At 71.4% G+C, this 57,671-nt stretch carries 49 protein-coding genes (1 of these 49 running past the window's edge); 23 read left to right on the forward strand and 26 right to left on the reverse strand.

The features are described 5' to 3' along the window. Positions 1-482 precede the first annotated feature (482 nt). Together AB0F88_RS40500 and AB0F88_RS40505 are read right to left on the reverse strand one after the other, a co-directional pair. Positions 483-686, reverse strand: coding sequence for a transposase (locus AB0F88_RS40500; RefSeq protein ID WP_362696736.1), 204 nt, complete (start codon positions 684-686; stop codon positions 483-485). 50 nt (positions 687-736) lie between these two features. Continuing rightward, the gene (locus AB0F88_RS40505) at positions 737-1,393 is read right to left on the reverse strand and encodes a TetR/AcrR family transcriptional regulator (protein ID WP_362696738.1); all 657 of its coding nucleotides are present in this window, start codon (positions 1,391-1,393) and stop codon (positions 737-739) included. Between the two features lie 58 nt (positions 1,394-1,451). Between AB0F88_RS40505 and AB0F88_RS40510 the strand changes: the two genes are divergently transcribed. After that, positions 1,452-2,282, forward strand: coding sequence for an SDR family NAD(P)-dependent oxidoreductase (locus tag AB0F88_RS40510; RefSeq protein ID WP_362696740.1), 831 nt, complete (start codon positions 1,452-1,454; stop codon positions 2,280-2,282). A gap of 318 nt (positions 2,283-2,600) precedes the next feature. After that, positions 2,601-2,924, forward strand: a complete 324-nt coding sequence (locus AB0F88_RS40515; protein WP_354842435.1) for a nuclear transport factor 2 family protein — start codon at positions 2,601-2,603, stop codon at positions 2,922-2,924. A gap of 235 nt (positions 2,925-3,159) precedes the next feature. On the opposite strand, the gene mnmA is transcribed toward AB0F88_RS40515, so the two are convergent. Further along, entirely contained in the window at positions 3,160-4,230 is a 1,071-nt protein-coding gene (gene mnmA / locus AB0F88_RS40520; RefSeq protein WP_362696742.1) for a tRNA 2-thiouridine(34) synthase MnmA, read from the reverse strand. An 86-nt stretch (positions 4,231-4,316) separates the two neighbouring features. Next, positions 4,317-5,480 (reverse strand): cysteine desulfurase family protein, encoded by a 1,164-nt coding sequence (locus tag AB0F88_RS40525; RefSeq protein ID WP_362696744.1) that lies wholly within the window; start codon positions 5,478-5,480, stop codon positions 4,317-4,319. 112 nt (positions 5,481-5,592) lie between these two features. Between AB0F88_RS40525 and AB0F88_RS40530 the strand changes: the two genes are divergently transcribed. Beyond that, positions 5,593-6,099, forward strand: coding sequence for a TetR/AcrR family transcriptional regulator (locus AB0F88_RS40530; protein WP_362696746.1), 507 nt, complete (start codon positions 5,593-5,595; stop codon positions 6,097-6,099). Positions 6,100-6,298: 199 nt separating this feature from the next. Further along, a complete protein-coding gene (locus AB0F88_RS40535) occupies positions 6,299-7,501 on the forward strand; it encodes an MFS transporter (protein WP_362696748.1) in 1,203 nt (400 codons plus the stop codon). A gap of 91 nt (positions 7,502-7,592) precedes the next feature. Here the strand turns inward: AB0F88_RS40535 and AB0F88_RS40540 are convergent, their stop codons facing one another. From AB0F88_RS40540 to AB0F88_RS40600, 13 genes are all read right to left on the reverse strand, one after another. Then, positions 7,593-8,546, reverse strand: coding sequence for an electron transfer flavoprotein subunit alpha/FixB family protein (locus AB0F88_RS40540; RefSeq protein WP_362696750.1), 954 nt, complete (start codon positions 8,544-8,546; stop codon positions 7,593-7,595). Positions 8,547-8,564: 18 nt separating this feature from the next. Further along, positions 8,565-9,344, reverse strand: coding sequence for an electron transfer flavoprotein subunit beta/FixA family protein (locus AB0F88_RS40545; protein ID WP_362696752.1), 780 nt, complete (start codon positions 9,342-9,344; stop codon positions 8,565-8,567). A gap of 329 nt (positions 9,345-9,673) precedes the next feature. Next, positions 9,674-11,224: a protein kinase gene (locus AB0F88_RS40550; RefSeq protein WP_362696754.1), complete on the reverse strand. Its 1,551-nt coding sequence runs from the start codon at positions 11,222-11,224 to the stop codon at positions 9,674-9,676. Positions 11,225-11,315: 91 nt separating this feature from the next. Continuing rightward, on the reverse strand, positions 11,316-13,325 hold the full coding sequence (locus AB0F88_RS40555; RefSeq protein ID WP_362696756.1) for a serine/threonine-protein kinase: 2,010 nt from the start codon (positions 13,323-13,325) through the stop codon (positions 11,316-11,318). Beyond that, complete coding sequence (locus AB0F88_RS40560; protein ID WP_362696758.1) at positions 13,325-15,568, reverse strand: serine/threonine-protein kinase; 2,244 nt, start codon at positions 15,566-15,568, stop codon at positions 13,325-13,327. The genes AB0F88_RS40555 and AB0F88_RS40560 overlap by 1 nt, the downstream gene beginning before the upstream one ends. A 131-nt stretch (positions 15,569-15,699) precedes the next feature. Further along, a complete protein-coding gene (locus AB0F88_RS40565; RefSeq protein ID WP_362696759.1) occupies positions 15,700-16,248 on the reverse strand; it encodes a YbaK/EbsC family protein in 549 nt (182 codons plus the stop codon). Between the two features lie 73 nt (positions 16,249-16,321). After that, positions 16,322-17,983, reverse strand: coding sequence for an FAD-dependent oxidoreductase (locus AB0F88_RS40570; RefSeq protein WP_362696761.1), 1,662 nt, complete (start codon positions 17,981-17,983; stop codon positions 16,322-16,324). A gap of 176 nt (positions 17,984-18,159) precedes the next feature. After that, positions 18,160-19,014, reverse strand: coding sequence for a M55 family metallopeptidase (locus tag AB0F88_RS40575; protein WP_362696763.1), 855 nt, complete (start codon positions 19,012-19,014; stop codon positions 18,160-18,162). Beyond that, a complete protein-coding gene (locus AB0F88_RS40580; RefSeq protein ID WP_362696765.1) occupies positions 18,999-20,249 on the reverse strand; it encodes a DUF6395 domain-containing protein in 1,251 nt (416 codons plus the stop codon). The genes AB0F88_RS40575 and AB0F88_RS40580 overlap by 16 nt, the downstream gene beginning before the upstream one ends. Further along, a complete protein-coding gene (locus AB0F88_RS40585) occupies positions 20,246-20,656 on the reverse strand; it encodes a hypothetical protein (protein ID WP_362696767.1) in 411 nt (136 codons plus the stop codon). The genes AB0F88_RS40580 and AB0F88_RS40585 overlap by 4 nt, the downstream gene beginning before the upstream one ends. Positions 20,657-20,743: 87 nt before the next feature. Then, positions 20,744-21,514, reverse strand: a complete 771-nt coding sequence (locus AB0F88_RS40590) for an enoyl-CoA hydratase-related protein (RefSeq protein ID WP_362696769.1) — start codon at positions 21,512-21,514, stop codon at positions 20,744-20,746. Positions 21,515-21,616: 102 nt separating this feature from the next. Continuing rightward, positions 21,617-22,708: a glycosyltransferase family 4 protein gene (locus AB0F88_RS40595; protein ID WP_362696771.1), complete on the reverse strand. Its 1,092-nt coding sequence runs from the start codon at positions 22,706-22,708 to the stop codon at positions 21,617-21,619. A gap of 138 nt (positions 22,709-22,846) precedes the next feature. Next, a complete protein-coding gene (locus AB0F88_RS40600) occupies positions 22,847-24,967 on the reverse strand; it encodes a glycogen debranching N-terminal domain-containing protein (RefSeq protein WP_362696773.1) in 2,121 nt (706 codons plus the stop codon). A 335-nt stretch (positions 24,968-25,302) separates the two neighbouring features. Between AB0F88_RS40600 and AB0F88_RS40605 the strand changes: the two genes are divergently transcribed. Continuing rightward, a complete protein-coding gene (locus AB0F88_RS40605; RefSeq protein ID WP_362696942.1) occupies positions 25,303-27,171 on the forward strand; it encodes an NAD(P)/FAD-dependent oxidoreductase in 1,869 nt (622 codons plus the stop codon). A gap of 400 nt (positions 27,172-27,571) precedes the next feature. Here the strand turns inward: AB0F88_RS40605 and glgP are convergent, their stop codons facing one another. Then, positions 27,572-30,154 carry an alpha-glucan family phosphorylase gene (glgP, locus tag AB0F88_RS40610; RefSeq protein WP_362696775.1) on the reverse strand — a complete coding sequence of 861 codons (2,583 nt, stop codon included), beginning with the start codon at positions 30,152-30,154 and terminating at the stop codon, positions 27,572-27,574. A 352-nt stretch (positions 30,155-30,506) separates the two neighbouring features. Between glgP and AB0F88_RS40615 the strand changes: the two genes are divergently transcribed. From AB0F88_RS40615 to AB0F88_RS40625, 3 genes are read left to right on the forward strand one after another with little or no spacing between them, the layout of a single operon-like run. Beyond that, positions 30,507-32,648: an alpha-1,4-glucan--maltose-1-phosphate maltosyltransferase gene (locus AB0F88_RS40615; protein ID WP_362696777.1), complete on the forward strand. Its 2,142-nt coding sequence runs from the start codon at positions 30,507-30,509 to the stop codon at positions 32,646-32,648. A gap of 45 nt (positions 32,649-32,693) precedes the next feature. Beyond that, positions 32,694-34,397 carry a maltose alpha-D-glucosyltransferase gene (gene treS / locus AB0F88_RS40620; RefSeq protein WP_362696779.1) on the forward strand — a complete coding sequence of 568 codons (1,704 nt, stop codon included), beginning with the start codon at positions 32,694-32,696 and terminating at the stop codon, positions 34,395-34,397. Positions 34,398-34,401: 4 nt separating this feature from the next. After that, a complete protein-coding gene (locus tag AB0F88_RS40625; protein ID WP_362696781.1) occupies positions 34,402-35,715 on the forward strand; it encodes a phosphotransferase in 1,314 nt (437 codons plus the stop codon). 70 nt (positions 35,716-35,785) lie between these two features. On the opposite strand, the gene AB0F88_RS40630 is transcribed toward AB0F88_RS40625, so the two are convergent. From AB0F88_RS40630 to AB0F88_RS40640, 3 genes are all read right to left on the reverse strand, one after another. Next, a complete protein-coding gene (locus tag AB0F88_RS40630; protein ID WP_362696783.1) occupies positions 35,786-37,153 on the reverse strand; it encodes an MFS transporter in 1,368 nt (455 codons plus the stop codon). Continuing rightward, positions 37,150-37,680 carry a MarR family transcriptional regulator gene (locus AB0F88_RS40635; protein WP_362696785.1) on the reverse strand — a complete coding sequence of 177 codons (531 nt, stop codon included), beginning with the start codon at positions 37,678-37,680 and terminating at the stop codon, positions 37,150-37,152. The genes AB0F88_RS40630 and AB0F88_RS40635 overlap by 4 nt, the downstream gene beginning before the upstream one ends. Before the next feature lie 157 nt (positions 37,681-37,837). Further along, a complete protein-coding gene (locus tag AB0F88_RS40640) occupies positions 37,838-38,203 on the reverse strand; it encodes a BBE domain-containing protein (protein ID WP_362696787.1) in 366 nt (121 codons plus the stop codon). Between AB0F88_RS40640 and AB0F88_RS40645 the strand changes: the two genes are divergently transcribed. Then, on the forward strand, positions 38,160-38,450 hold the full coding sequence (locus tag AB0F88_RS40645) for a helix-turn-helix transcriptional regulator (protein ID WP_362696789.1): 291 nt from the start codon (positions 38,160-38,162) through the stop codon (positions 38,448-38,450). The genes AB0F88_RS40640 and AB0F88_RS40645 overlap by 44 nt on opposite strands. Positions 38,451-38,501: 51 nt before the next feature. Here AB0F88_RS40645 and AB0F88_RS40650 read toward each other — a convergent pair whose 3' ends face one another. Next, on the reverse strand, positions 38,502-39,191 hold the full coding sequence (locus AB0F88_RS40650) for a DUF998 domain-containing protein (RefSeq protein WP_362696791.1): 690 nt from the start codon (positions 39,189-39,191) through the stop codon (positions 38,502-38,504). Between the two features lie 73 nt (positions 39,192-39,264). On the opposite strand from AB0F88_RS40650, the gene AB0F88_RS40655 reads away from it, so the two are divergent. Together AB0F88_RS40655 and AB0F88_RS40660 are read left to right on the forward strand one after the other, a co-directional pair. Continuing rightward, positions 39,265-39,840 (forward strand): MarR family transcriptional regulator, encoded by a 576-nt coding sequence (locus tag AB0F88_RS40655; protein ID WP_362696793.1) that lies wholly within the window; start codon positions 39,265-39,267, stop codon positions 39,838-39,840. A gap of 90 nt (positions 39,841-39,930) precedes the next feature. After that, positions 39,931-40,338, forward strand: a complete 408-nt coding sequence (locus AB0F88_RS40660; protein WP_362696795.1) for a hypothetical protein — start codon at positions 39,931-39,933, stop codon at positions 40,336-40,338. A 287-nt stretch (positions 40,339-40,625) separates the two neighbouring features. Here AB0F88_RS40660 and AB0F88_RS40665 read toward each other — a convergent pair whose 3' ends face one another. Beyond that, on the reverse strand, positions 40,626-41,222 hold the full coding sequence (locus AB0F88_RS40665; RefSeq protein WP_362696797.1) for a CHRD domain-containing protein: 597 nt from the start codon (positions 41,220-41,222) through the stop codon (positions 40,626-40,628). Positions 41,223-41,629: 407 nt separating this feature from the next. On the opposite strand from AB0F88_RS40665, the gene AB0F88_RS40670 reads away from it, so the two are divergent. Together AB0F88_RS40670 and AB0F88_RS40675 are read left to right on the forward strand one after the other, a co-directional pair. Then, positions 41,630-43,006: a xylan 1,4-beta-xylosidase gene (locus tag AB0F88_RS40670; RefSeq protein WP_362696799.1), complete on the forward strand. Its 1,377-nt coding sequence runs from the start codon at positions 41,630-41,632 to the stop codon at positions 43,004-43,006. 342 nt (positions 43,007-43,348) lie between these two features. Then, a complete protein-coding gene (locus AB0F88_RS40675) occupies positions 43,349-44,701 on the forward strand; it encodes a PHB depolymerase family esterase (RefSeq protein WP_362696801.1) in 1,353 nt (450 codons plus the stop codon). Positions 44,702-44,934: 233 nt separating this feature from the next. Here the strand turns inward: AB0F88_RS40675 and AB0F88_RS40680 are convergent, their stop codons facing one another. Genes AB0F88_RS40680 through AB0F88_RS40690 form a run of 3 tightly spaced genes read right to left on the reverse strand, consistent with a single transcriptional unit; the run spans position 44,935 to position 47,997 of the window. Then, a complete protein-coding gene (locus AB0F88_RS40680) occupies positions 44,935-45,759 on the reverse strand; it encodes a carbohydrate ABC transporter permease (RefSeq protein WP_362696803.1) in 825 nt (274 codons plus the stop codon). After that, on the reverse strand, positions 45,756-46,661 hold the full coding sequence (locus tag AB0F88_RS40685; protein ID WP_362696805.1) for a sugar ABC transporter permease: 906 nt from the start codon (positions 46,659-46,661) through the stop codon (positions 45,756-45,758). Before AB0F88_RS40685 ends, AB0F88_RS40680 begins: the two co-directional genes overlap by 4 nt. A gap of 16 nt (positions 46,662-46,677) precedes the next feature. Further along, positions 46,678-47,997 carry an extracellular solute-binding protein gene (locus AB0F88_RS40690; RefSeq protein ID WP_362696807.1) on the reverse strand — a complete coding sequence of 440 codons (1,320 nt, stop codon included), beginning with the start codon at positions 47,995-47,997 and terminating at the stop codon, positions 46,678-46,680. 347 nt (positions 47,998-48,344) lie between these two features. Between AB0F88_RS40690 and AB0F88_RS40695 the strand changes: the two genes are divergently transcribed. The 10 genes from AB0F88_RS40695 to glgB form a co-directional block, all read left to right on the forward strand. Continuing rightward, the gene (locus AB0F88_RS40695; RefSeq protein ID WP_362696809.1) at positions 48,345-48,488 is read left to right on the forward strand and encodes a hypothetical protein; all 144 of its coding nucleotides are present in this window, start codon (positions 48,345-48,347) and stop codon (positions 48,486-48,488) included. 47 nt (positions 48,489-48,535) lie between these two features. Next, positions 48,536-49,246 carry an FCD domain-containing protein gene (locus tag AB0F88_RS40700; protein WP_362696811.1) on the forward strand — a complete coding sequence of 237 codons (711 nt, stop codon included), beginning with the start codon at positions 48,536-48,538 and terminating at the stop codon, positions 49,244-49,246. Between the two features lie 82 nt (positions 49,247-49,328). Further along, positions 49,329-50,474, forward strand: coding sequence for a galactonate dehydratase (gene dgoD / locus AB0F88_RS40705; protein WP_362696813.1), 1,146 nt, complete (start codon positions 49,329-49,331; stop codon positions 50,472-50,474). 165 nt (positions 50,475-50,639) lie between these two features. After that, positions 50,640-51,608, forward strand: a complete 969-nt coding sequence (locus AB0F88_RS40710; RefSeq protein WP_362696815.1) for a sugar kinase — start codon at positions 50,640-50,642, stop codon at positions 51,606-51,608. Then, positions 51,605-52,198, forward strand: a complete 594-nt coding sequence (locus AB0F88_RS40715) for a bifunctional 4-hydroxy-2-oxoglutarate aldolase/2-dehydro-3-deoxy-phosphogluconate aldolase (RefSeq protein WP_362696817.1) — start codon at positions 51,605-51,607, stop codon at positions 52,196-52,198. Before AB0F88_RS40710 ends, AB0F88_RS40715 begins: the two co-directional genes overlap by 4 nt. A 191-nt stretch (positions 52,199-52,389) precedes the next feature. After that, positions 52,390-53,904, forward strand: coding sequence for a choice-of-anchor A family protein (locus AB0F88_RS40720; protein ID WP_362696819.1), 1,515 nt, complete (start codon positions 52,390-52,392; stop codon positions 53,902-53,904). Positions 53,905-53,974: 70 nt separating this feature from the next. Continuing rightward, the gene (locus tag AB0F88_RS40725) at positions 53,975-54,631 is read left to right on the forward strand and encodes a GNAT family N-acetyltransferase (RefSeq protein ID WP_362696821.1); all 657 of its coding nucleotides are present in this window, start codon (positions 53,975-53,977) and stop codon (positions 54,629-54,631) included. Positions 54,632-54,908: 277 nt separating this feature from the next. Beyond that, entirely contained in the window at positions 54,909-55,583 is a 675-nt protein-coding gene (locus AB0F88_RS40730; protein ID WP_362696823.1) for a hypothetical protein, read from the forward strand. A 3-nt stretch (positions 55,584-55,586) separates the two neighbouring features. Then, complete coding sequence (locus tag AB0F88_RS40735; protein WP_362696825.1) at positions 55,587-56,828, forward strand: copper amine oxidase; 1,242 nt, start codon at positions 55,587-55,589, stop codon at positions 56,826-56,828. 288 nt (positions 56,829-57,116) lie between these two features. After that, positions 57,117-57,671, forward strand: partial view of a 1,4-alpha-glucan branching protein GlgB gene (gene glgB, locus AB0F88_RS40740; RefSeq protein ID WP_362696827.1) — the 5' portion only. 1,767 nt of this gene lie beyond the right edge of the window; the window shows 555 of its 2,322 coding nt (coding positions 1-555); it begins with the start codon at positions 57,117-57,119; its stop codon lies off the right edge, out of view.

Genomic DNA, 57,671 nt, shown 5'->3' on the forward strand with positions numbered 1-57,671 from the left:
CACCCGCTACGACAAGCTCGCCGCCCACTACCGATCAGCCGTGACCATCGCCTGCCTACTGCTCTGGCTCAGATGATCCACAAAACAGGTCCTAGGGCCTGTCTGACAATTCGAAACGGCGGAGCCGGAGCATGACGGATGCCGGGGTGACGCAGCCGGAAGGTGGTCATCACCGCTTCGAAGGCGGTGCAGTCCGCGACGTTGCCGCCGGTCGGACGCACGGTCAGCGGCAGGCCACGGGGTTCGGTGATCAGGTGGGCTTGGTGGTGAGTCCGCCGCGGGAGCGCCCGAGGGCTTGTCGTCTTTGGGAGGCTTTCGCATCGATCGTCTCACCGCTGTCCCCCTTTTTTTGGGGCTCCGGCGGCGTGCTGGTGCGCGCGGGCGATGGTCGAGTCGATGCTGACGGTCACCTCGGCCGTCCCGAGGGAGTCGTCTTCGACCTGTAGGTCTTCCAGGATCCTGGCTCAGGTGCCGTCTTGGTCTCAGCGTTCGAACCGCTCATGGCAGGTCTGCCAGGGGCCGCAGCGCTCGGGGATGTCGTGCCAGGGCGATCCGGTCCGCAACCGCCACGAGATCCCGTTGACGACCTCGCGGTGATCACGCCAGGGCCGTCCCCTGCCGTCCGTCGCGGGCAGCAGGGGCTCGATCCGTTGCCGAGTCCTGTCGGTCGGCTCGCCTCGTCGCACCACGAGCGATTGTCCAACCGCATCCACCGTGATCATTTGCCAGACAGGCCTTAGCGGGCCAGGCGGTCCAGCAGCTCGCCGAGCAGCGCGCGTTCGCCGGGGGTGAGGTCGCCCGGGTCGTTGCCGACCAGCGCACGCAACGTCAGTGCGGCGCTCGCACGGGTCGCGGGGGCGTCGGCGGAGGGCGTGTGCAGGACTCCGGCCAGCGCGGCCTCGCGGACGCGTCCGGACAGCCCGAAGTCCGGCTCCGGCTGGCTGATCAAGGTGAGCGTGATGCCGACGTTGGCGGCAAGCACCTGTTCGGCGGCTTCGTCCGCCGGCACCTTGAGCAGGCCATGGGCGGCGGCGGCGGTCAACCGCTCGCGCAACGCGGCGTGCGCGGGAGCGGTGACGACGCAGGGCTTTCCCGGCTCGGCGCGGCCGTAGAGCAGCCCGTAGAACGACGGGTGCTCCAGCCCGAACCGCACGTGCCTGTCCCAGCCCTCGCGCAGGTCGCCCAGCGGGTCGCCAGAACTCTCGACCGCCGTGTACTGGGTGAAGCCGTGGTTCACCACGGCGTCGATCAGGCCCTGCTTGCTGCCGAAGTGGTGGTACAGCGTCGGGGCCTGCACCTCGGCGCGTTCGCACACCGCTCTCGTGGACACCGTGCCGCCGGCCTCCAGCAACTCCGCCGCGACGAGCAGGAGTCGATCCCGTGCATTCTGCATGGTTGCTATAGTAGCTCATATAGCGCTACATTGCCCTCTATAGCGAAAGGAGAAGTCCATGAGGACTTGGTTCGTCACCGGCGGGACGCCCGGAGGGTTCGGCCTGGTCTATGCCGAGGCTGCGCTGAAACAGGGCGATCAGGTGGTGGTGACAGCGCGTCGGCCCTCTGAACTGCAGGAATGGGCTGAACCGTACGGCGACCGTGTGCTGGTTCTCCAGCTCGATGTCACCGATGCCGAGCAGGTGCGTGCGGCGGTCAAGGCGGCGGAGGAGCGGTTCGGCGGGATCGACGTGCTCGTCAACAACGCGGGCCGTGGCTGGTTCGGCTCGGTCGAGGGGGCCCCTGACGAGACGATCCGCCGCACGTTCGACCTCAACCTGTTCGCCGTGGTCGAGGTGATACGCGCGGTCCTGCCAGGTATGCGGGCACGCGGCGACGGCTGGATCGTGAACATGTCGTCGGTGGCAGGCCTCGTCGGCGCACAGGGGTTCGGCTACTACTCGGCGGCGAAGTTCGCGCTCGAAGGACTGTCGGAGACACTGCGCCATGAAGTTGAGCCGTTCGGTGTGCGCGTGCTCGTCGTAGAGCCGGGAGCGTTCCGCACCAAGGCTTTCGCCGGCTTCCAGGACGAGCCCGTCAACGAGACCGTCGACGCCTACGTGCCGATGGTCGAGGGCGTCAAGGCGGCGTTCGTGGACCACAACGGCAAGCAGGAGGGTGACCCCGAACGCGGAGTGCAGGCCGTGATCAGCGCGATGAACGCCCCCGTTCCGCCGCAACGGATCGTGCTCGGCAACTCTGGCTACGACGTCGTCGTCGCGATGCACGAGAACGCACTCACGGAGCTGCGCGCGAACGAAAAGCTCTCGCGCGGCGCGGACTTCTGAGCCTGTTGCCAGAAGTTGTGTCCGCAACTCGCGGGAGTCGACCTCGCCGCGAACGTGAGGAGCCTCGTCGGGGTGGATTGAGTCACCACACACAACCGACCCGACGAAGCCTTCATCAGCATGCGCCCCGCGCATGTCCATGCCGACTTGACCCCTGCTCGGCACCTCGAGCCGGTCACCGCGCCGCACGGCCCGGGGCGGGTCGCCGCCCGCATCGTCATCGTGCCGCTGAGGTGCTGAGGTGCTGGTGCTGAGGTGCTGCAGGGACGTACCAGGACGCGCCCGCGTCCTGGCACCCGAGAAGACCGGAGAGCAGAAATGGACGACATCACCCTTCCCAAGGCTGTCGAGAACTTCATCGCGGCCACCAACGCGCACGACGCGAACGCGCTGGCCGCGGTCTTCGGCGACGGGGCCACCGTGCGCGATGACGGGACGACCTACGCCGGCGAGGCCGAGATCCGCGAGTGGATCCAGGGGCACCTGATCAACCCCAAGATCGTGATCACGCCGACCTCGTTCGCGGGCGACCGTCTGGTGGCCTCCGGGGACGGTGAGTTCCCCGGCGGGCCCCTGTCCTTCGCGTTCGTGTTCGGCATCAAGGACGACCAGGTCACCGACCTCGCGATCGACCCCGTCTGACTCATCACCGGCCGGGACGGCCTGAGGGCTGCCCCGGCCGTGAACAGGGGACCAGCCATGGGCACCATGGACGAACCGATCAACCCGACGGCGGTGACGCGACCAAGGCCTGTCTGGCAAATGATCACGGTGGATGCGGTTGCCGCCCGTACAGCGGCCCCGCGCCCGTCCCATGGCGGGGCTCCACCGGGACGGGAAGCCGCCCGGGTGCCGCGAACGCGTCCGCGGAGCGGGCTCAGGAGGCCGAGGCGATGGTCGCCGAGCCGATCACGGTGTCGCCGAGGTAGAGCACGGCCGCCTGGCCCGCCGCGACCCCGGTGGCCGGGCCGTCCAGCGTGATGTGGACCTCCCCGCCGGAGAGCTGGGCACGGCAGCCGTACACCTCGCCGTGGGCGCGGAGCTGGACCGTGCAGGCCAGCGGCTCGCGCGGCTCCTCCACCGGGCCGTTCCAGACCGGCCGCTCCGCGACGATGGTCGTGACCTCGAGGGACGAGCGCGGGCCGACGGTGACCGTGTTGGAGACCGGCTCGATGGACAGCACGTAGCGGGGGCGGCCGTCGGGGGCCGGGCGGTCGATGCGCAGGCCCTTGCGCTGGCCGATCGTGAAGCCGTAGGCGCCCTCGTGGCCGCCCACGACCTCGCCGGACTCGTCGACGATCGGGCCCCGCTCCGCGCCGAGGCGGTCGGCGAGGAAGCCCCGGGTGTCGCCGTCGGCGATGAAGCAGATGTCGTGGCTGTCGGGCTTGTCGGCCACCATGAGACCGCGCCGCGCGGCCTCCTCGCGCACCTGGGCCTTGGTGGAGTCGCCCAGCGGGAAGATCGCGTGACCGAGCTGCTCCCTGGTGAGCACGCCCAGGACGTACGACTGGTCCTTGCCCTGGTCGGGGCTACGGCTCAGGACACCGTCCGCGACGCGCGCGTGGTGCCCGGTGGCCACCGCGTCGAAGCCCAGCGCGAGGGCCCGGTCGAGCACCGCCTCGAACTTGATCTTCTCGTTGCAGCGCAGGCACGGGTTGGGGGTGCGCCCGGCGGCGTACTCGCTGACGAAGTCCTCGACGACGTCGCGGTGGAAGCGCTCGGCCATGTCCCATATGTAGAAGGGGATGCCGATCACGTCGGCGGCCCTGCGGGCGTCTCGCGAGTCCTCGACCGTGCAGCACCCGCGGGCGCCGGTCCGGTAGGACTGGGGGTTGGCGGAGAGGGCGAGGTGGACACCGGTGACGTCATGGCCCGCCTCGGCGATGCGGGCGGCCGCCACGGCGGAGTCGACGCCACCGGACATGGCGGCAAGCACACGAAGACTCATAACCCCCTGAGCGTACCCGCGCCGGCGCCCACCTGGTCGGGCCGGGAGGCCCCGAAGCCATGCGACGGACCCCCGTACGGCACCGATCAGCTCAGGCCCGCGCGGCGGGCGCGCTCGACGACGAGGCCGATGACGTCGGCCAGCCGGTCCACGTCCTCCTCGGTCGAGGTGTGGCCGAGGGAGAAGCGCAGCGAGCCGCGTGCCCGGAACCCGTCGGCGCCCATCGCGAGCAGTACGTGCGACGGCTGCGCCACCCCCGCCGAGCAGGCCGAGCCCGTCGAGCACTCCACGCCCTTGGCGTCCAGGAGCATGAGCAGGGCGTCGCCCTCGCAGCCGGGGAAGGAGAAGTGGGCGTTGCCGGGAAGGCGGTTCACCGGATCGCCGTTGAGGATCACGTCGGGCACCGCCTGGCGGACCCGGCGGATGAGGTCGTCGCGGAGCCCGGTCAGCCGGGCCGAGTTCTCGGCCTGCCGGGCCACCGCGGCCCGCACCGCCGTGGCGAAGCCGGCGACGGAGGGGGCGTCGAGCGTGCCGGAGCGGACGTCGCGTTCCTGGCCGCCGCCGTGCAGCACCGGCACCGGGTCGACGCCCCGGGCGAGCAGCAGGGCGCCGACGCCCATCGGGCCGCCGACCTTGTGCCCGGAGAGCGTCAGCGCGTCGACCCCCGAGCCGGCGAAGACCACGGGGAGCTGGCCGACGGCCTGGACCGCGTCGGTGTGGAAGGGGATGCCGTACTCCCCGGCGATCGCGGCGAGCTCGTGGACCGGCTGGACGGTGCCGACCTCGTTGTTGGCCCACATGACGCTGACCAGGGCGACACTCCCCGGGTCGCGCTCGATGGCGTCGCGGAGGGTCTGCGGGTGCACCCGGCCGAACTCGTCGACGCGGAGCGGCTCGACGGTCGCGCCCTGGTGGGCGCTCAGCCAGTGCGCGGGGTCCAGGGCGGCGTGGTGCTCCACCGCGCTGATCAGGATCCTGTCGGCCCCCCCGGCACGGCGGGCCCAGTACAGGCCCTTGACGGCGAGGTTGTCGGCCTCGGTGCCGCCCGCGGTGAAGACGACCTCGCTGGGCCTGGCGCCGAGCGCGGCGGCGATGGTCTCCCGCGCCTCCTCCACGACCTGGCGGGTGCGGCGGCCTGCGGCGTGCAGGGAGGACGCGTTGCCGACCTGGCCGAGCTGGGCTGTCATCGCCTCGATCGCCTCGGGAAGCATCGGCGTGGTCGCCGCGTGATCGAGATAGGCGGACTTCACGGCCGCATTCCCCTCCCCAACTCGCTGTCAACCTTCCAAGCGTATCCGCGCCCGTGGAGGGCCTGATCCGCGGAGTTGACCACTGAACCGTCCAGACGGTACAGTAACCGCCATGAGACGGGAAGAGCTGTTGGACGCGGCAGAGGATCTGCTCTGCGACCAGGGCTCCCAGGCTCTCACCCTGGCGACCGTCGCGGAGCGCGCCGGCTGCAGCAAGGGCGGCCTGCTCTACCACTTCGGCACGAAGGAAGCCCTGATCAAGGGCATGGTCGAGCGGCTGATCGAGGAGTTCGACGAGCTCGTCGCGACCCAGGGGCACGACACCTACACCAAGAACTACCTGGCGGCCACGTTCGCCGCCGTGCAGAGCGGCAGGCTGCGACGCTGGGCCGTGGTGACCGGGGCCTCCGGCAACCTCTACCTTCTCGCCCCGCTCCGGGTGGCGATGGCCCGCTGGCACCGCGAGGGGCTCGACAGCGAGCCCGACCCGGAGGCGGCGCAGATCGTGCGCCTGGCCTGCGAGGGACTGTGGGACGTGGCGAGCCACGACCCCGGCCTCTACGACGCCGAGCACATCGAGATCCTGAAACGACGACTGCTGGCCCTGCTGCCCGCCTGACGGCCCTGCCCGTGACGACCCTGCCCGCCTGATCACCCCGGCGCCGCGACGCGCCGGTCGGCGGGCACCCGTCTGATCATTCACCTGACCAGGGGAAACACTCACAAAGATTGGTGGTCGCTTTCGCACGCGCGAAAGCGACCGACTTTGGTGTGCCCGCTCCCCGGTTTGTCAAAACATTTATTGAAGGGATTGAGTCATGACCCGCGACCTGAGAGCGGCTCGAACCGGAGCGGTTCTCACATTCGTGCTCGCAGGCCTGCTGTGCGGAACGATGACCGTGCGCATTCCGGCGCTCTCCGACAAGCTCGGGCTGTCCGAGGCATCGGTGGGCGGCATCCTCCTCGTCTGGGGGCTGGGAGCGCTCATCACCATGCAGTCGATGCGCGGGGTGATGACACGCCTCGGCAGCCGGAGCATCCTGCGGGTCGCGGCTCCCCTGACCGCGACCACCCTGGCGCTGCTCGCGGTAGCCCCGTCGTTCCCCCTGGCCCTGGCCGCGAGCGGCCTGTTCGGCCTGGCGTTCGGCGCGGTGGACGTCGCGATGAACGCGCAGGGATCGGTGGTCGAGCGCGCCTACGGACGCCCGCTGATGAACGGCATGCACGCCGGCTGGTGCGTGGGAGCGATCTCCGCGGGCCTGCTGGGCACCGCGGCGATCGCGGCGGGACTCTCGATCACGGTCCACCTGACCCTGGTCGCCCTGCTCGCGCTCCCCGTGGCGGTGCTCGTCAGCCGCTCCTACCTGCCCGACCCGGTGAGGGCTTCCCGCCGCTCGGCCGAGGGCCGGAGCACGGCACGGCGCCGGATGCCCCCGGTGGTCTACCTTCTCGGCGTGATCGCCTTCTGCGCGTTCATGGTGGAGGGTACGGTCGCCGACTGGAACGGCCTGTACCTGCGGAACGTGCTGGGCGCGCCGGAGGCGCTCGCCGCCCTGGGCTACCCGATCTTCGAGGCGGGCATGCTGGCCGGGCGCCTCACCGGTGACCGCGTCCGGGCCCGCTTCGGCGCCCGCGGCATGATGGTCGCCTCGGGCCTGGCCACCGCCGCGACCTTCACCGTGGTCCTCACGGCCCCCACGGCGCCGATCGCCGTCTCGGCCATGCTGTTCGTGGGGGTGGCCGTGGCGACGGTCTCGCCGATGGCCATGTCCCTGGCGGGCGGCGCGACCGGCGACCCCGGACCGGCCATCGCCCAGACCGGCGCGATGGGCTACGCGGGACTGCTGCTCGGCCCCGTGATCATCGGTTTCCTCTCCGATCTGGTCACACTCAGGGTGGGACTCGGCATCGCGGTGGTGCTCGGCGTCCTGATCGCCGTGGTCGCGTGGTTCCTGCCCCGCTCCCGCGCGGTCGCCGTCCCGCTGGACACCGCCAGGCGCGAGCTCTCCATGGCGGCCTGAACCCTCGCGGGCCCACGAACCGGCAAAGGGGGGTACGGGCACACCGTGCCCGTACCCCCCCGATACGCCGTGATGCGCTGTGACCTGCCGGTCACTTGCGCTTGGTGATCTCCTGGGTCAGCTGCGGGACGATCTGGTGCAGGTCGCCCACGACGCCGTAGTCGGCGAGCTCGAAGATCGGCGCCTCGGGGTCCTTGTTGATCGCGATGATCGTCTTGGCGGTCTGCATACCGGCCCGGTGCTGGATGGCCCCGGAGATGCCCGCCGCGATGTACAGCTGCGGCGAGACGGTCTTGCCGGTCTGGCCGACCTGGAACTGGTGCGGGTACCAGCCGGCGTCGGTGGCGGCGCGGGAGGCGCCGACGGCCGCGCCGAGCGAGTCGGCCAGGTCCTCGATGATCGAGAACTTCTCGGCCGAGCCGACGCCCCGGCCACCGGAGACCACTATCGCGGCCTCGGTGAGCTCCGGGCGCGCGCCCTTCTCCTCCTTGACCCGCTCCACGATCCTGGCGCCCTTGGCGGCGTCGGAGACGGTGAAGGTGACGCGCTCCTCGGTGCCCGCGCCCGCGGCGGCCTCGACCGGAGTGGCGTTGGGGCGCACCGCGACGATCGGGGTGCCCTTGGTCACGCGCGACCGGACGTTGATGCCGCCGCCGAAGATGGACTGGTCGGCGACCAGGCCGTCCTCGATGCCCACGACGTCGGTGAGCACACCGGAGTCGATCTTGATGGCGAGACGGCCGGCGATCTCCTTGGCCTCGGCCGTCGCGGCCACGAGCACCGCGGCCGGCGCCTTCTCGCCCACCAGGTGGGCGAGCAGCTCCGCCTTGGGCGCCACGACGTAGTCGCTGACCTCGGCGGAGTCGGCCAGATAGATCTTCTCCGCGCCGTACTCGGCCAGCCTGGCCTGGGCCTCGGGAGAGTAGCCCGCGCCCGTCCAGACCGCCGACGGGGTGCCCAGCTTCCTGGCGAGCGTCAGCAGCTCAAGGGTGACCTTCTTGACCTGGCCCTCGACGTGCTCGACCAGAACGAGAATCTCGGACATTCCAGCTAACCCCCGCTCTCAGACGAACTTCTTCGACGCGAGGAAGTCGGCGGCCTTCACGCCACCGTCGCCCTCGTCCTTGACGACCGTGCCCGCCGCGCGCGGCGGGGCGACCGCGAAGTCTGCGACCTCGCTCCAGGAGTTGGCCAGGCCCACCTGGGAGGCGTCGATCTCGGCGTCGGCGACGCCGAGCTTCTCGACCGGCTTCTTCTTGGCGGCCATGATGCCCTTGAAGGACGGGTAGCGCGGCTCGTTGATCTTCTCCACGACGGAGACGACGGCGGGCAGCGAGGCCTCGACCCTGTCGTAGCCGTAGTCGGTGACGCGCTGGATGGAGATGGCGCCCTCGTCGACCTGAACCTGGTTGGCGAAGGTGAGCTGCGGCACGCCGAGGCGCTCGGCCAGCATGGCGGCGAGGACCCCGGTGCGGGCGTCCGTCGACTCCGAGCCGAGCACGACCAGATCGAAACCGATCTTCTTGAGGGTCTGTGCCAGGGCGTGGGAGGTGCCCAGGGCGTCCGAGCCGTGCAGCGCGTCGTCCACCAGGTGGACGGCCTTGTCGGCACCCATGGCCAGGGCCTTGCGAATGGTGTCGCTCGCCTTGGCGGGACCCATGGTGAGGACGGTCACCTCACCGCCGTGCGCCTCCTTCAGGCGCAGCGCCTCCTCGACCGCGTACTCGCACAGCTCGTTGATGACGCCGTCGGCGGCATCGCGGTCGAGCGTATTGTCATCGGACTTCAGCTTGCGCTCGGTCGCCGTGTCGGGGACCTGCTTCACGCAGACGACGATGTTCATGGCCGGTGGCCGACCTCCCGTGTTCGCCTGCGCCACCGCGTCGCTGCGGTTGACGCCGGATGCGGTACGTGCACGCGGGGTACGTGCACGCGCTGCCAAGACTGCCAGGTGCCCTCGGGCGGTGTGGCAGCGGGTGGCCCGGTCGGTGCGTGCCCGTCCCGGCCCCCCGTCATTATGTTACCCATCAGTAGCTTAGGCGCAAACCGCCAGGTTGCGCGGCCCACGCCGAGCGGCCGTAACCTTCCCCGAGGGCCGCCACCCCTACCATACCGAACTATATTCCGGTATTCGCGCGCGGGTTCCGCGCCACGCCCGCGCCCCCGGCCCGCTCAGCCGGCCGCCAGGATCGCGACCAGGACGAAGACGACGGTGCCCAGCACCAGCGCCAGGGTGAGCGTGCTGAAGAACGTGCTGAGGACCGCCCCCAGCGCGACGGCCCCGGCCCCGGCCGCCAGGTCGAGGATCATCCGCCCGCGGTCCCGGCGGGCGAACAGGGCGATGCCCGCGTCGACGAGCATCACCGAGCCGTACCCGGTCAGGAGCAGCAGCGCCACCTCGGGCAGCGGCTCCCTCGCGGTCGCGGCCATCAGGGAGACGAGCAGGCCGGTGCCGACGACCCAGCGGCGGTGCAGGACGACCCTGCGGCGCGCGCGGGCCTCCTCCGGCGAGGGCCTGCCCGTCGCCGGGCGCGGCTGCCCCGGCCGCCACTCCCTGGTGCCGAGATCCTGCATCCCGGTGTCCGCCGTGCCCGCTGTGCCCGCCGTGCCCGCTGTGTTCCCGGTGTCGTTCCCGCTGTCCCGGGGCGACCTGGCCTTCGGCACCGGGATGTCCGGAGGCCGGGGTTCCGGGAACGACGCGGGATCGGGGGACACCGCGGGATCCTGGAACGCCGCGGAGTCCGGGGAGTCCGCTCTCGGGAACGGCGGGGGGTCGCGGAACGCGGCCGCCCGGTGCCGTGCGCCCTCGGCCCGGGCGGCCTTACGGGCGTCGGCGGTGTCGCGGCGGTACCCGGCCGGCCCGGCGACGGGGGCGATGGGGCCGGCGGGGGCGGCGGGGGCGGCGGGGGCGGCGGGGGCGGCGGGGGCGGCGGGGGCGCTGCCCAGCCACGCCGGCAGCGCGTCGGCGCGCGGCCGGGCGGCGGGATCGCGCAGCAGGCACCTGCCGAGCGTCGGCTCCAGCCATCCGGGAACGCCGTCGAGGTCGGGAGGGTGATGGACGACGCGGTAGCCGATCGCCGACGCCGGACCGGTGCCGTAGGGGTGCCGCCCGGTGGACGCGTACGCCAGCGTCGCCCCGAAGGCGAAGACGTCGGCCTCGGCACCGGCCTCGGTGCCTTCCAGCACCTCGGGCGCCAGGTAGCCGGGCGTGCCGAGCACGGCCCCCGAGGCGGTGACCGAGGGCGAGTCGAGCGCGGAGGCGATGCCGAAGTCGATGACGACCGGCTCCCCGTCGGTCAGGATCACGTTGGCGGGCTTGAGGTCGCGGTGCACCACCCCGGCGGCGTGCACGGTGGCCACCGCCTCGGCCAGGCCGCGCGCCAGCCGTACGAGAGCGTCGCCGGCGACCGGCCCGTCGGCCGCGACCACCGCGCCGAGCGGGCGGCCCTGCACGTAACGGGTGACCAGATAGGGGCGGGCCCCCTCCAGGGAGGCGTCCAGGATCTCGGCGACCCGCGGGCCCTGGACCAGCCGCATGGTCTCGACCTCGCGGGCCAGCCGGGTCAGGGCCGTCTCGTCGGCCGCGACGTGGGGGTGCAGGATCTTGACCGCCACCGTGCGCCCCTCGGGATCCAGTGCCAGGTGGACCTCGCCGAAACCTCCGGCGCCCAGTCTCGACAGCAGGCGGTAGGGGCCAAGACGTTCACCGTCCGGCGCAACCATGCGACTCCTTCCGGCGGGTCCCCTCCATCGTGCCGCAGAGAAGGCGATCGCGCACCGGTCGGCGACCGGTGAAGACCCGCCGGCGGGTCCGTTACTTCCAGAACGTCAGGAATCCGAGGCCGAGGCTCTTCATCAGGCTGTCCAGGAGTCCGCCGACGAGGTCGAGCGCGCCTATCGCGCCCTCGTTCGCCGACTGCCGCCACTCCGCCGTGAGGCTGTTGACGACGTCGGTCGGGTTGCGCCACGGGGAGAAGGACGGGGCCACGCTGAACGCCGTCATCACCGCGAAGAACGCCAGCGTGCCCAGCACGATCGTGGTCACCATGCCCGCGCCGGGACTGCGGATGACCCCGCTCAGCGCGCGGGCGACGGCCTTGCGGGGCTTGCCGCCGCCGGGCAGCACGAACAGCCCGGCCACGAAGGCACCCGCGGCGTAGGCGGCCGCGAGGTTCTTGTTCATGTCTCCGGCGTAGACGAGGAACCCCCACACGCACATGCCGAACATGGCGGACAGCAGCCCGGTGACCAGCGTCCCGAACGCGGACCTGATCAGCGCCCACGGGGTGCCGAGCACCGCGAGCAGGGGGTCGCTGGCACTGCTGCCCCGGATGGAGCGTCGCTGGGCCAGGTCCCCGAAGAGGTGTTCGCCCACCCGCAGGCAGAGCGCGGCGGCCAGCGCGAACACGCTCACCACCACGGGCAGCATGCAGGCCAGCGCCACCAGGATGGTCAGCAACAGCACCGAGGCCAGCGGGTGGGCGGCCCGGTAGCGCTCCTGCGGAGGGGTGCGGGGCGCGGGCGCGGGCCGGTCCTGGGTGGGGGCCTCACGGCGCGCCTGGACCGGCGGCGGGTAGGGCCGCGCCTGACCTGTGGGCGGCGGCGCCGGATATCCGGCCACCCGCTGGTCGGCGAAGGGCGGCGGGGCCGCGGCCCTGGCCTGCGCCGAGGGCGGCGCGGGGACGTAGGGCGGCGGCTTGGAGGCCGGGACGTACGGGGGCGGGGCCGTCGCGGCGGACCCCTGACCCTGCTCCTGCCTGGGCCTGCGCTCACGCCGCTCCGGCTTGGCGTACTCGACCGGCGGGAGCAGGTCGGAGTAGGTGCCGTCCTGCGGCAGCGCGCGGGTGCCGTTCCGCGGCGGCGCGGGCGGTGGGGCCTGCGGGGGCGGGGAGGACGGCGAGGACTGGGACTGCGACGGGGAGGTGGACTTACCGTCCAGGACCCTGGTGCCGTCGGTGCCGAGGACCTTCGTCCCGCTCTCCAGCACGGAGGTGGGCGGCGTCTCCTGGAAGGCCGTCACCCTCGGGTCGAGGGCGCGGGCCATCCGGTGCAACTCCGTCGCGGACGGCCGGGCGACGGGGTCGACGGCCAGGGCCCGGCGCAGCCAGCCCCGCAGCCACGCGGGGGCCAGGTCGATGTTGGCCCGGCCCTCCATGATGTTGAAACAGACGACCTCGAAGCTGCCCGTGCCGAACGGCGGCTTGCCGGTCGCGCCGAAGAAGACCGTCGAGGCCAGCGCGTGCACGTCGGCCGCCTGGGTGATCTCGGAGTCGCGGATGATCTCCGGGGCGAGGTAGCCGGGGGTGCCGACGAACATGCCGGTCTGGGTGAGCCGGGTCGCGTTGACCAGGTGGGCGATGCCGAAGTCGATGACCAGCGGGTCACCGTTGACGATCATCACGTTGGACGGCTTGAAGTCGCGGTGGATGACGTCGGCGGCGTGGATGGCCACCAGCGCCGCGCACATGCCCTGCGCCAGCCGGATGATCTGGTCGTCGGAGAGGGGGCCGTCCTCCAGGACGGTCTCCTCCAGCGTGCGCCCCGGGGCGAACCGGGTCACGATGTAGGGCTGCTTGGCCGTCAGCTCGGCGTCGAGCACCTCGGCGACGTGCTGGCTGCGCACCCGCCGCATGGTCTCGACCTCGCGGGTGAGCCGGTCGCGTGCCTTGAGGTCGGCGGCCACGTGCGGGTGCAGGACCTTGACGGCCACCTCTCGCCCGTCCTCGTCGAGCCCGAGATGGACGACGCCCATCCCGCCCTCGCCGATCTTCCTGAGCAGGCGGTACGGACCCAGCCTCTCGGGCGCCCGCGTGTCCCCGGTCATCACGCCGCCTTCTTTCGTAGGTCCTTCAGTTCGTGCACCACCGTTCCGACGTCGACCGGCGTCCACACCGCCCGTCGTGCTGTGTCTCCCACGGTGCCGATCGCCAGGAGGACCATCAGCGCCGCCGCCACCGCCAGCCCCGCGGCGACGATCATGGCCGCGCCGCGCGACGGCAGCAGTGATGCCAGCGTACGTCGCATCTGGCGGCTGGGGCCCTCCACACCGGGTCCGGCGCAGACGGTCCAGAGCGCGACGGCCACGCCCCAGCTCAGCGCGTTGGTCTCCGGCATGCCCCCCACCCACACCACGAGCAGGAGCGTCACGGGCAGGCCGAGGATCAGCGCGTACGGCACGAGGGCGACGGTGATGCCGATCGACTTCAGCAGCGCGGCCGGCCGGCCGAGCACCCGGAAGACGTCGGCCGCCGCCTCACCCGCGCCCCTTCTGGCGCTGAACGCCGGCTGGGCGATGTCGGCGGCGCGCAGCAGGATCGCCACCGGGATCACCAGCGCGGCGACGATCACCGGGGCGACGACCGCCGCGACCGTCATGACGACCAGCATCAGCACGCTCGCCACCCCGTACGCCTTGGAACGCTGCAACGCGTTTCCCGGACGCTGGCCGGGGTGGAGCGCCGCGGGCACGGGCTGCTGCGGCTGCTGGGCGTGCTGCTGCGGCTGGGGATGCGGGTAGGGGTAGGGGGGCGGCGTGGGGGTGCGGACCTGCGGGGTCCGCTGCTGGTCGAACGGGGCCTGCCGCTGCGGGTAGGGCGGCGGGGGCTGGCCGCCGGGCTGCGGCGACCGGCCCTGCTGACCCGGCGGGGCCTGTTGACCCGACGGGGCCTGCCGGCCGGGCCGGCCCGGCTGGTCGGTGTACTGGCGGATGTATTCCTGCAGGTCCTGAGGGCGGACCCGCTGGGTGGGAATGTCCCCGTCGGAGACCGGCGCCGTGGCGCCGTCGTCGCCGGCCCGCGCGCCCTGCCGGTCGTGGACGGGGGTGGACGGACCCGGCACCGGGCCGGGAACGGGACCCGGGGCCCGGGTGGGGACGTCCTCGGGGGCGAGCATGCCGGTGGGCAGGTCGTGCGCGGCCTGCTGGGCCGCCGCGGCCTGGCGCAGCTCCTCGGGCGTCACCCGGCGGGTGGGCCACGGGTCGGGCTGCTCCTCGCCGAGCAGCGAGACGTATTCCCGGGGCTGGGCCACGGGGGCGGGGGGCCAGGAGGTGGGCTGCTGGACCGCGGGGCGTGACGCCACCGGGGTCGGCACGTCGCCCGGCCCGTCGACAGCGGCGCCCTGGCGTCCGGGGACGCGCGGACTCGGGGCGCCGGGGCCACCGGGGCCGCCGAAGGCGCCCGGGACCCCGGGACCGCGGGAGCCGGGGGCGGGGTCGTCGAACTCCGCGACCGTGGTGATCTCGTCGGGCACCCGGGGCCTGCCGGTGACGGGGCCGGGGCCGGGAAGCAGGCGTCCCACCTGCGCCGCCAGCTCGGCGGCGGCGGGCCGCCTGGCCGGGTCGCGCTGGAGCGCGGCCCGCAGGATCGGCTGGAGCGCCTGGGGGACGGCGTCGACGTTCGCCTTGCCCGCGGTGATGTTGTAGAAGATCATCTCCAGCGTGCCCTTGCCGAAGGGCGGCAGGCCGGTGGCGGCGAAGACCAGGGTGCCCGCCCAGGCGTGCACGTCGACCTCGGGCCCGGCCTCGTGCCCCTCGATGATCTCGGGGGCGAGGTAGCCGGGGGTGCCGATGAACATGCCGGTCTGGGTGAGCCGGGTGGCGTCGACGGCCTGCGCGATGCCGAAGTCGATGAGGACCGGCTCGCCGTCCAGGATGAGGACGTTGCCGGGCTTGAGGTCGCGGTGGATCACCCCGACCGAGTGGACGGCGGCCAGCGCCGAGGCCACCCCGTGCGCGACCCGCAGCAGCGCGGGCAGCTCCATCGGGCCGTCCTGCTTGATGACCTCGTCCAGCGGCCTGCCCGCGACGTAGCGCGTCACGATGTAGGGACGGTGGCCGGTCACGTCGGCGTCGAGGACCTCCGCGATGTACTCGCTGCGCACGCGGCGCATCGTCTCGACCTCGCGCGAAAGACGGCGACGCGCGACGTCGTCGCCCGCCACCTCGGCGCGGAGGACCTTCACCGCCACCTGCCGGCCCTGCGGGTCGACGGCTAGATGGACCACGCCCATACCGCCCTCGCCGAGCCGCCGCAGCAGCCGGTAAGGACCCAATCGGTCGTCCTGATTCATGGCATGAAGCACCATATCGGCTTAGACCTCGCCCACGAGATGAACCATCGGGCCACATTTTCCGACTGAATAACGTTCACAGAACCCCGACGGTTTCCCGATTCCCGCTCTCACTTAATCTCATTTCCGCTTCAGTTCGCCAGGTGGAGAACCTGCGCCGTCTTCAACCCGGCCAGCAGGGAGCCGGACACGGCCAGCTTGGAACGGCGGACGCCGCTGCCGATCACGACCTCCGGATGGGCGGCCACCGCCTCGTCGACGAGCACCGGCCAGTCCTCGGGCAGCCCGAGCGGGGTGATCCCGCCGTACTCCATGCCGGTCAGCGCGACCGCGTCGTCCATCGGCGCGAACGAGATCTTCCGCGCGTCCAGGTGGCGCCGGATCACCCCGTTGACGTCGGCCCTCGTGGTGGCGAGCACCATGCAGGCCGCGTAGCGGGTCTCCCCCGCGCGCCGGGCCGCCACGATCACGCAGTTGGCCGACTCGCCCATGCCCACGCCGTAGCGCTCGCAGAAGGCCGCCGTGTCGGCCAGCTCCGGGTCGATCTCTGCGACGGTCACCCCGCCGAGCCCATCGAGCTCACCGCCCCCGCCGAGCCCGCCGATCGCCCGCGCCACCGGCTCGGCCAGCAGGTCCGGCCGCTCCGCGGCGCTCGTCCAGTCCAGAGTCCCGATCGCCATCGCCGTCTCGCCTCCCTAGGAATTCCTTTGGAGATTCTCTCGCACCGGAGACTTTACGGCGGCGGGGTGACACTCAGGAGGGCGTCTGGAGCACCCGGCGGTGCAGATCGGTGACCGCCCTCCTCGCGGACTCCATGGCACCGGCCTGCCAGGCGGTCAGGTGCGAGAGCCAGTCGCCGGCGAAGTAGACCCGGCCCGCCGGGCGCTGCAGCAGGGCGAAGTCGCTCCCGAAGGAGGGCCAGCTCGCCCAGCCGCCCTCGATGTACGGCTGGCGCTTCCAGGCGATCGAGACGCTGGAGCGCAGCTCGGCACGGTACTTCTCCCCGTGGATCTTCTTGCCCTGGGTGAGCGCGCGGTTGCGTCGCTCGCGGTGGGAGAGGCCGGTGTACACGTCGGCGTTCTCCTCGACGTTGTAGTAGCCGACCACCAGGCCGCCGCGGGAGTGGAAGCCGTAAGAGGGGTACCAGATGTGGGTGATGTCCAGGTCCGTCTCGCTGGCGCCGCCGTAGATGCGGTCGTCGATCTCCCACCAGCGCCTCCCGTACTCCAGCCCGATCTTGCCGGCGGAGACGGGCACGGGCGTGCGGAGCGCGGCGGTGACCGGGGTGCCGAGGTTGTGCGGCAGGCGCGCGAACAGATGGGGCGGCAGGGTCGCGACGCAGTAGTCGGCGCGGACGACGCCGTCCCGGTGCGTGACCTCCACGCCGTCGGGCAGGTTCCTGACCCCGGTGACCGGCGTGCCCGTCCTGATCCGGTCGCGGCCGACCGCGTCGGCGAGCGCGCCGGTGATCGTGTCCATGCCGCCCACCGGCTGGAACATGGGCATGACCTGGTCGTAGCCGAAGTCCATGGTGACGTACCTGCCGGTGCCCGCGGCGAGCACGTCGCGCAGCGAGGAGGCCGTGCCCACGGAGACGCCCTCGCCCACCCCGGGGTAGGTCTCGAACCCCCGCCGCCGGGAGTCCCGCCGGTAGGCGAGGTCGGGGCCGAGGTCGCCGAAACGCCGCAGGAACTCCTCCAGCCGCTCGCGGTCGTCCGCGGTGAGACGGCGGTCCAGCGCGCCCGCGTTGCTCGCCTTGGCCAGCAGCTCCCCGACGTAGCCGTACAGGTCCGCCCGGGCCGCGCGCGCCCGGGCCGGGGCGGTCATGCCGCGCGTGTAGACGTACGCCGAGGCGTTGTTGTTGACGAAGATCTCGACGGGGACGCCCAGCTCGCGGCAGTAGTCCATGGTGACCATCCAGGCCGCGATCCGCGCGGCCCCCGCGTTGAAGTAGACGCCCTCCTCGAACCCCGCGATCTGCGTCTCGCCGCCCAGCTCGTCCAGCCGGTCACCCGCGCGCAGCGTGAGGTTCCTGCCGCCCACCCGGCCGGACGCCTCCAGGACCGTGCAGTCGTACCCGGCCTTGCCCAGCTCGTAGGCGCAGGTCAGCCCGGCGATGCCCGCGCCGAGGACGACCACCTTGGCCGCTCCCCTGCCGGTGAGGGAGAAGTCGGAGCGCTGCGGGGGGATGAAGTCCCTGTCCTGGGACTCCGGGGCGAGTCCGAGCGCGCCCATCGCCGCGAACATGGCCCCGGCTCCCCCGGCCGCGCCCACGCCGACCAGCAGCGCCCTGCGCGTCAGGCCCGCTCCCGTGGCGGACGCGGGCCTGACGGGGGTCTTGGCGGGGGTCTCGGCGGCGGGGGGCACCGCGGCGGAGGCGGCGTCGGGCCGCGCGGGGCCCGTCTCGTCACTCATGGGGGTCGTCAGGGGACATCGGGCACCGTCGGGTCGAGGGGATCGGGGAAGTCGAGGGGTCGCCGGGTCGCGGGACGCCGGCGGGGCGAGGGGGATCGCGCGTCGCAGGCTATCCGGATCGGGGGGAGCCCCGGGTGAAGGGGGGCCGGAAAGGACATGGAGGGGTGCCGGAGGGGTCAGCCGTACGCGCCGCTGCCGCAGGCGACGTGGCCGCCGATCATGGCGAAGATCCCCAGCAGGGCCATGATCTGCGAGAAGTCGTCGGTGGTGAACTCCGTGTGCCGCGGACCCGCCGCCGTCACCCCGGGGATGATCGCGCATCCGGCGGCGATGGCGGTGGAGTTCCACTCGACCCCGAGGGTGAACGGCGGCTCGGGGGCGCAGAGGCGGAAGTCCGCCACCCGGTCGAGCGCGCGGGCCGCGGCCTCGCGGATGCGGGCGTGGGCGACGGCGGGCGGCAGGAGCTCGGCGGCGAACCTGTCGACGCCCTTCTTGACCGCGACGGTCTCCACGTCGCCGAGCAGCTCCCTGGCCTCCTCGCAGACGGCCTCGTCCCCGGTCACCAGGACCACCGGCACGCCGAGCGTCCCGGCGAAGGAGGCGACGAGACGGGTCTCCCCGCACACCTCGCCGTTGAGGTAGACGTTGTGGATCTCCCTGCCCATCCAGGTGTGGTTGAGCACGCCGTGCTGGACACCGGCCCGCGCGTGGTAGCCGACGAAGCAGGCCGCCCGGTAGCTCGCGTCCAGCCCCTGTCCCATCCGCAGCGGCTTGCCAGGGCCCCGCAGCAGGGTCGCCCGCTCGTCGAGCAGGTCGATCCTGAGGTTCTTGGTCGAGCCGTGGGCGTCGTTGACACGCACCGCGGTGGCCCCGGCGTCGAACACCCCCTCGACGACCGCGTTGGCGTCGCCGGTCATCAGCTCGCAGCCGCGCTCGTAGCCCCGGCCCCCGGCGTGCATCTCCTCGGGGTCGGTCAGCCCGGTGACACCTTCCATGTCGACCGAGAGGTAGACCTTCACGTCATCCCCCACGTCTCGACGCGACGCGCCTCTTCATCGCTCATGAAACCGATCTCCCCGTCCACGAAGTCGTGAACCTGCTTGCGCCACGGTTCGGGAATCTCCGCGACCGCGGGCGGGTAGCAGCGGTCCAGCCAGGCGGTGGACGCCTCGGTCGCGCGGAGATGCCGAGCCGCCGCGGCGAAGACCGTGTCCTCGATGCCGGGCACGCGGGCGCAGCCGTACTCGATCATCTCCTGCCCCCCGTACGGGGGCGGCTGCTGCCACTTGCGGGCGACCGGGCGGCCCGCGGTGATCGTGGTGCGGAGCGGGCGGCGCTCGACGGCGGCCTGGATGAGCTCCTTGTACAGGCACTTGCCGCAGGTCCCGCAGGGGCCGCCCACCCCGCGCAGGCACCAGCGGAGCTGCCCGCGCAGCTCGGAGCCGAGGGCGAGCCGCATCGTGACGGCCTCGCTCACCCCGCCCACCGGGAGCACGATGTGCAGCCCGGCGGCGGCGAACGCCCGTCCCCAGGCGCCGTGCGGGGCCCACATCAGGTTGTCGGGCGTGTAGCGGTGTATGTAGCGGGCGCCCCCCAGCCAGCGCGACCCCAGCTCGTAGCCGAAGGCCAGGCCGCCCAGGTCGAGCTCGTCGGCCATCAGCAGCGCGCCCACGGCGACCGCGTGGTGCTCGGGGTAGCCGGGGCGGGGCTCGGCGAGGGTGAACTCCAGGTCGGAGCGGACGACGGTCAGCTCGCGGCCGGTCTTCTCCGCCAGCGAGGCCAGGACGTCGGAGCGGTAGTGGGTCCACCGGTTGGGCACGCGCGGGTGGGAGACCCGCTGGAAGTGCACGAACGGCGCGTCGGGCAGCATCGCGGCCACCGCGACCGAGTCGGCCCCGCCGCTGTAGGAGATCGCCAGCCTGCCGCCGGAGCGCGGTCGTGTCCCAGCAGGACCGGCAGAACCGGCAGAACCGGCAGGACCCGCCTGGACCCCCCAGCCGTCGCCGATCGCCTCGGCGAACTCCGGCGAGATCGGCCGGTCAAAGGTGACGCGGCGCCGGGTCCACGGCGCGACCACGGTCCACGCGGCGAGGGCGAGCAGGTCCGGGTGGATGTCACGCGGCGCCCGCGGCAGCTCGACCCTGAAGGTGTTCGTGGCCAGCTTCAGCGGCGCGCCGTCGGCGCAGTGGCCGGTGACGCCGTCCTCGGGGTCCAGCCGGAACGCCAGGTGCCAGGTGCCGCCGTCGGCCGTCCAGGCCACTCTCACGCGCCGCTCCCCCTGCCCGCTGTGCCCGCTGTGCCCGCTGTGCCCGTTGTGCTCGCTATGCCCGCTGTGCCGCCGATGTCCGCCGTTCCCCCGGTGGCGCGATCCACGGCCTGCCAGAGCAGCACCTCGTTCTGGAGCACCCCGTCCAGCGCGACGGCGGTCTCCCGGGCCAGCCGGTGGGCGTCGTCCCAGCGCCCGGCCCGCGCCGGGTCGAGCTTGACCCCGGCCACCTGCGCGCGCAGCTCGACGACCTCCGCGCGCAGCGAGGTGACCTCCCTGGCCAGCGTCCGGACCTCCCAGAGCGCGTCCTTGACGTCCTGCCGGTGGTCGGCCCTGGAGATGTACCGGGAGTCGAACCAGCCGAGAACCGCCCGCCGCAGCGGGGCGGGCACCAACGCACGCTTCACCAACCGCACCATAACTCGGCACGATACCGGCAATTCCTGATCAGCCAGGACCAATCCCTGCAAGCTCCACCCGGCCCGGCGGGCCGGTCAGCGACCGGTGAACTCGGCCTTCGACCTCTCGGAGAAGGCTCGCATGCCGATCCCCGCGTCGTCGGTGGCGAACAGCCCGGAGAACTGCAGGCGCTCGATCTCCAGGCCGGTGTCGAGGTCGGTCTCCAGGCCGCGGTCCACGGCCTTCTTGGCGGCGCGCAGCGCCAGGGCGGGACCTCCCGCGAACCGGGCGGCGTACGCGAGGGCCTCGGTGTAGGTGTCGTCGTCGGGGACGACCCGGTCCACCAGGCCGATGCTCAGCGCCTCGGCGGCGGACACGTGGCGCCCGGTGAAGATGAGGTCCTTGGCCCTGGCCGGGCCGACCAGCCGGGGCAGCCTCTGGGTGCCGCCCGCCCCGGGGATGATGCCCAGCAGGATCTCGGGCTGGCCCAGCTTGGCCGACTCCCCGGCGATCCTGACGTCGGCGCACAGCGCCAGCTCGCAGCCGCCGCCGAGCGCGTAGCCGGTCACGGCCGCGACGACCGGCTTGCCGATCCTCGCGACGGCGGTGAAGCAGTCCTGCAGGACCTGCGAGTGGACCGCCATGTCGGCGTACGACATGCCGGCCATCTCCTTGATGTCGGCCCCGGCCGCGAAGACCTTCCCCCCGTAGAGGACCACGGCGTACACGTCGTCGTCGGCGTCCACCTGCCGGGCGCACTCGGCGATCTCCAACTGGACCTGCCGGTTGAGCGCGTTCATCTTCGGCCGGTCGAGCCTGATCGTCGCGACCCCGTCGGCCGCCTCCACCCGCACGAACTCACCCATGGACGTCCTTCCGCCTTCCGCCGGGACCCGCGGGCCGCGCCGGGGTCCGCCGCGCCGCGATCCCCGTCGATCACGGCGCCGCGAACCACCTTAGGGCGCGTCTCAGTTGACGGGCATGGCCAGGTCCCTGCTCTCCCCGGCGTTCCTGTCCGAGTCCTCCCTCGCCCGCCTCGGCAGCCCGGCGACCGTCCTGCGGTAGATCGCCTCGTACGCGCGGGCCATCACGTCCACGCCGAAGAAGCGCTCCACGCGGGAACGGCAGGCGCGCGGGTCGAGCGCGCCGGCCGCCTCGATCGCGGCGGGGAGCTCCGAGGGGTCGCCCCGGATGAATCCGGTGACCCCGTCCACGACCACCTCCGGCACGGCGCCCCTGCAGAGGGCGACCACGGGCGTGCCGCAGGCCATGGCCTCGATCATGACCATGCCGAACGGCTCCTCCCAGACGATCGGGAAGATCAGGCACCTGGCCGCCGCCAGCAGCTCGTGCTTGCGCGTGGTGTCGGCCTCGCCGACGTACTCGGCGTCGGCGCCGAGCCGGGGCCTGACGTACTCGTCGAAATAGTCGTACTCCATCTTCTCGGTGAGCTTGCCGGCGAGCAGGATGCGCCGTCCCGCGGCGCGGGCGGCGTCGATGGCCAGGTGGGCGCCCTTGTCCTCGTTGAACCGGCCCAGCCACAGCGCCCAGTCCTCCTTGCGCTCCCTGAAGGGGAAGGCCGTGACGTCGACCGCGTTGTGGACCACCCCCGCCCAGTTCAGGTCGGGGGCGATGCGCCGCTGGGCCTCGGAGATGGCGACCATCGACACCGCGGCGCCGAGCACCCGGTAGTACTCGCCGTACTCGCCCCCTACCTCCCCGTGACAGGTGATCACCGTCGGGACGGTCTGCGCGGGCGCGGTCAGCGGGCCTGCCAGGGTGTGGTCGTGGATCACGTCCACCACGAGCTTCGAGGTCATCGCGTACGCCTTGGCGGCGTGCAGGACCTCGGGCAGCGGCTCGCCGATCCGCTCCGAGGGCGCCCGCCCGTAGGTGCTCAGGAAGCGCGCGGAGGTCCCCGCCCGCCCGGCCCCGATCAGCGTGATGTCGTGCCCGCGCCGGGTCAGGCCGGCGACGAGCCCGGCCACCATCGACTCGATGCCCCCGTAGCCGAGGGGCGGCACGTCGTACCAGGGCGGCGCGACCATCAGAATGCGCATGCCCTCCGACCATTCCGGAACATCTCTCGAAGAAACCATGGCCACCTCACCGAAAAGACACGGAACCGAAAAAGACCGGAACCTGGAAGAACGCGGAACCCTGAAAGGCGCGGCCCCGGAAGGACGCGAGAGAAACGATCAATTGACCTGCCGCAGGGCCGCGGTGAGCGGGCTGCGCGGCTCGTTGATCAAGGTGATCCCCTTGGGCAGCCCGGTGACGGTGGCACCGTCCTGGCCGACCTCGATCGTGACCCGGGAGCCGGCGAGCGGCAGCCCCTGGATCCGCAGGCCCTCCAGCCCGACGGGATCCAGCCACACCCGCCCGTACGGGATCCACGGCTCGAAGCGCAGCAGGCTCCTGACCAGCTGGATGGGGCTCGCCGCGGCCCACGCCTGCGGGGAGCAGGAGGTGGGGTAGGGCACCGGCCAGTTGAACTCGGTCCGGTCGAACCCGCAGAACAGCTCGGGCAGCCGCCAGCCGAAGACCTCGGCCGCGTCCAGCAGGCCGAAGGCGATCCGCTGGGCCTCGCCCGTGAAGCCGTAGCGCGTCAGCCCGGCCGCGATCAGGGCGTTGTCGTGCGGCCAGACCGAGCCGTTGTGATAGCTCATCGGGTTGTAGGCGCCCATGGTGCTGGCGAGGGTCCGCACCCCGTACCCGGTGAACATCTCCGGCGAGAGCAGCCGCTCGGCGACGCGCGGGGCCCGGTCCTCGTCGACGATGCCGGTCCACAGGCAGTGGCCCATGTTGGAGGCGAGGCTGTCGATGGCGCGCCCGGCGCCGTCGAGGCCGATGGCGTAGTAGCCCCGGTCCGGCAGCCAGAAGCGCTCGTTGAAGGCGTCCCTGATGCGTTCCGCGCGGGCCTTCCACTGCTCCTCCAGGACGCTGTCGCCCGCCTCGTGGGCGAAGTGGGCGCGGGCGATGTAGGCGGCGTAGACGTAGCCCTGGACCTCGGCCAGGGCGATGGGCGGGCTGGCGATGGTGCCGTCGGCGAAGTTGACGCCGTCGAAGGAGTCCTTCCAGCCCTGGTTGATCAACCCGTGGTCGGTCTTGCGCCGGTAGGACAGGAACGGGTCCGCGGACCTGCGGATCCAGTCGAGGGCGGCGTCGACGTGCGGCATGAGCCCCTCGACGGCCTCCCCGTACATGCCCCACCTGCGCAGCTCGCCCATGACCATCACGAACAGCGGGGTCGAGTCCACCGAGCCGTAGTAGGCGCGGCCCGCGTGCGGCGAGGCGCCGGTCTGCGTGCCGAAACGGAGCTCGTGCAGGATCTTGCCCGGCTCCTCCTCGGTCAGCGGGTCGTCGACGGTGCCCTGCAACCCGGCCAGACGCCTCAGGGTGCCCAGTGCCAGGCACTGGTCCATCTGGAGTGCCATCCACGAGGTCAGCAGCGAGTCCCGGCCGAACAGGGTCATGAACCACGGCGCGCCCGCGGCGATCGTCGGCGCCTCGTCCGGCTTGCCGGCCTCGAAGAGCCGCAGCGCGCCGAGATCCTCTTTTGAGCGCTCCAGGACCTGGGCCAGGACGCGGTCGGAGGTGACGATGATCGGGCTGAGGCGCTCCCAGTCGGCGCGGCGCCTGGCGGGCTCCGCGTGCTCCAGCGGGTGGTGGGTGGGGAACCACGCGGGCGACTCCTCCCCCTCCAGGATCGGGTTCACCTGCAGGCTGGCGCTCCACTCGCCGCGCGCGGGCACGACGACGCGGAAGATGAGCATGCCGGGCACGGCGAACGGCGCGGGCTCGGCCACCACCCTGGTGCCGCGCGAGCGGCAGGCCGAGACGATCAGCAGTCCCGTCCTGTCGGCCGTCATCTCCACGTCGGTCACGTGCCGGATCCGGCCGGCCTTCACCTCGAACAGGTCGGCCACGTCGGAGGCGACGTGGATGTCGATCACGCACCCGGCGGGCTCGCCGCCCAGGTTGCGCAGGGTCAGGTCCTCGCGCAGGCCGCCCCCGACGTAGCGGTCCCTGATCACGAGCAGGCTGCTCTCGGCCCGCCCCGGGCGGGGGGCCGCCTTGCTGAGGAACGTCGCGTGGTACGGCTCGGCCGGGAGCACCCTGAGGTCCTCCACGGGCATCTCGTCCACCCTCAGCTCCCAGCGCGACAGGATCCGGGTGTCGGCGTGGTAAACACCCTGCGCACCGCCGGGGAGGATGTCGCCGTTGCGGGCGCACACGCAGAAGGAGCCGCCCTCGACCAGCGTGACCGTGGTGTCCCCCAGCGCGCCCGGCTGGCCCTCGAACGTCCAAGCGTCCACTGTTCTCTCCCGGGTGTACGAGGTGTCGGCTATGTAGCCATTCCCGCCACAAACAAGAAAGAACTATGTAAAAGAAGTATATTGTCGCACTTTGTCGTATAAGAGAGATTTTGTCCGAGTCGATTCGGCGAACGCCCCCGAGGCCGCCCATCGGCGGGACCGCCCACCCCTCCCAGGCGGGGCCGCACTCCCCGTACGACAAAAGCCGCGAAAGACGGATCCCGCGCGACCGGTTGGAGTCACAACCACAAAGACCCTGGCATACCTGAACTTGAACCGATAGTAGTCATTCAATTACTTACCGTGACTACGAAAGGGAGGATGTCGTGCCAGGGATGAACCGGCGGGGATTCGCCAGGTTGGCCGGGCTGGGCGCCGTGGGAGCGATGGGCTCGGCCGTCGAACCGGCGGTCGCGGCGGCGGTCTCGCTCACGGACCCGGCCCCCGCGCGCACCGGGCGGGAGCCGCGCGACGCCAGGCGCTGGGACACCTGCACCCGGGTGGCGCGGGACCTGCTGCTCGTCGGCGAGGACGGCTCGGACCTCAAACTCGAATACCTCAAGGTGCTGATCGACAACGGCCTGCCCAGGACCCGCTCCCCCAAGAGGATCCTCGTCGTCGGCGCCGGGATCGCCGGGCTGGTGACCGCGACGCTGCTGAAGCGGGCCGGGCACCGGGTCACCGTCATCGAGGCCAACGGCAACCGGATCGGCGGCAGGATCAAGACCTTTCAGACCGGCTTCGCCGACCGGCGGCAGTACGCCGAGGCGGGGGCGATGCGCATCCCCGACTTCCACCCGCTCACGCTGGCCCTGATCGACAAGCTCGGCATCTCCCGGCGCCTGTTCTACAACGTCGACGTGCGGCCGGGCGACGCGGCGACCGGCCCCGTCCCGCCCGTCGTCTACACCCCGCGCCGCGGCCCGGCCTGGCGCTCCGGCCCCTCCCGGGGGGAGTTCACCGCGCCGGAGCGGGCGAACCACACCCTGATCCGGGTCAACGGCATCACCCGGCGCCGCGACGAGTACGCCGCGAACCCGCGCGAGATCAACGCCTCGTTCGGCCTGCGGGACACGAGGACCGCGGGAAAGATCCTGGACGACGCGCTCGACCCGGTCAGGGACTACTTCTCCGTCGTCCGCGGCGCGGCGCGGGTCGACAAGCCGCTGCCGCAGCTGATCGAGGGCTGGGCCCGCGTCCTGTACGACTTCGACGACTACTCCATGAACCGCTTCCTGCGCGAGCACGCCCGGCTGAGCGACGCGGCGATCGACGCCATCGGCACCCTGGAGAACCTGACCTCCCGGCTGCCGCTGTCGTTCATGCACACCTTCCTGACCCGGAGCCTGGTCAATCCGTCGGCGACCTACTGGGAGATGGAGGGGGGCAGCCGGGAGCTGCCGTACCGGCTGGCGCCGGGGCTGCGCGGCGACATCCGGATGGACCGGCGGGCCGTGCGGATCCGGCACACCACGCGGGGCGTCCGCGTCGAGACGGTCACCGAGACGGGCAGCACCGAGTCCGACTTCAGGCCGCAGGGCAGGGGCGAGACGTTCGAGGGAGACCTCGCGATCATCACGATCCCGTTCTCCGCGCTGCGCCACGTGGAGATCACCCCGGCCCTGCCGTACCCGAAGCGGCGCGCGGTGATCGAGCTGCACTACGACTCCGCGACCAAGGTCCTGCTGGAGTTCCGCAGGCGCTGGTGGGAGTTCGACGAGCGTGACTGGAAGCGCGAGCTCGGCCCCCGCTACCGCCCGGGGCCCGCCGCCCAGGTGACGGGCGGCGGATCGGTCACCGACAACGCCAACCGGTTCGTCTACTTCCCCTCCCACCCGGTGCGCGGCAGCGAGGGCGGCGTCGTGCTGGCCAGCTACGCGTGGGCCGACGACGCCACCCGCTGGGACTCCATGGACGACGACGAGCGCTACGGCTACGCCCTGCGGGGGCTGCAGGAGGTGCACGGGGAGCGCATCTCCGAGTTCTACACCGGCCGCGGCATGACCCAGAGCTGGATGCGCAACCGCTACGCCTTCGGCGAGGCCGCCGTCTTCACGCCGGGCCAGATGACCGAGATCCACCCCGCCATCGCCGCCCCCGTGGGACGGCTGCACTTCGCGGGCGAGCACACCTCGCTGAAGCACTCCTGGATCGAGGGCGCCCTGGAGTCGGCGGTCCGCGTCGCCCTGGAGGCCAACGCCTGACCCCTCGCCCCTCGCCCCTTCGCCACGCGGGGTCTCTCCGCGTGGCCCGCGGCACCGACCTCCGCGGGCCACGCGCCACCGGGGCGCCGCACGATCGGGCGCGCTCCGGGGTCACGGCGCCGGGATGCTCTCTCGGGCGCCAGGGATCGAGTGCTCAACCCTACCCACCGCACCACGCAACGTGTCGGCACGCGGACACTTCCGGACCCATCGGTGCCGCGACGTGGTATGCGAGCGTCGTAGGCCGACGTCGTACGTGAACGTTTCACGCGAGGACCGTGCGCGGGGCCCCGTACGGCCCGCTCACCCCTCGGGAACGCGAGGACCCCCGTGCCCCTCCCGGTTCTCCGGGAGGGGCACGGGGGCCTCGCCGTCCGGCGCGCGCCGGACGGTCACCCGGTCAGCGCAGGGTGCCGTTGGTCATGCCGACGGGCTCCTCGGGCACCGTGACCAGGCCGAGCTCCGAGGTCGAGGCCACCAGCGGGTGGTCGGGAACGACCCGGACGGTGTAGCCGAAGGGCCCGGTGCGGTCGAGGGGGATGGTCCCGGCGAAGACGGCCCTGCCGTCGTCGCCCTCGGACTCGACGGTCAGATCGGCGTAGGAGGGGGCCGCCAGGTCGTCGTGGTCGCCGACCCGGCCGTAGGCAGCCTGGACCCGGATGTCCCCGGGCTCCAGCTCGCCGAGGGCGATGGTGGCCTTCAGCTCCACGGACGTGCCGAGCTCCGGGGTGCTGTCGCCCAGGCCGGAGGCCTCCACGTGCTCGACCCGCACGCCCGGCCAGGCCCTGCCGACCTTGAGCTTCCACGCCGCGAAGCTCCTGGCCTGCTCGTACCCCTCGCCGGAGAGGGCGCGGGCGGACTTGGCGGCCGGGGCGTAGAGGTCGACCACGTAGTCGCGGAGCATCCGCCCGGCGAGCACCTTGGGGCCGAGCGAGGCCAGGGTGTGCCTGACCATCTCCAGCCAGCGCCGGGGCAGCCCGTCGGCCCGGTCGTAGAACCGGTCGGCCACCTCGTGCTCGATCAGGTCGTACAGGGCGGCCGCCTCGAGCTCGTCGCGGCGGTCGGGGTCGGCGACGCCGTCGGCGGTGGGGATGGCCCAGCCGTTGGTGCCGTCGTACCACTCGTCCCACCAGCCGTCCCGGATGGACAGGTTGAGCCCGCCGTTGAGCGCGGCCTTCATCCCGGACGTGCCGCACGCCTCCAGCGGGCGCAGCGGGTTGTTCATCCACACGTCGCAGCCCTGGACGAGCAGCTGGCCCAGGGCCATGTCGTAGTCGGGAAGGAAGACGATGCGGTGCCGCACGTCCTCGGAGTCGGCGAACTTCACGATCTGCTGGATGAGCTTCTTGCCGCCCTCGTCGGCCGGGTGGGCCTTGCCCGCGATCACGATCTGCACCGGCCTGGCGGGGTCGAGCAGCAGCGCGCGGAGCCGGTCGGGGTCGGACAGCATCAGGGTGAGCCGCTTGTACGACGGCACCCGGCGGGCGAAGCCGATGGTGAGCACCTCGGGGTCGAGGGCGTCGTCGATCCAGCCGAGCTCGGCCTGCGAGGCGCCCCGGTTGATCCACGACTGGCGGAGCCGCGCGCGGGCCGCGACGACCAGCTTCTCGCGCAGCCGGCCCCTGATGCCCCAGACGTCTCCGTCGGAGATCTTGCCGATGCTCTCCCAGCCCTGGGCGCGGTCGACCAGGGTGGGCAGCTCCCGGCCGGCCAGCTCCATGATCTCCCGGCCGACCCAGGTGGGGGCGTGCACGCCGTTGGTGATGAACCCGATCGGGACCTCTTCGGTGTCGAAGCCCGGCCACAGGCCCTGGAACATCTCCCGGCTCACGGCGCCGTGCAGCTCCGAGACGCCGTTGACCCGCTGGGCCAGCCGCATGCCCATCGCGGCCATGTTGAACTTGCCCGGCTCCTCCTCGGCGCCCAGCGCGAGGATGCGGTCGACGGGGACCGTGGGCCAGGCGTTCTCGCCGCCGAACTGGCGGCCGATCATCTCCGCGGGGAAGCGGTCGATCCCGGCGGGCACGGGGGTGTGCGTGGTGAAGACGGTCCCGGCCCGCACCGCCTCCAGGGCCTCGTCGAAGGAGAGCCTGGCCTCGGTGAGCTCGCGGATGCGCTCCAGGCCGAGGAAGCCGGCGTGGCCCTCGTTGGTGTGGAACACCTCGGGCTCGGCGTGCCCGGTGACCCGGCAGTAGGCGCGGATGGCGCGGACGCCGCCGACGCCGAGCAGCAGCTCCTGGAGCAGCCGGTGGTCGCCGCCGCCGCCGTACAGGCGGTCGGTGACGTCGCGGGCGGCGGTGTCGTTCTCGGCCACGTCGGAGTCGAGCAGCAGCAGCGGCACCCTGCCGACCTGGAGCACCCAGACCTGGGCGTGCAGCGTGCGGTGCTCGGGAAGGCTGATCTTGATGCGTACCGGGGTGCCGTCCTCCTCCCGCAGGAGGGTGAGCGGCAGGCCGCCGGGGTCGAGGGAGGGGTAGTGCTCCAGCTGCCAGCCCTCGGGCGAGAGGGACTGGGTGAAGTAGCCGTGCCGGTACAGCAGGCCGACGGCCAGGATGGGCACGCCGAGGTCGCTCGCGGCCTTGAGGTGGTCGCCGGCGAGGATGCCGAGCCCGCCCGAGTACTGCGGCAGGGCGGCGGCGATGCCGTACTCGGGAGAGAAGTAGGCGATGGCCTTGGGCGCGTCGGACATGGTCTGGTACCACCGGGGGGCGGTCATGTACTCGCGGAGGTCGTCGGCGGCGTCGGCCAGTCGCCTCAGGAAGCGGCGGTCGGCGGCCAGCTCGCGGAGCCGGTCGGCCTGCACGGCGCCCAGCAGGGCGACGGGGTCGTACCCGACACGCCCCCAGATGGCCGGATCGACCTCGCCGAACAGATCCAATGTCTCCGGGTGCCACGACCAGCGCAAATTGAGGACGAGCTCGCCGAGGGAGGCCAGCTCCGGCGGCAGGACGGTGCGGACGGTAAACCTGCGGATTGCTCTCACGGTGCCAGACCCTAGTTACTCAGCGCCACGAGGGCGACCCCAACACTCACGCGTCTCCCTCTCACCGCTATCAATCCCCCCCAAACACATCAAAGGCAGGTGATCGACTGTTAGGAGAACTCGCGGAAGAGTAAGAGGTGCCGCACTCTATCCAGCGGGACGCATGAAGCTGGACTATTGGGGCACCGGACATACGAGCCAGAACGTGCTGCCCTCGGGAACCGGCCGTCCCATCAGGGCATGCTTCCGCTTGCCCCGAGACCGGCCGCCCGGGGATGCTTGAAAAAACGAAGATCCTTCCTTGCCGGCTTCCCCGGCGGTACCGGGCGTGCCGCCGCTACCTTGAGACGCGATGATCGGACGAATCCCAATCCAGGACATCCACCCCACGGTCGACTGCGGGCGCCGCCCCGCCAAGGCCGCCGCGGGTGAGACCTTCGAGATCTCCGCGACCGTGTTCCGGGAGGGACACGACGCGGTCGCGGCCGGGGCCGTGCTCACCGGTCCCGGCGGCGTGCGCGGTCCCCTGCTGCCCATGCGCGAGCTCGCCCCCGGCACCGACCGGTGGGGCGTGGAGGTGACGCTGCCCACCGAGGGCGAGTGGCGTTTCCGGGTGGAGGCGTGGAGTGATCCCATGGCCACCTGGTTGCACGACGCGGGCATCAAGATCCCACGTGACCTGGACGCCGACCTGATGTGCGAGGAGGGTGCCCGCCTCTTCGACCGCGCGGCGAGGGCGGTGCGGGCCGCCGAGTGCGGGCCGGCGGCCGTCCCCGCCACCGGCGTCGGCGGCACGGCCGCGACCGGCAGGCCGGTGGGCGGCAAGACCCCGGCGGCGAGGACGGCCAGGGGCGCCAAGGTGACGCAGCCGCACGTCTGCGGGCACCGGGCCGCGCTCCAGGCCGTCGCGGCGAGGCTGCGCGACACCGAGATCGACCCGCGCGCCCGGTTCTCCGTGGCCCAGATGCCGGAGACGGCGGCGATGCTGCGCGCCCACCCGCTGCGCGACCTGGTGACGAGATCGGCCCCGCGCACGGTCCTGGTGCACCGCCGCAGGGCGCTGTTCGGGTCGTGGTACGAGTTCTTCCCGCGCTCCGAGGGCGCGATCATCGAGCAGGGCGTCGCCCCCAAGTCCGGGACCTTCCAGACCGCCGCCAAGCGGCTGCCGGCCGTGGCGAAGATGGGCTTCGACGTCGTCTACCTGCCGCCGATCCACCCGATCGGGCACAGCTTCCGCAAGGGGCGCAACAACACCCTGACGCCCGAGCCCTACGACCCCGGCTCGCCCTGGGCGATCGGCTCCGAGGAGGGCGGCCACGACGCCATCCACCCCGATCTGGGCACGTTCGAGGACTTCGACGCCTTCGTGGCCAAGACCCGCGAGCTGGGCATGGAGGTCGCCATCGACCTCGCCCTGCAGTGCGCGCCCGACCACCCGTGGGTCAAGGACCACCCGGAGTGGTTCAACATCCGCGCCGACGGCTCGATCGCGTACGCGGAGAACCCGCCGAAGAAGTACCAGGACATCTACCCGCTGAACTTCGACAGGGACCCCAAGGGGATCTACGAGGAGATCAGGCGGGTCGTGCGGCTCTGGATGGACCACGGGGTGCGGATCTTCCGGGTGGACAACCCGCACACCAAGCCGGTGGCCTTCTGGGAGAAGCTGCTGGCCGACGTCCACACCACCGACCCTGACGTATTGTTCCTGGCGGAGGCCTTCACCCGCCCCGCGATGATGCGGACGCTGGCCAAGGTCGGTTTCCACCAGTCGTACACGTACTACACGTGGAAGAACTCGCGCTCGGACGTCGAGGACTACCTGAGCGAGCTCTCCCACGAGACGTCGCACTACATGCGGCCCAACGTGTTCGTCAATACTCCGGACATCCTCCATGAATACCTTCAACACGGGGGAGTCCCGGCATTTTATATCAGAGCAGTACTCGCAGCCACGGCGATGCCGACGTGGGGCGTATACGCCGGATATGAACTTGCGGAGAATGTACCGGTTAGACCGGGCAGCGAAGAATACCTTGATAGCGAGAAATATCAGTACAAACCCCGCGATTGGGTAGAGGCCGAACGAGAAGGCCGTAGCCTCGCCCCGTTCATCACACAACTCAATTTGTTCCGAAGAGCACACCCGGCGCTCCAGGAACTGCGTAATCTACGGTTTCACAGCGTCAACAACCCGGATGTGATCTGCTTCTCCAAGCGGTTGCCCGGCGCCTACGACACGGCCACACGACGGCACGGCCTGGGCGACGTTGTCCTCGTCGTCGTGAACCTGGATCCGCACAACACCCACGAGGCGACGGTGTCGCTGGACATGCCCGCCCTCGGTCTCGACTGGCAAGCCGAGTTCGTCGTGGACGACGAACTGTCGGGCGAGTCGTATCGCTGGCGGCAGGACAACTACGTGCGTCTCGATCCCCACATCCACCCAGCGCACGTCTTCACTCTGCGTGCCGCGGCGGCGAACCAGCGGTGAGCCGGCCGGGTACGCCTATACCGGCAGAACAGCGGGGAGTCACTGGTGAGTCAGCTACCTGAGCCAATTCCGAACACCTTCGACGAGGAAAAGCCGCGCGACCCGTACTGGTTCAAGCGCGCTGTCTTCTACGAGGTTCTCATCCGGGGCTTCGCCGATTCCAACGGCGACGGCACCGGAGACATCCGCGGTCTCATCCAGAGGCTGGACTATCTCCAGTGGCTCGGTGTCGACTGCCTCTGGTTGCTTCCGCTGTACGAGTCGCCGCTGCGCGACGGCGGGTACGACATCGCCGACTTCATGAAGATCCTTCCTGATTTCGGCGATCTCGGAGACTTCGTGAAGCTGGTCGACGAGGCGCACAAGCGCGGCATGCGGGTCATCGCCGACCTGGTGATGAACCACACCAGCGACCAGCACCCGTGGTTCCAGGCCTCCCGCCACGACCCCGAGGGGCCGTTCGGCGACTTCTACGTCTGGAACGACAACGACGAGCTCTACAAGGACGCCCGGATCATCTTCATCGACACCGAGACGTCCAACTGGTCCCACGACCCGGTCCGGGGCCAGTACTACTGGCACCGCTTCTTCTCCCACCAGCCGGACCTCAACTACGAGAACCCGGACGTGCAGGACGCGATGCTGGAGGTGCTGCGCTTCTGGCTGGACCTGGGCATCGACGGCTTCCGCATGGACGCCATCCCTTACCTCTTCGAGCAGGACGGCACCAACTGCGAGAACCTGCCCCGCACGCACGAGTACCTGAAGCGGGTCAGGGCGGAGATCGACAGGCTCTACCCCGACCGGGTGCTGCTCGCCGAGGCCAACCAGTGGCCCGCCGACGTGGTCGAGTACTTCGGCGACTCCGCCACCGGGGGCGACGAGTGCCACATGGCGTTCCACTTCCCGCTGATGCCGCGCATCTTCATGGCGGTCAGGCGGGAGTCGCGCTACCCCATCTCCGAGATCATGGCCCAGACGCCGAAGATCCCGGAGAACTGCCAGTGGGGCATCTTCCTGCGCAACCACGACGAGCTCACGCTCGAGATGGTCACGGACGACGAGCGCGACTACATGTACTCGGAGTACGCCAAGGACCCCCGGATGCGCGCCAACGTCGGCATCCGGCGGCGGCTCGCCCCGCTGCTGGAGAACGATCGCAACCAGATTGAGCTGTTCACGGCGTTGCTGCTCTCCCTTCCGGGATCTCCCGTGCTGTACTACGGCGATGAGATCGGGATGGGGGACAACATCTGGCTGGGCGACCGCGACGGTGTCCGTACCCCCATGCAGTGGAGCCCCGACCGCAACGCGGGATTCTCCGACTGCGACCCGGGCCGCCTGTACCTCCCGGTCATCATGGACCCGATCTACGGCTACCAGGCGCTCAACGTCGAGGCGCAGCAGCGCAGCGCGGGCTCGCTGCTGCACTGGACCAAGCGGATGATCGAGATCCGCAAGCGGCACCCGGTCTTCGGCCTGGGTGAGTTCACCGAGCTGAACTCGTCCAACCCCAGCGTCCTCGCCTTCGTGCGCGAGCTCGGCGACGACCGGATGCTGTGCGTCAACAACCTGTCCCGGTTCCCGCAGCCGGTGGAGCTCGACCTCCGCCGCTTCGAGGGATCGGTTCCGGTGGAGACGATGGGCGGGGTTCCCTTCCCAGCGATTGGCGAGCTTCCGTATCTTTTGACTCTTCCTGGGCATGGGTTCTACTGGTTCACCCTGCCACCCGCATCCCAGGAGGCGTAAAGCCGTGTTGACGGAGCTCCTTACCGGTTGGATCACCCAGCAACGATGGTTCGCCGGTAAGGGGCGCCCGATCGACGATCTCGTCGTCGACTCGGACGTGGAGCTGTCACCACGCCTGCGCCACCTGATCATCTCCGTTCACCAGTCCGGGGCGCGCGACCGCTACCAGTTGCTGCTCGGCAGCGAGGCGCCGGAGTGGGCCCGTTTCAAGCCGGCCCACATCGGCGGCGGCTACTACGACGCCGCCTACGACGCCGACCTCACCGCCGCCCTGCTGGAGGGCATGGCCGAAGGTCGTGACCTGGGCACCCTCCGCTTCCGCCACCTCGACGGGGTGGAGATCGACACCTCCAAGCGGAGCCTGGTCCTCGGCGCCGAGCAGTCCAACACCTCGCTGGTGTACGGCGACACCTACATCTGCAAGCTGTTCCGCCGCCTGACCGCCGGGGTGAACCCCGAACTGGAGATCGTCACCGCGCTGGCCCGCCGCGACGGCACGCACATCGCCCGGCCGTACGGCTGGATCGAGACCGACCTCGACGGCGAGACCACCACGCTGGCGATGACCCAGGAGTTCCTGTCGAACGCCAACGACGGCTGGGCCCTCGCCCTGGCCAGCGTCCGCGACCTGTACGGCTCCCTCGAGCCGTCGGCCTCCGACGCGGGCGGCGACTTCAGCTCCGAGGCCTACCGCCTCGGCGTCACCACCGCCACGGTCCACCATGAGATGGCCGCCGCCTTCCCGACCGACGTGATCGAGTCGCAGGAGGTCAAGCGGATGGTCGAGGAGTTCCGCCGCCGCCTGGGCGTCGCGGTGGACGAGGTGCCCGCTCTCGGCGAGCACGCCCACGTCGCCGAGGAGGCCTACCAGCGGGTCTCCGACGTGGCCAGGGAGATGCCCGTCCAGCGCGTCCACGGCGACTACCACCTCGGCCAGGTGATGCGCACCACCAACGACTGGATCATCCTCGACTTCGAGGGCGAGCCGGGCCAGCCCATCGCCGAGCGCCGCGCCCTGTCCTCCCCGCTGCGGGACGTGGCCGGGATGCTCCGCTCCTTCGACTACGCCGCCCGCCACCTGCTGGCCGACCACTCCAACGCCGACGAGCTCCGCCCCCGCGCGGTGGAGTGGGCCGAGCTCAACCGCTCCTCCTTCCTGGCGGGCTACTCCGCCGGAGGCGGCCACCTCCGCGCCGAGGACGCCGTCCTGCTGCGCGCCCTGGAACTCGACAAGGCCGCGTACGAGGTGGTGTACGAGTCCCGCAACCGGCCGACCTGGCTGCACATCCCGATGTCGGCCTTCCAGCTGGGCCGCTGACGGTCCGCGAGATCGTGCGGCGCCTCCGGCCGCCGGCCGCGTCAGGCGGCCGATCCGCGCTCCTGGCTCCTCATGGTTCGCCGGTGACGTCCGTCGCCTGCGCGGGAGCGGTCTTCTGCCCGGGAGCCGTCGCCTCCGGGGGCGGCGGGCCCTCGTGCGCGGGCGGGACGCGGTAGTCGCGCAGGGGGCGGTTGACCAGGCCGACGGTGACGACGGCCAGCGCGGCTCCCAGGCCCCCCACGACGAGCGCCACGGGCGCGGACGTCAGGGAGGCGAGAAGTCCCCCGCGGAAGTTGCCGATCTCGGGGCCGGCGACGCCGATGACGTGCTCGACCGAGGAGACCCGCCCGCGGTACTGGTCGGGGGTCTCGAGCTGGACCAGCGCGCCCCGGGTGACCACGGAGACGGTGTCGGCCGCACCGGCGAGAACCAGGCAGCCGAGGGCGAGCCAGAGGGGCCCGGCCAGGCCGAAGCCGGCGAGGGCCAGACCCCAGACCGTGGCCGCGAGGAGCTGGACGAGGCCACCGCGACGGAGCCGGGTCACGGTCCCGGAGAGCAGGCCCGCCCCCAGCCCGCCGACCGCGATCGCGGACAGGAAGAGTCCCAGGGTCTGGGGCGCGCCCTCGAAGCGGATCTCGTTGACCAGGGGGAAGAGCGCGATCGGCATGGCCAGGAGGGTGGCGGCGAGGTCGGTGGCGAGGGAGCCCCACAGGGTGGGGCGCCGGAGGATGATCCGCCAGCCTCCCCGGGCCGGGCCGCGCTCCCGGCGCTCCCGGCGCTCCCGGCGCTCCCGGCGCCCGCCGTACCCGGACGGCCGGTCGTCGCCGGCGCGCAGCACGGCCATCGGAGGCAGCCGGACCACCGCGACCAGCGACGCGACGGCGGCGAGGGCCTGGATCGCGTACGCGGCGGGGTAGTGCCACCGCGCGAGCACGAGACCGGCGAGGGCGGGCCCGAGGAGCATGGAGGCCTGGAAGGCGACGTTCTGCAGGGCGAGCCCGGCGGCGACCTGGTCGGCGGGGAGCAGCCGGACGGGGAAGGTGCGCTTCGCCGGGGCTCCGAGCGCCGCGCAGCCGGACTGGGCGGCGACCAGGACGAGCAGCAGCAGGACCGACCGGTTGCCCGCGGCGGCCTGCGCCACGAGGCCCGCGGCCAGCAGGACCTGGCCCGCGGTGGTGGCACGGACCAGGGTCCTGCGGTCGACGGCGTCGGCGAGCGATCCGCCGACCAGGCCGAGGACGAGAAGGGGTACGGCTGTCGCGAGGCCGATGGCGCCGGTCCAGAGCGGGCTGCGCGTGAGCTCCCAGACCTGCAGCAGGACGGCGACGCCGGCGATCCGCTGGCCGAGCGAGGAGAGGGAGGAGCCGATCCACAGGTCGCGGAACGGCCGGCTGCTTCGCAGGGGGCGGACGTCGATCAGCCGCTCGCGCCAGGTCACGGGTGCGGCTCCCCCACCGGGGCGGCCGGGGGCGCCGGGGCGGCGGGAGGCTCGTCGAGGTGGGCCAGGATCCGATCCCGCATGGGCCGCCGCTCCAGGGCACGTTCCAGCTCGGCGACGACGGCGCTGAGCGCGTGCGGGATCTCGTCGTCGAGTTCGGCGACGGCGGCCTCGGTCGCGCGCCACTCGGCTTCGAGGAAGGGGATGAGCGCGCGGCCCCGGTCGGTCAGAGTGATGCGGCGCGTGCGCGCGTCGGTGCCGGACTCGGAGTCGACCAGTCCCTCGCGCCGCATCGCGGTGAGCGTCTGGCTCATCGCCGAGTGCGAGCGGCCCAGCGATTCCGCCAGCTCGCGGATCGTGAGCGGCCCGGTGTGCGCGAGGCGGATCAGCGGATAGGCGAACCGGGGACGGACGCCCCGGATGCCCCGGTCGGTGTACAACGACTCGATCTGGGCGTCCAGGGCGGCCATCAGGGCGTGAACCGCGTCCCACCGCCCGGGCGAGGCGGTGGGATCCAGAGATGTCATAGCGCTAATATAACAGCGGTCACATAATCTTTCCCCGTTGCGGCCTGTTGACGACGACCGCGCCTCCCGGTCCCGGGACGGCCCGCGCGCCACGCGTCTCGACCGCCTCTCCGGCGGGTACGGCCATGCGAACGGGCCCGGCCCCTCCCGGGCACGGTCAGCCGGCCGGCGTGACGGAGTGGTTGGCGTGGATCAGGTCGGTGGGGTCGTAGGCGGCCTTGATCCGCTGCAGCCTGATGTGGGTCTCGAGGCGGTCGAACCTCGGCCCGGACCGTTCGGTGAAGTTGCGGTAGGCGGTTTCCCCCTTCCAGGGGGCGAGGCCGGCACTCACCTCGTCGAGGGCGGCGTGCACGGCGGCCACCGCGCTCGCGTCCGGGATGATCCCGGCGGCGGCCCGGCTGCGGGGCGGTTCGGGACGCCGGCTCGTGGTGCACGCCTCGTGCCTGCGCAGCCCCAGCGGCGTGCCCGGCCCGGTGGCGGTGGTCCTGGAACCGGCGAACTCCGCGCAGATCGCCCCGATCATCGTCGAGGCGTACTGCCTGACCCCGCGCGAGCAGCAGATCACCCAGTGCGTCGCGCGCGGGCTGTCGACCGCCGACATCGCCACGGAGCTGTACCTGTCCGCCCACACGGTGCGCCACCGCCTCAAGGCGATCTTCACCAAGTTCGGCATCACCAGCCGGGGCGAACTGGTCGCCAAGCTGTTCGCCGAGCACCACGGCCCTCTGATGCACGCCCCGGACGCCGATGTGGAGCACGTCCACACCTGAGACGGTGCTCGCCGGACGTACCGCCGAGAAGCGGGCGAAGGACGCCGGGTCTCATCGGGTCACCGCCCCGCCCGTCGTCTCCTCATCGCCCGTCGCCGGGTACGCGGCGGATGCCGCCGGCGCGGACGCGGCGAGAGCGCGGCAAGCCAGGTAGGCCAGATAGGCGAAGCCGGTCAGGACGGACAGTCGCTGGAACAGTCCGGCGGGGGCGGGTGACCAGACGCCGGCGTGGTCCAGGCCGTTCAGCACACCCGCCGCGAGCCAGAGAGCGATCATCAGGCCGCCGGTGACCAGCCCGTACAACCGTGCGAAGCGACGGGAGTAGATGACGGCCGCCGCCGCGACGGAGAGGAACATGACCGGTCCGGCGATGTCGTGCAGGACGCCGTGCCAGGTCGTCCCGGCCACGGTGCCGGGAGGGCGGTACGTCCCAGGGTCGATCACGAAGAGGCCGGCGGCGAACAGGGCGAGACCGGCGGCGGTCACGGCCCGCGGGCCCCAGATCGCCGCGGGACCGTCGGTGAAGGCGGCGCGCAGACCGCGCCCGAAGACGGTGATCAGGGCGCCGCCGATCAGGAAGCCGGCGATCTGGATCCAGCCGCGACCGGACAGGGCGAGCTCGCTGATCCAGCTGCGCATCGGGTCGTACCCCGGCCGGATCCCCCCTTCAACCAGCCAGATCAGCGTGAACAGCAAGGTTCCGGCGATACCGGACCACAGCGGCAACCTGCGGGCGTCCATTCATCTGCCTTTCTCATTATCTGCCCTATGCAGATAATGCCATGCGCAGAGTATGAGCAGGTAAGGTAGACGCATGTCAAGTGCCGAACCGGTCGCCCGTCAGGTCCTGCTGGCACACCTGCAGGCCGAACTCACCCAGACGATCGCCGCGGGGATCCTGTTCCAGCAGGCGGTGGCCGACCGCCTGGGTCTCAGCCTGGGCGATTTCAAAAGCCTGACCGCGCTGACCGGGATCGAGCAGGCGACCGCCGGGGACATCGCCGCCCAGACCGGCCTGACCACCGGCGCCGTCACCCGGATGATCGACCGGCTGGAGCGGGACGGCTGGGTGCGCCGTGAGCACGACCGGCAGGACCGCCGCCGCGTGCTCGTCCGGCCGGTCCCCGAACGGCAGGCGGAGATCCGGCCGCTGTTCGAGGGCATGTCGGAGGCCTGGGCCCAGGCCCTCGCCGAATACGACGACGACCAGATCGCCATGGTGCTCGGCCTGTTCGGCCGGATGCGCGACGTCGCCCGCGAACAGGCCGCCCTCCTCCGCGAGCAGTCGCCGGAACGCGTCACCGGCCGGACACTCACTCCCGGGGCCGCGGACCCGTCCGACGACCCCCGGGACAGGAACGCCCCGCGGCCGTCCAGGAAGAGCCCCTGATCCACACCAGGGGTGTTCAGGACCTCGCAGCTCGCCGTTCAACGTCGGCTTTCGATGGAGGTGACGGAAATCAGGGACCTTCCTGAATGGATGCGACAGTTTCGCGATCCGCTCCCGAGCTGGACCCCGCCTGACGAGCTGAGGAAACCCACGCCGTCGCCGCCGATGAACCTCGCGCTCGCGATGCTGACGAGCTCGGTCATCGGGAACGATCTCGTCGACCTGGTCGGTTCCTGGATCTCCTCCATGGCCAGGCTGAACATGTGGTTCAAGCAACCCGGCCGACGGGCCCTGCGCGAAGGCGAACATCCCCGGCTTCTTGTCCTGGAGGGCGATGTGGCCGGAAGGATCCACGGTTTCTGGCAGGCGTACCTGCGCGCGGTTGAGGAGTCACGCGCGGGAGAGGAGTCGTCCAGGGGGGTCGCCGAGCCCGAGTACCAGGCACTGCTCGACGCGGTGCGCGACGGGACACGGGCCATTCAGGCCGCGATGGAATAAGGGACCGAGAGGCCGGGGCGCGGACCTCCGGACCGATGTGTCCAAGGAGAGCTGGACATCCGCCGTGCAGGACGCGAGCGAGGGCCTGTCACTGCCCGAACCCGCCTCCACTTGAAGTTCAACACCGCCCTGCCTGCACGACTCGCCGGGCGTACTCCGGCCGTCCGGCCGGCGGGCTTCGAAGGGGCCGCCGCCCTGCTGAGCCGGCCGCAGCGGTTTTCCGTCCTTACGGCCTGACTCGTACGCGGTCCGGCGGCGGTGCCTCTCCGGTTCCTCGAATCGGCGGGTTACCAGCGGCCGCCGTTGGTGAGCTGGCCGCGGACCGCGCCGTCGGGGAACTGCTTGGTGTGCAGGTTGGCGTACCAGTTCCTCGGGTTGCTCTTGATGCCCCGCAGCAGGCTGGAGTCCTTGACGACGACGGAGCCGAAGCTCGTGTTGCCGCGGATCTTGCCGTTGGACAGCAGGTCGATGACGACGGGGCCGTTCTTGCCCGCCTTGCCCTTGTGGATGTGGAAGGCGCTGGGCTTGGCGGTCCGCTTCCACTGAACGAAGTAGTAGAAGCGGTTCCCGTGGATGCGGAACTTCGCGATCGCCACGCCGTCCCGGTCGTTGACCTTCTTACCCGGCTCAGGGACCTCGTTCCTGCCCAGGAGCCCGGCGGCGAAGTAGTACTTCTTGGCCTGGACGGTCTGGGAGGCCTGGGAGGCCTGGGACACCTGGCCGGTCGCCTCGCCGGTGATCGAGGCGGCGGGCGCGGCCGCCGCCTGGGCGGGCACCGCCAGCGCACCGGCGGCCAGGGCCACCGTCGCCGCGCCCACCGCCGCGCGGCTCATCGCGAGCTTCCAGGAGATACGTCCGTTGCCGAGCTGTTCACGAGCATTCATGAGGGCCTCCGCCTTGTTTTCGCCATTTTTGCCGTGCCGTTTTTCCCTGACACCGCAGACCGTTTTTCTGGACACCGCAGACACTAGGGAGTCAGCTGCCGTTGTTATGCGTACAAATCCACACATAAGGCGAGGGTGGCCAAGGTCACATGGCGTCCTCGAAAACCCCTCAAACCCACTCACCTCCGCCGAGCGAAGCACCACAGAACCGGGCAGATCGCTTGAAGTAGACGGCGTAGGCCGGATCTCGGCGGTGGCGCGCCACCCACCGATCCCGGGCCCCCGGGGGAACGTTTCCGCAGGTCGGCTGGGACACTTGCCGGTGAGCCGCGTTCCTGTACGACGCTCTTACATCGCCTGTGGAACGCTCGGTGCAAAGCGAATGCTGAAGATCGGGTGGGTATCAGGTGTCATCAGGTAGCGGGGGATCCACATGGCGGCGTCCCGTCCGGGCGATCGCCTCGGCGGCGGGGGTCGTCGCACTGGCACTCGTGGCGGCGAGTTGTTCCTCCGGCGACACCGCCGACCAGGCGGATCCCGTCGTACGGCAGCCGGCCGCCGCCTCGCCGGCACCCGCCACCACGATCCAGAAGGCGCCGCCGGTCGACCCCGCGTGGCCCCGCTGGGGGTTCACCCACACGGGGGTGAGCGCCAACAACGTCACCGAGCAGTTCGAGCAGGTCGTGGCCGGGGCACTCGCGCGGACCCCGATGCTGCAGAACCAGCACATCATGGGGTTCGGGGCGCTCAACCCCCAGCCTCGCCCGCAGGAGTACTTCTGGGAGGACCTCGACAGCCGGACGAACCTCATGAGGAAGTCCGGCGGCACGCAGGTCATCACGCTCTGCTGCGCCCCCGACTGGATGAAGGGCGGCCCCGAGGGCCCGACCTCGGACGCGGGCTGGGCCGAGCATCTGGAGGACGCCCCCTATCCCAAGCACTTCGACGACTTCGCCAAGCTGTCGGCGACCGTCGCCACCAAGTACCGCGACGTCAAGTACTTCATGGTCTGGAACGAGTTCAAGGGCTTCTGGAAGGACCACTCCAAGCCCGCGGACTTCAAGGGCTACACCACGCTCTACAACAAGGTCTACGACGCGGTGAAGGCGGCCCGGCCCGACGCCCAGGTCGGCGGGCCCTACCTCGGCTTCGACAGCAACAGGACGGGCAAATCCGAGTTGCGGGGGCCGTGGGGGGTCGTCAACCAGAACGCCCTGGACGCCTTCGAGTACTGGTTCAAGAACAAGAAGGGCGCCGACTTCGTCGTGGTCGACGGCGCCTCGCTGACCGACGCGCACGAGATGCTGCCCGACGCGTTCGGAGCGCTGGGCAAGTTCGGCGCGGTCACCACCTGGCTGCGGGAAAGGACCGGTGACATGCCGGTCTGGTGGGCGGAGTGGTACTTCGTCCCCGAGGACAAGACCACCTGGCCCGAGCCGATGCGACTCGCCGTCCAGGCCGCCTCGATGATCGAGTTCGCCGAGAGCGGCGCCGCCACGGCGCTGTACTGGAACCCGCAGTCCGTGAAGGGCTGCCAGGGGTGCATGTGGGACCCGAAGACCGGTGCCATGCTCCCCACCGGCAAGCTGGTGAGCGACTTCACCACCTGGTTCCCGGCCGGGGCCGAGCTGGAGAAGGTCACCTCCTCCGCTCCCGGGATCCGGGTGCTGGCCCAGCCGAAGAAGCTGCTGATGGTCAACACCACCAAGGCGGAGACCACCACGACCGTGGACGGCAGGGAGTTCACCCTCCGGCCCTACGAGATCAGGTGGAGCGATCGCTGAACCCCTCGGCGGCCCGGTTCGAAGGAGACGGCCGCCGGCCCGGGCACGGAAACTTTCATCAGACCATGCGGGGACGCCTCCGCCGGTTCCGGCATCGGCCGCGTCCTTCACCTGCGAGGAAATGGCACGGACAGGGAGCAGGAGCCGGAGCCGCGCCCGTGCCCGCCCGCCGGTGATTGAAAATTTCGGCGAACAACTTTAACTTTCGGCGACAAGTGAGACGTCGAACGCCGGGGCCGTGACGGTCGGGGGGCCCGGCGATCGGCCGTAGCCGAGAGGAGATCGACGATGTCCGACAGCGATGTTCCACGCCGGGCCCGGCCGGGACCGGGGAGCGGTCGGATGAGAACGGCCCTGCGCGCGGTGTGCGCGGCCCTCCCCCTCCTGCTCGGCCTGGCACTGACGACCTCGGCAGCGTCCTCGGCGTCCTCGGCGTCCTTGGCGTCCTCGGCGTCCTCCGCCTCCCTGGTGGAGGTCACCGGCTTCGGGACGAACCCCAGCAACCTGCGGATGCACCTCTACGTCCCGGATCGGGTGGCGCCCCGGCCCCCCATCCTGCTGGCGGTGCACTACTGCACCGGTTCCGGCCCGGCCTTCCACTCCGGCACGCAGTTCGCCTCGCTGGCCGACCGGTACGGGTTCATCGTGATCTACCCGTCGGCCACCCGCAGCGGGAGTTGTTTCGACGTCTCCTCCCCCGAGGCGCTCAGGCGCGGCGGCGGGAGCGACCCGGTCGGGCTCATGTCGATGGTGACCTACGTCCAGCAGCGCCACAACGCGGACCCCTCGCGGGTCTACGTGACCGGCGCCTCCTCCGGCGCGATGATGACCGAGGTCCTGCTGGGCCTGTACCCGGACGTGTTCAAGGCCGGAGCGGCCTTCATGGGCGTGCCCTTCGGCTGCTTCGCGAGTTCCTCGGGGTGGAACAGCGAGTGCGCCAACGGCACGATCGTGAAAACCCCCCAGGAGTGGGGCAACCTGGTGCGGGCCGCCTACCCCGGGTACACCGGCGCCCGGCCCCGCGTCCAGCTGTGGCACGGCACCGAGGACTCCACCCTGCGCTATCCGAACCTGGGTGAGGCGGTCAAGCAGTGGACCAACGTCCACGGCCTGAGCCAGACGCCGACCTCCACCGACACCCCCCGGGCGGGCTGGAACCGCAGCCGCTACGCCGACTCCACGGGCACCGTCAAGGTCGAGTCCTACAGCCTGCCGGGTGTCGGGCACAACCTGCCGCAGAGCGGGATGGCCGAGTCCGCGATCCAGTTCTTCGGCCTGGACACCTCCGACCCCACACCCACACCGACCCCCACTCCCACTCCCACTCCCACTCCCACACCGACCCCCACACCCACGCCGACCCCCACCCCCACGCCGGGCACCTCCTCCTGCCGGGTCACCTACAGCGCCAACAGCTGGAACACCGGTTTCACCGCCAACCTGTCCGTCACCAACACCGGCACCTCGGCGATCAACGGCTGGGAGCTGAGGTTCACCTTCCCCGGGAACCAGCAGGTCACCCAGGGCTGGAGCGCCACCTGGACGCAGTCCGGCCAGGTAGTGACCGGCCGCAACGCCCCCTACAACGGCACCCTGAACCCCGGACAGTCCGCCGGGATCGGTTTCAACGGCGCCTACAGCGGCACCAACGCCGCCCCCGGCTCGTTCACCCTCAACGGCTCGCCGTGTAGCTGACCCCCAGGACACGGCGGGAAACATCCCGGCCCCGGGTCTCGGCCCCCGGGGAACCGGTCTTCCCGCCTCTCCCGGTGACAGGCCCGCCGATCGGTGGCGGGCCTGTCACCGGCCCCCGGGGGAGGGCGTCAGGACGAGCGCGGGAGCGGGTCGCGTTCTCGTACGCCCGGCTCGCCCCGCGGATGCCGGCAGTCTCCGCCACCGGGCCGGGGCCGCCGAAGGGGCGTACCGCGTCACTTGACCGCTCCGATCGCGAGGCCCGAGATGAAGTGCCGCTGGAACCGCAGGAACACCAGGAGCGTCGGCACCGCGGCGATGATCGTGCCGGCCGCGATGACGTTCCAGGAGGAGACGAACTGGCCCTGCAGCCCGAGCAGCGCCGGGGTGACCGGCATCCTGGTGTCCGTACGCAGCACGGTGATCGCCCACAGCAGGTCGTTGAAGATCCAGGTGAAGGAGAGGGCGCCGAGCGCGGCCAGCGCGGGCCTGGTCAGTGGCAGCACGATGCGCCAGAAGACCTGCGCGACGCCCGCGCCGTCGATGGTGGCCGCCTCCTGGATCGCACCGGGCAGCTCGCGCATGAAACCGTGCAGGACGAAGGTGTAGAAGCCGAGGCCGAACGCGACGTGCACGGCGACCAGCGCGGCGAGCGTGTCGTACGTGCCGGTGAGCTCGGCGAACTTGGAGACCGGGATGAGCAGGATCTGCGGAGGCAGCAGGTTGCCCGCGAGCATGACCAGCAGCAGCGTGCGGCGGAACGGGATCCGGTAGCGGCTCAGCGCGAACGCCGCCATCGCCGCGAGCAGCAGGCTCAGCGCCACCGCGGGCACGGTCACCAGGAAGCTGTTGACGAGTGACTGGAGCTGGCCGCCGTCGCTCCACGCCTGACGGTAGGTGTCGAACGTGAACGAGCGGGGCAGGCTGCCCACGCCGTTGGCGGCCACGTCGTCGAAGGTGCGCAGCGAGGTGAGCACCACCCAGATGATCGGTGACAGCCAGAGCAGCGACAGCAGCGTCATGCCCCCGTGGAAGGCACCGGTCCGAAGTCCTCTTGTCATGATTCCTCCCGGAACGCACGGACCAGGTAACCGAGGATCACGACGAGCGCGAGCGCGAAGATGACCACCGCGATGGCCGAGCCGTAGCCGAGGCGCAGGCTCTGGAACGCCGCCGAGTACATGTAGGTGCTCAGCAGCTCGGACGAGTGGTACGGCCCGCCCCTGGTGAGCGCCCAGACGATGTCGAAGGAGCGCAGCGAGTCGATGACGATCACCGAGAGCACGACCGCGTTGACCCCGCGCAGCTGCGGGAGGGTGACGTTCCTGAGCCGCTGCCAGCCCCCGGCCCCGTCCACCTTGGCCGCCTCGTACAGGGCCGGGTCGATCGCCTTGAGGCCGGCCAGGTAGAGCACCATGACGTAGCCGATCTGCCGCCAGAGGGCGGGCAGGATCACCGCGTAGAGCGCGGTGTCCGGGTCGGCGAGCCAGGGGCGGCTCAGGTGCTCCAGCCCGACCGCGACGAGGACCTGGTCGGCCAGCCCGTCCGGCTGGTAGAAGACCCGCCACACCAGCGCGGTCACGACCAGCGAGAAGACGACCGGGGTGAACAGCGCCGCCCGGTAGAAGCCGACGCCCCGCCGCTCGCGCTGCAGCAGCAGCGCCATGCCGAAGCCGCCGAGCACGGAGAGCCCTCCGAAGAGCACCAGCCACAGCACGGTGTTGCCGAGCGCACCCCGGAAGATCGGGTCGCCGGCGAGCTCGGTGAAGTTGGCCAGGCCGACGAACTCGGGCGGGGTGAGCCCGTCCCAGCGCGTCAGCGACAGGTACAGACCCTGGACCGCGGGCCAGAAGACCCAGACGCTCTCCACCACGAAGGGCACCAGGACGAACACCGCGAGCAGCGGAGACAGGCGCTGGACCGATCGCCGCCGCTTCGCCGGTCCGGCCGGGGTCGCAGGCAAGGAGGTGACCGTCACGTCAGCCCTTGAAGACCTTCTGCGCGGCCGTCTGCCATTCGCTCAGGATGGTGTCGATCTCGTCGGGCTCGTCCATGAAGCGGGTCAGCGCCGTGTCGGCGGTCGGCTGCAGGGCGTCGCTGGAGTCGCGGTTGAAGAACTGGGTGAGGTCGGCGGCCTCGTCCAGCATCGCCTTGCCCTTGGCGACGAGCGGCGAGTCGGCCGCCTTGGCCTTGGGATTGGCCGGGAGCACGATGCCGGAACTGCTCGCGATGTAGAGCTCCTGCGCCTCGGCCGAGGCCAGGTAGGTGAGCAGGGCCTTGGCCCCGGCCGGATTCGCCGACTTCGCGCTGGCGAAGAAGCCGTCGGTCGGCGCCTCCTCGACGATCGGCACGCCGGGATCGATGATGGGGAACCGGAAGAAGTCCAGGTCGTCGAGGGCGTCCTTGGGGGCGGCGTCGGCGAAGAAGGTGCCGATGAGGAACATCCCGGTCTTGCCCCCGAGCAGGGCCGTGGTCGCCTCCTGGAACGGGTACGCCTTGCCCTTCGGGTCGAAGTAGGGCAGCACCTCGCGCCACTTGGCGAAGACGGCCTTCACCTTGGGGTCGTCGAAGCGCTGCTCGCCCGCGAGCAGCTCCCGGTGGAAGCCGGCCCCGTTGATCCGGATGTTCAGGTAGTCGAACCAGATGGAGGCCACCCACGGGGTGTCGCCCAGGCCGATGCCGATCGGCGGGATCCCCTTGCCCTTCAGCGTCTCGCACAGGGTGAGGAACTCGGCCCAGGTCTTCGGCTCCTGGACGCCCCACTTGGCGAAGTTGGACTTGCGGTAGAAGAAGCCCCACCAGTAGTTGTTCATCGGCACGAAGATCTGCTTGCCCGCGCCGTCGGTGGACAGCTCGCGCAGCGCCGCGGGGTAGTCGCCCATCGAGCCCCACACGTCGGACACGTCGAGCAGCAGGCCCTTGTCGGCGTAGTTGTTGGCGACCGATCCCGCGTACCAGGTGTAGAGGTCGGGCGGGTCGGCCGAGGTGAGGTAGGTCGGCAACTGGGTGCGGTAGGTCTCCGCGGCGACCGTGTTGAGCGTCGCCGTGCCCTTGCCCAGCGCGTTGAACCCGTCGACGATCTTCTGCATCGCCGCCTTGGCCTGCGGCGAGGAGAGGTTGGACTGGAGGGTGACCGGCCCGGCCGGGGCGGCACCGGACGAGGTGGCGGCGGCCGTCGCGGCGGGCTTCGTCGCGGAGGTGGCGCAGCCGCTCGCCAGCCCGGCGGCACCGAGCGCGCCCAGGCCGGCGAGCCCCATCTGCCCGAGGAACCGGCGGCGACCGGAGTCGAAGTCGCTCAAGGGTGTTCCCTCCTTCGTCGACACGTTACGTGACATTCGCTTTGTGTCGGTCATGTGAACGTCGTGAGCAGAAGGTTGCATCGGTCCCCGTCGACTGTCAATATATTTCATAATTAATGATTTAACTGAGATCGGCGGAACGACGGGAGGATGGTCGTGCACCGGCTTCCGGAGAAGATCACGCTGGTCACAGGGGTCCTGGCCGGCACCGGGGTGGCGAGCGCCCGGCGTCCCGCCGACGAGGGAGCCGCCGTGGTGCCGCGGCGGGGTCGCCGGACGCGCCGGACGCCCGGGACACGACATGCCTCGCGGGCGAGATCCGGTCCACCGGCGGGCGATCACCGTCCGTGGTCGCCGACGTCCGGGACGAGACCGGCGGGGCCGCGGCGGTCGCCGCCGTCGCGTTCCTCGCGTCGCCGGACGCGGCTCACGCGACCGGCGCCGGTCCCGTTGTGGACGGCGGCGGGACCGCGATGAAAGCCTCGGCCTGAACCATCGATCACCAACCTCGATCACCAACAGGGAAGGCGCGAAAACCTTGGCACGGTACGCACATCGCGGCGTCCACGGGCAGACCGTCGAGATCGTCGCACGGCGGATCCTCAGCGGCGGGATCGCCGAGGGCGAGACGCTCAACATCGTGGCTCTGCAGGAGGAGCTGGGTGTGAGCCTCACCGCACTGCGCGAGGCACTCAAGGTCCTCTCCGCCAAGGGCATCGTCGACGCCCGGCAGCGGCGCGGCACCTTCGTGCGGCCGCGCACCGACTGGAACCTGCTCGACGGCGACGTGATCCGCTGGCAGTTCGACGAGCACACCGACCCCCGGCTGCTGGACGAGCTGCACGAGGTACGCACCATCGTGGAACCGGCCGCCGCCCGGCTGGCCAGCGACAGGGCCACGGAGGCGGACCTCGCCGCCCTGGACGCGGCGCTCGGCGCGATGGCCGCCGCCGACGGCGACCCCGTCGCGGCCGTCGCCGCCGACCTGCTCTTCCACCGCGCGCTGCTCGCCGCCACGCACAACGAGCTGCTGGAGCGGATGGAGATCGTCATCGAGACCGGCCTGGCCGAACGGGACCGCCTCGTGCACGGCGGCGAGCACCACGACGACCCGGTGCCCAGCCACCGGGCGGTGGTCGAGGCGATCCACGACCGCGACCCGGACGCCGCCGAACGCGCCATGCGGGGGCTGCTGGCCAAGGCCGTGCACGACGTGGCCAGGATCCGCCGATCGAAGGAAGAGCAGTGAGGACCTCGCAGGACTCGAAGCTCCCGGACTCCGCACGGACGCCGGGAAACTCCCAGGACCCGGAAGACGTGAAGGAAACGCAGTGAAGATCGAGCGAGTCGAGACCTTCCTCGTCCCGCCGCGCTGGCTCTTCTGCCGCGTGGAGACCGACGAGGGCATCGTCGGCTGGGGCGAGCCGGTCGTCGAGGGCCGCGCCGAGGTGGTTCGGGCGGCGGTGGAGGTGCTCGCCGGATACCTCGTCGGCGAGGATCCCCTGCGGATCGAGCACCACTGGCAGGTGCTCACCAAGGGCGGCTTCTACCGGGGCGGCCCCGTGCTCTCCAGCGCCGTCGCGGGCCTCGACCAGGCGCTGTGGGACATCGCGGGGCAGGCGTACGGCGCCCCGGTCCACGCGCTGCTCGGCGGTCCGGTGCGCGACCGCGTCCGGGTGTACTCCTGGGTGGGCGGGGACGAGCCCGGCGAGGTGGCCGCGGAGGTCGCCGCCCAGGTCGAGGCGGGTTTCACCGCGGTCAAGATGAACGCCAGCGGCCGCCTCTCCCCCCTGCCCACCTCGGCCGAGATCGACGACGTGGTGCGGCGGCTCGCCGCCGCCAGGGAGGTGCTCGGCGCCGAGCGCGACGTGGCCGTCGACTTCCACGGCCGGGCGGGCGCGGCGGCGGTCCGCCGCATCCTCCCCGAACTCGCGGCGCTGCGGCCGCTGTTCGCGGAGGAGCCGCTGCTTCCCGAGCAGGGCCACGCCCTGCACGACGTCGTCACCTGCTCGCCGATCCCGATCGCCACCGGCGAGCGGCTGTACGGCCGCGCCGAGTTCCTCGAACCGCTGCGGGCCGGTGTCGCCGTGGTGCAGCCGGACCTCTCCCACGCGGGCGGCATCTCCGAGGTACGCCGCATCGCGGCCCTCGCCGAGACCTACGGGGCCCTCCTCGCGCCGCACTGCCCGCTCGGCCCGATCGCCCTGGCCGCGAGCGCGCAGGTCGCCTTCGCCACGCCCAACTTCCTCATCCAGGAACAGAGCGTCGGCATCCACTACCACGAGGGGGCGGACCTCCTCGACTACGTCGTCGACCCCGAGCCGTTCCGCTTCGTCGACGGGCATCTGCGCCGGATGGACGCCCCCGGCCTGGGCATCACCGTGGACGAGCGGGCGGTCCGCCGCGCCGACCGTACCGGCCACGCCTGGCGCAACCCGGTCTGGCACCACGACGACGGCTCGTTCGCCGAATGGTGACCGGCCGGCTCGCCCCGGTCCCGCCGCGCCGACGTTGACGTCCGCGTCGGGCCGGTGCCCGGCGCCGCGTCCGGCCCGGCCGGCGCGGGACCGTACCCGCCTCCGGAGCGGTGGCCTGGCGGCTCACCGCCTCCGCGTTCCACACCGACCTCAAGGACGAATGCCATGCGAATGCCTGATGTTCAGGTATCCGACATCCTCACCCTCGGAGAGACGCTCGTCAGCCTGTACGTGCAGGGGCAGCGCCTCGACAGCGCGTCCTGCCTGGCCAAGTCGATAGCCGGGGCGGAGGCGAACGTCGCCATCGGCCTGGCCAGGCTCGGCGCGCGGCCCGCGATGATCTCGCGGGTCGGTCCCGACCCCTTCGGCGTGGAGGTCCACCGCACCCTGCGCGGGGAGGGCGTGGACGTCGGCCACGTGAAGACGGGCGGGTCCCCGACGGGGATGATGGTCAAGGAGGTGCTCGGCCCGCATCTCACGAACGTGTACTACTACCGGGCCGGATCCGCCGCGACCGAGCTGACCGGCGCCGACGTGCCCGGCGAGCTCGTCGCGGCGGCCCGCCGCGTCCACGTCACGGGCGTCACGCTCGCCCTCGGAGAGGGGCCCGCCGAGGCCGTTCGCACCCTCGTCGGCCTGGCCCGCGACCACGGGGTGCCGGTGAGCTTCGACCCGAACATCCGCCGCAAGCTGTGGACCCTCGAAGAGGCCGCGGCGGCCTGCCGCACGCTGCTGCCGGACGTCGACGACCTGCTCCTCGGCGAGGACGAGGCGCTCGCCATCAGCGCGACCACCACCTGCGCGGACGCGCTGAGCGCCCTGGCCGACCTCGGCGTCCCCCGGGTCGTGATCCGTCGCGGCGAGCGCGGGTGCGTCGCCGTCGAGCGGGGCGGTGAGCCGGTCGACCTGCCCGCCCACCCGGCCCCGGCCGTCGTCGACACCGTCGGAGCGGGGGACGCGTTCACCGCGGGCTACCTGTTCGAGCTGCTCCGGGGCCGGTCCTTCGCCGACGCCCTGCGGACCGGGTCGTGGACCGCCGCCCAGGTGGTGGCCCACCGGGGCGACTACGAGGGGTTCCCCCGCCTGCACGAGTACGAGGCCTTCGTTTCAGGACAGGAAGGATTCGATCGATGATCGACCTGGTCAGATCCCACCGGCTGGTGGGGATCATCCGCAAGCGGAGCGAGGACGAGGCGCGCGCCGCCGCGACCGAGGTGCTGGCCGCGGGTGTGCGGCTCATCGAGATCACCATGACCACCCCCGGCGCGCTGCGGCTCATCCGCGAACTGGCCGGCGCGTGGCCGGACGCCGTGGTGGGCGCCGGGACCGTGCTCACGGCGCGGGCGACGGAGGAGGCGATCGAGGCCGGTGCCCGCTTCGTCGTCGCGCCCAACGTCGACCGCGCCGTCATCGAGGCCGCGCACCGCGGCGGGGCCGCCGCCATGCCCGGAGCCTTCACCCCCACCGAGGCGCTGACCGCGATGGGTTTCGGCGCGGACGTCGTCAAGCTCTACCCCGCGTCCGGGATCGGCCTGGCCGCCTTCGGCGACCTGTCCCGCGCCCTCGACCAGGTGCCCTTCATGCCGACGGGCGGGGTGACCGTACAGAACGCGCCGGAGTGGATCCGCGCGGGGGCGATCGCCGTCGGCATGGGCGACGCCCTCACCCGGGCGAGCGCCGGCGAGCTGACCGGCCTCCTGACCAGGCTCGGCGGTACGGGGTGATCGGGCGAGCCCCGCCGTGTCATCGACCCGCCGGCCAGGTGTCCGCCCTCTTCTCACCTCGAATTCGAGCCGCACAAATGACGGACACTTGACTTCCCGCAGCGCGTAAAAACTTCCGGGATTCCTAGGCTTGCCGGTCGACGAACCAGGTGAGAGAGGGATCCATGCGCGTCCTGGGCTGTTCCATCTGCTTGAGTGCCCTCGCTCTGAGCGCGGGGGTCCTTCTCCTGAGCTCCGCTTCGGCACGGGCACCGCTCAACCCGGTCAGCGGGAACAACGGTTTCACCGTCGTCGTGGAGTCGGACGCCCGGCTGGCCGGTAACGAGAACGAGGGAACGCTGGCCGTGGGCGGAGACCTCATCCTGACCGGCGACTACCGGATCGCCGGCGCGACGGCGGGCACCTACGTCGCGCCCGGCGACGCGCGGCCCACGGCGCTGGTGGTGGGTGGCCGGGTCGACTTCGCCCGGAGCATCCCCACGGGAAGGGTCCAGGTGCTCTCGAGCGGCTACGTCAAGATCGGCGACCTCTCCGGCACGTTCGTCATGGACACCGACAACAACGGCGCGCTCGTCAACACGCGAGTGAACGCGACCGGCGACTACGAGGCGCCCTCAAGGGTCGAGTTGACCGTACGCCAGCCCGTCGCCTCTGTGGGCCCCGCCTCGATATTCGACTTCCCCCAGCTTTTCGCCACCTATCGCGAGCGGGCCACGACCCTGGCCCAGTGCGCGAACACCGTGATCCTGGAGAACGCCAACGGGGTGCCCTACCCCGGGGGTGTGATCCCTCCCGGAGCCGACGCCCATGTCAACCTGACTCCCAACGTCACCAACGTCCTCCAGATCAGCGCCGCGAACCTGAGCAACATCGCCAGCCTGACCTTCGACGACCGGCCCACGGCCACCAGCCCCCTCATGATCGTCGTGGACACGACCGCCGTGGGCGGTGTCTACACCTGGGCACCGCCCAACTTCGCCGGCGTCGGAGCGGAAGAAAGCCCGTTCATCCTGCTGAACTTCCCCGACGCCACCGCCATCAACCTGCCCTCCGGCATGGGAGCCACCATCGAGGGGACGGTTTTCGCCCCGTCCGCCGCGCTGGTCGACGAGAACTCCTCCAACATCGAGGGCAACGTCATCGTCCGCGAACTGACCCACGGCACATCCACCGCCGACGGCGGAGAGATACACGACACCCCGTTCAGCACAGAACTCAACTGCGGGGCCCCCACCCCCACGCCTACTCCGACACCCACCCCGACACCGACACCCACCCCTACTCCGACACCCACCCCGACACCGACACCCACCCCCACCCCGACACCCACACCGACACCCACACCCACACCGACACCGACACCGACACCGACACCGACACCGACACCCACGGTCACACCCACACCGACACCCACGGTCACACCCACACCGATACCCACGGTCACCGTCACGGTCACGGTCACCGCCACGGCCACTGTCACGGCCACAGCCACCGCCACCAAGGAACCGGCCCTCACCCGTCCGGGATCCCCGGCCACGGGGCTGCACAGCGGTAACCACCAGTCGAACTCCCTGAAGCTGAAGCGCGACTCCCGCGACCGGCACCGGGAAGATCGGTGCCACTGCAGGCGCGGGAAGAGAACGGATCGGTGCCACGGCGAACAGGCGCGGGGATGCCTCCGGCCGCCCAAGGCCCGGGAGGGCTGACGGCGCGTCGGCCGGGAGCCCGGAGCGCGGGCCGCCGTGGCGGCGTCCCGGCGTCCCGGCGCGGCCGTCCATGCTCTCCCGAGGCGTCCGGCCGGGCGACGTGACCGGCGCCGTACGCGGCGGGGAGCGGAAGCGTTCGGGCAAGCGTTCGGGCAGGCGTTCGGGCAGGCGTTCGGGCAAGCGGGCGTTCAGCGGGCGCCAAGGCGGGTGCGCCAGCCTGGTCCGCATGCCGTTCCTCCCGAGAACCCATGAGATCCCCGCCGGTGTGGAGCACGCGAGGTTCCGCATCCGGCCCATCACGATTCACGACGCGGTGCGCGACTTCGACGCGGTGATGAGCAGCGCGGCCCGGCTGCGGGAACGCTTCCCGCTGTGGGGCTGGCCGCCCGGCGACATGACGCTGGAGGACAACCTGATCGACCTGGCCTGGCACCAGAAGGAGGCCCTGCTGCGCAGGTCGTTCAACTACGCGGTCATGAGTCCCGACGGGTCCCGCCTGCTCGGGTGCGTCTACGTCGATCCTCCGGAGAAGCGCGGGGCCGACGCCGACGTGTCGTTCTGGGTACGGGCCGACGAGGAGGGCACGGGCCTGGAGGAGGAGCTGGAGCCGGTGGTCCGCGCCTGGCTGGACGAGGCGTGGCCGTTCACCTCGGTGCGCTGGCCGGGCAGGGGGATCTCCTGGGAGGAGTGGGACCTCCTGCCGGACACGCTTCCGGCAGGTGGGTGAGGCGGGTGGGCGAGGAGCCCCCCGAGGTTCCCCCGGATTCTCCGAGGTTCCCCGAGTGCCCTCGCCCGCCCCCGGCGCCCCTTGCCTGTCTTCGCCTGCCCGGACCCGGCCGGCGAAGGCCCCGGCCCGCTCCGGCACTCCAGGCCCTGAATGCGGACAAAATCCATTAACGCCAACAAGGTAAATCAAAAGTGCAATACGCCTTTGGACCCGCCGGGACACTCCCCGATCGCTACTCTTCGCAATGAAAAGTCAACGGTGAGTAAAGAGGGCGTTCATGGGGCGAAGACTGATGGTGATGACGGTCGCGGGGGCGGGGGTGGCCGTCGTCGCCGGGGCGGTGCTGTTCCTCTCCGGCGAGCAGGGATCCCAGGCCGCGAGGTCCACCCTGCGGCTGCCCGCGCAGGAGGACCCGCTGACCGGCCAGGAGGTCGCCCAGGCCACCACGATCGCGTCGGCGGGGTCCAGATCACACATGGCCGCCGGGCGGATCAAGCTGCTCTACGTGGAGCGCGACGACGACAAGGACTCCTCCGACCGCCGCCGCGCCGACGCGTACCTCTACGACTACGGCAACGACAGGCTCATCGTGCGGACCGTCGACCTCGGCCGGGGCGAGATCGTGCGGGAGACCGTGGCGCGGGGGGTGCAACCGCCGCCGTCGAGGGAGGAGGAGACGACGGCCGCCGGTCTCCTGCTGTCCCACCCGGGATACGGCAAGCTCACGCGTGACGCGTACGCCAGGGCCGGGGGCGGCCGGCTGCGGTCGGCGGCGGACCTGGGGCTGCGCGGGCTGATCTTCACCCCGTTCGGCGAGAGCGGGCCCGCCAGGGAGTGCGAGGTCCACCGGTGCCTGCGGCTGTTCGTCCGGCTGCCCGACGGCACCTGGCTGGACACCAGCCGGATGGTCGTCGACCTGTCCGCCAAGAAGATCCACACCCTGGAGTGGTAGCCCGTGTTCCTCCGTCTCACCCTCTCCTGCGCCCTGCTCGCCGGAGGGCTCGCCGCACCGCCTTCCGCACCCGGCGCGCCGATACCTCCGCTGCCGCTCACGTCGTCCAGCGCGCCGCCACCGACCGGCGCCCCTGCGGAGACGCCGGCGGCGGCACCGGGGAGCGCCGCGCGGCCTGCGGCGACCCCCTGCAACGCGCCGTACCGCGTCGACAAGACCCTGCCCAACGGGGCGCGCTGGCAGCTCTGCTGGGAGATGCGCAACGTCGAGGGGCTGACCCTGACCAGGATCGTCTACACGCCGAAGGGCCAGCGGCCGATCACCGTGCTGCGCAGCACCTCGCTGGCCCAGATCCACGTGCCGTACGACAAGGGCCGTCCCCGCTACCACGACATCGGGTCGCTGGGCTACACCGCCATCCCGCTGCGGGCCGCCGACTGCCCGCTCGGCGAGCGTCGCGAGCAGTTCGTCTGCGTGACGACCAGGGCACGCGGCCACGCGTACCTGAAGGCGCTCCCCGATCAGCTGAACAAGACGGCTCAGGGGCGTGACCTGGTGGTGTTCGCCGCCTTCCAGGTCGGCTGGTACACCTACCTGGCCGAATGGGCCTTCTCCGACGACGGCGCGATCACCCCGCGGGTGGGGGCCACCGGGTCGCTCGCCGGGTTCACCACCACGCCCGAGCACGGCTGGCCCATCGGGGTGGGCGCGAGCGGGTTCGAGGCGAGCCACACCCACAACATCTTCTGGCGCCTGGACTTCGACGTGGCGGGCCGGGCGGACGACGTCGTGGAGCAGTACGACTTCAGCGGCTCCGGCACCGCGAGCCGGAAGATCCTGCGGACGGCCTTCACGGCGGAGGCCAAGTCCGTCAGCAGGCCGATGCGCTGGTGGCGGGTGGTCGACAGGAAGGTGCGCAACGCCGACGGGCATCGCGTCTCCTGGGAGATCAACAACTCCGACACCGCCCAGTACCGGGGTCCCGCCGACGAGGCCTTCACCCGGGCCGATCTCTACGTCACCGACTACCGCTCCTGCGAGCGGCTGGCGACGGTCAACCCGGCTCCCGGGTGCGCCCGGTCCGTCGACCGCTACACCAACGGGGAGCGGCTCGCCGACCCGGTGCTGTGGGTCAACGTCGGCTACCACCACGTCCCCCGCGACGAGGACGCCGACCCCATGCCGAGCCACTGGCAGGGGTTCCGCATCACCCCGCGCGACGTCACCGCCAAGAACCCGCACTGACCGCGCCCGGCCGTTCCCCGTCCTCGTCGTTCCCGGCGGTCGCCGGCGTTCCGGCCGTGGCGGGAGCCACGGTCACCGGCGGCGGCCCGAACCCGCGCACGACGCCGTCCATGATCGGATACGGTCGGCGAACGGCGGTGTGACCGGCCCCACATAACCGACAATCGTGACTTTCATCTCGCTCGGATCCGCACGTTTTACCAACACGCATGGTGATAGCGGACAAGGGCATGGGATGGGTCACCCGAGTAGGGCAAGGTAGGGGCTATCGATCTACGGGAGTAAGCCATGAACGCGCACTTGGACCTGGACCGGCTCGCGGGCGGAGCGCACCACGATCCGCACTCGATCCTCGGGTCGCACCTGGGTCCCGAGGGCGTGACGATCCGGACGCTGCGGCCCCTGGCGCAGAAGGTCGAGGCGCTCGTGGACGGCGGGGCCCACGACATGAAACACGTGGCCCACGGCGTGTTCGCGGTGACCCTGCCCGGGATCGACAAGATCCCCGACTACCGGCTCCGGATCACCTACGCCGGTGCCGAGCCGTACGAGACCACCGACCCCTACCGGCACTGGCCCACGCTGGGCGAGGTGGACCTGCACCTCATCGGCGAGGGGCGCCACGAGCGGCTCTGGGAGACCCTCGGCGCGCGGGTCATGCGGCACGAGGACGTGGACGGCACGGCCTTCGCCGTGTGGGCGCCCAACGCGCGCGGCGTCCGGGTCATCGGCGACTTCAACCACTGGGAGGGCGGCGCGCACCCCATGCGCTCGCTCGGCAGGTCGGGCGTATGGGAGCTCTTCATCCCCGGTCTCGGCCCCGGCGACCGCTACAAGTTCAGC

Source organism: Streptosporangium sp. NPDC023963 (genome assembly GCF_040639135.1).
Taxonomy (GTDB): domain Bacteria; phylum Actinomycetota; class Actinomycetes; order Streptosporangiales; family Streptosporangiaceae; genus Streptosporangium.

Excerpts from the sequence above, each read along its gene's own strand:
- AB0F88_RS40715 (WP_362696817.1), top strand. The coding sequence starts at position 51,605 with ATGATCGACCTGGTCAGATCCCACCGGCTGGTGGGGATCATCCGCAAG.
- AB0F88_RS40680 (WP_362696803.1), bottom strand. The coding sequence starts at position 45,759 with ATGACAAGAGGACTTCGGACCGGTGCCTTCCACGGGGGCATGACGCTG.
- AB0F88_RS40725 (WP_362696821.1), top strand. The coding sequence starts at position 53,975 with ATGCTCTCCCGAGGCGTCCGGCCGGGCGACGTGACCGGCGCCGTACGC.
- AB0F88_RS40730 (WP_362696823.1), top strand. The coding sequence starts at position 54,909 with ATGGGGCGAAGACTGATGGTGATGACGGTCGCGGGGGCGGGGGTGGCC.
- AB0F88_RS40505 (WP_362696738.1), bottom strand. The coding sequence starts at position 1,393 with ATGCAGAATGCACGGGATCGACTCCTGCTCGTCGCGGCGGAGTTGCTG.
- AB0F88_RS40590 (WP_362696769.1), bottom strand. The coding sequence starts at position 21,514 with ATGGGTGAGTTCGTGCGGGTGGAGGCGGCCGACGGGGTCGCGACGATC.
- AB0F88_RS40650 (WP_362696791.1), bottom strand. The coding sequence starts at position 39,191 with ATGGACGCCCGCAGGTTGCCGCTGTGGTCCGGTATCGCCGGAACCTTG.
- AB0F88_RS40515 (WP_354842435.1), top strand. The coding sequence starts at position 2,601 with ATGGACGACATCACCCTTCCCAAGGCTGTCGAGAACTTCATCGCGGCC.
- AB0F88_RS40660 (WP_362696795.1), top strand. The coding sequence starts at position 39,931 with ATGCGACAGTTTCGCGATCCGCTCCCGAGCTGGACCCCGCCTGACGAG.
- AB0F88_RS40565 (WP_362696759.1), bottom strand. The coding sequence starts at position 16,248 with ATGGCGATCGGGACTCTGGACTGGACGAGCGCCGCGGAGCGGCCGGAC.
- AB0F88_RS40665 (WP_362696797.1), bottom strand. The coding sequence starts at position 41,222 with ATGAATGCTCGTGAACAGCTCGGCAACGGACGTATCTCCTGGAAGCTC.
- AB0F88_RS40545 (WP_362696752.1), bottom strand. The coding sequence starts at position 9,344 with ATGAACATCGTCGTCTGCGTGAAGCAGGTCCCCGACACGGCGACCGAG.
- AB0F88_RS40595 (WP_362696771.1), bottom strand. The coding sequence starts at position 22,708 with ATGCGCATTCTGATGGTCGCGCCGCCCTGGTACGACGTGCCGCCCCTC.
- AB0F88_RS40510 (WP_362696740.1), top strand. The coding sequence starts at position 1,452 with ATGAGGACTTGGTTCGTCACCGGCGGGACGCCCGGAGGGTTCGGCCTG.
- AB0F88_RS40605 (WP_362696942.1), top strand. The coding sequence starts at position 25,303 with ATGAACCGGCGGGGATTCGCCAGGTTGGCCGGGCTGGGCGCCGTGGGA.
- AB0F88_RS40570 (WP_362696761.1), bottom strand. The coding sequence starts at position 17,983 with ATGAGTGACGAGACGGGCCCCGCGCGGCCCGACGCCGCCTCCGCCGCG.
- AB0F88_RS40530 (WP_362696746.1), top strand. The coding sequence starts at position 5,593 with ATGAGACGGGAAGAGCTGTTGGACGCGGCAGAGGATCTGCTCTGCGAC.
- AB0F88_RS40640 (WP_362696787.1), bottom strand. The coding sequence starts at position 38,203 with ATGATCGGGGCGATCTGCGCGGAGTTCGCCGGTTCCAGGACCACCGCC.
- AB0F88_RS40710 (WP_362696815.1), top strand. The coding sequence starts at position 50,640 with ATGCGAATGCCTGATGTTCAGGTATCCGACATCCTCACCCTCGGAGAG.
- AB0F88_RS40560 (WP_362696758.1), bottom strand. The coding sequence starts at position 15,568 with ATGAATCAGGACGACCGATTGGGTCCTTACCGGCTGCTGCGGCGGCTC.
- AB0F88_RS40615 (WP_362696777.1), top strand. The coding sequence starts at position 30,507 with ATGATCGGACGAATCCCAATCCAGGACATCCACCCCACGGTCGACTGC.
- AB0F88_RS40555 (WP_362696756.1), bottom strand. The coding sequence starts at position 13,325 with ATGACCGGGGACACGCGGGCGCCCGAGAGGCTGGGTCCGTACCGCCTG.
- AB0F88_RS40540 (WP_362696750.1), bottom strand. The coding sequence starts at position 8,546 with ATGTCCGAGATTCTCGTTCTGGTCGAGCACGTCGAGGGCCAGGTCAAG.
- AB0F88_RS40535 (WP_362696748.1), top strand. The coding sequence starts at position 6,299 with ATGACCCGCGACCTGAGAGCGGCTCGAACCGGAGCGGTTCTCACATTC.
- AB0F88_RS40635 (WP_362696785.1), bottom strand. The coding sequence starts at position 37,680 with ATGACATCTCTGGATCCCACCGCCTCGCCCGGGCGGTGGGACGCGGTT.
- mnmA (WP_362696742.1), bottom strand. The coding sequence starts at position 4,230 with ATGAGTCTTCGTGTGCTTGCCGCCATGTCCGGTGGCGTCGACTCCGCC.
- AB0F88_RS40675 (WP_362696801.1), top strand. The coding sequence starts at position 43,349 with ATGAGAACGGCCCTGCGCGCGGTGTGCGCGGCCCTCCCCCTCCTGCTC.
- AB0F88_RS40655 (WP_362696793.1), top strand. The coding sequence starts at position 39,265 with ATGTCAAGTGCCGAACCGGTCGCCCGTCAGGTCCTGCTGGCACACCTG.
- AB0F88_RS40550 (WP_362696754.1), bottom strand. The coding sequence starts at position 11,224 with ATGGTTGCGCCGGACGGTGAACGTCTTGGCCCCTACCGCCTGCTGTCG.